This window comes from Pseudomonas sp. RGB, assembly GCF_007713445.1.
Lineage (GTDB): Bacteria > Pseudomonadota > Gammaproteobacteria > Pseudomonadales > Pseudomonadaceae > Aquipseudomonas.
The window spans coordinates 681,240-737,033 of record NZ_VMSH01000001.1 but is presented as its reverse complement, the minus strand read 5'-3'; the positions used below and the strand labels follow the sequence as shown (position 1 = coordinate 737,033).

Sequence of the window (55,794 nt, the reverse complement as noted above, 5' to 3'; positions counted from 1 at the left end):
CACTGGCAAATAGCAAAAACCCGAAGCTGACCGAAACCTTTAATGCCTTGCGCAATGGCCTGATCGCCGAGCACAAGCACGCGCTGGATAATATCAACGAAAGTGAACACAAATCCCGCGACCGGGCGCTGTTGATTGCCGGTCTTCTGGGCCTGGTCGGGCTGGCAGTGTTGATCATCGGCTTCATTACGGCACACGGTATCGCCCGACGCTTTGGTGGCCCCATCGAAGCCTTGGCCAAAGCCGCCGACAAGATCGGGCAGGGTGATTTCGAAGTGACGCTGCCCATCTCGTCGGCCGCGGAAATGAACCAGCTGACCCGCCGCTTCGGCATCATGGCCGAAGCGTTGCGCCAGCATCAGGCAACCAATGTCGACGAACTGCTGGCCGGCCAGCAGCGTCTGCAAGCGGTGCTCGACAGCATCGACGATGGCCTGCTGATGATCGACCGCCAAGGTCGCCTCGAACATCTCAACCCTGTGGCACAGCGCCAGCTGGGCTGGGACGAGGCACGCTTGGGGCAGGGGTTGGGCGAAGCATTGGGTCGCCCGGAAATGGATGAGCAACTGCAACTGGTGCTGCGCGGCGGCAACCTGGAGCGGGCACCTGAGGACTTGGAAGTGGAGGTCGAGGGCGAACTGCGCCTGCTGACCTACAGCCTGACGCCAGTCAGTCATACCCAAGGGCATATTCTTGGGGCGGTGATGGTGCTGCACGACGTGACCGAGCAGCGCGCTTTCGAGCGCGTGCGTAGCGAATTCGTCTTGCGGGCCTCCCACGAACTGCGCACGCCCGTCACCGGCATGCACATGGCCTTTGGTCTGTTTCGCGAGCGTGCGAAGTTTCCCGCAGAATCCCGTGAAGCGGACCTGCTGGATACGGTTAATGAAGAAATGCAGCGCTTGATGCAGCTGATCAACGACTTGCTCAACTTCTCGCGCTACCAGAACGGCCTGCAAAAACTCACGCTAGGACCGTGCGATGTCACCGACCTGCTGGAACACGCACGGGCACGCTTTACTGAGCTGGCAAATGCTCAGCACGTCGAATTGCTGGTCGAAGCCCAATCCGGGTTGCCCAGGCTGTACGCAGACCAGGCCCAGCTTGAGCGCGTACTCGACAACCTTTTAGGCAACGCATTGCGCCATACCGCCGATGGCGGGCAAATTCGCCTGCAGGCGCGCCGGCATGGCGAGCGGGTGATTATCAGCGTCGAGGATAACGGCGAAGGTATCGCCTATGGCCAGCAGGGACGCATCTTCGAACCTTTCGTGCAGGTTGGACGCAAGAAAGGCGGCGCCGGCCTGGGGCTGGCGCTGTGCAAGGAAATCGTGCAACTGCACGGCGGGCGCATGGGCGTCTACTCGAGGCCGGGGCAGGGCACGCAGTTCTACATGGCGCTGCCGCTTTAGCGCCTAACTCCGGTTCAATGCGCGCAGGATTGCGGCGCTTTCGGCATCCGGCGTGCCATCAAACAGCGACGGCCGGAAATGCATCTGGAACGCCGCGATCACATGCCGCGTGGCAACATCCAGCTCGCCGGTCTGTGGTGTCTGATAGCCCAACCGTGCCAACTCTTCCTGGAACCAGGTGATGCTTGGCAGGCTAGCGGCGTACTGCATCTGGAATCGAGCGACCGCCTGCGCATTCGGCCAGGCTCCCAGCCCTTCAGCCGCCAGGCGCTTCCACGGGAATAACGGGCCCGGATCGAGCTTGCGCAACGGCGCGATATCGCTATGGCCAATGATGTTCTTGGGATCGATGCCATTGCGCTTGCTGATGTCCTTGAGCAACACCACCAACGACTGCACCTGCGCCTCGGAATACGGGTACCAGACGCGGCCAGTCGGCGTGTCGCGATAACCCGGGTTGACGATCTCGATACCAATGGAGCTGGAGTTGAGCCAGGTACGGCCCATCCACTCGCTTTCCCCGGCGTGCCAGGCACGCTGGCTCTCATCCACCAGCTTATAGATGGTGCCTGAAGCATCATCGCCGATCAGGTAATGACTGCTGACCTGGCCATGCGTCAATAGCGCCAGGGAGCGTTCAAGGTTGGTGGAGGTGTAATGGACGACAACGAATTGCACACGATTGTCGTGATTGAGCGAAGGATGGCTGGTGTTCAGGCGAGGGCCGCTCGCGCAGCCGGCGAGCAGGAGCAATACGAAGGCGAAGTAAAAGGATTTCATGGCAGAAGACATTACGCTGAAGACGATAATGCAACAGTGTAACGTACGGATTGTGCTTGAGCGGTCAAATTACAAAATGGAACATCTTTTACGCCGCCTGCACCTGATTACGTCCCGCGGCCTTCGCTCGATAAAGTGCTTCGTCGGCACGCTTTAGCGCCAAGTCACTGCGCTCACCCGGCTGGAACTGCGCCACGCCCATGGACACCGTAATCGTCACCGGCTCGCCCTTGAAATGGAAAGGGCACGCTTCGATCGCCGCGCGCAGCACCTCGCCCACGCCCAAGGCATCCACCAAGGCGGAGTCAGGCATCAGCAACACAAACTCTTCACCACCAAACCGCGCAATAAAGTCAGTCGGGCGCAGGTACTTGCGCAGCACATTGGCGATGATCTTCAACACTTTGTCGCCCGCCAAGTGCCCATAGCCGTCGTTGACGCGCTTGAAGTGATCAAGGTCCAGCATGGCCAGCGACAGGCTGTTGCCGCGCTGGTGCCAGGCGTTGACTTCGTGGTCCAGACGCTCGCTCCAGGCCGCCCGGTTGGGCAGGCCGGTGAGCGGATCGATCAACGCCTTCTGGCGCTGGACCTCCAGATGCTCGCGATACCCCTGGGCTTCCTGTTCCATATTCGCCACCCGCTCAGCCAGCCCCTTGAGGCGCGCCGCCACTTCCTGCTCTCGCTGATCACGCTGCTGCTGATGTTGATCCATGGTGCCGAGCAGGCCTTCAAGGTGGCTCTCCAGCACGTGCTTGAGGCTGTCCAGGTCGGCCGCCTCCTGCACGCTGCTTTGCAGGCCGTCGACTTGCTCGCGAATCTGCGTGTCCAGCTCGCGCGCAGCCGAGCGGCTGTCAGCGTGGCCATCACTGGCCACTTGCAGATGGCCCTGGAACGCTTCGAGGCGCTCATTGAGCTGTTTGAGGTAAGCCTCGAACTCGTGCTGGCCACTGTCGGTGATCGCCAGCATCAACACCGCCAGGTCATCGAGAATCGGCAGCAGTTCGTACCAGTTCAAGCCATGAGCCAGGCGCTCGCGCATGGCTTCAGCCTGAGGACGGTGACGCTCGGGCAGTGACAGGTCTTCCAGCAGGCCAAGCAAGGTGTCTTCGATGTGCTTGGCAACCGAGCTGTATGAAGGCTCCGGCGAGTCCGGCAGTGCGTAGACGCCATCCGATTCCAACGCATCCGGGTCAGGCTCGGGACTTTCCAGCACAGGCGGGAGAGACAAGCTGCCAATGGCGGTTTCGTTCGGAGTGTCGACCTCGACCTGCGCTTCTTCGATAAAGGCGGCAAGTGCGCTTTCTGGAGGGGTTTCTTCTACCAGCGCCTCCACTGCTTCAGGTTCAGGTACCTCGGCGGGCAGAACGACAGGCGCCTCTGCAGCCGGCGCCTCGAAGACAAAGGTTTCGCCGGCAACCTCCGCCACTTTGACAGGCACAACGTGTTCGGGTTGTGACGCTGCCGGCGTTTGCGGCAGTGGTGCAAAGGCGCGCAAGGCTTGTGTCAGTTCTTCGGATTGCTCCGGCTCCTGAGGCTCAGGGGCGGGCTCGGGCGCAGCGGATTTTGGCGCAGCCGGCGCGGGTACAGCTTCAACCACCGGCGCTTCATTCGAACCCTCTTTCGCGCCAAACAGGCGTTGCAGCAAACCCGGCCCAGGGCGCGGGGTTTCGCCATCCGGGTCCAGGTTATTCAGTGCCTGACCTTGCAGGCTGCTCAGCTCGCTGAGCAACAAAGGAATCTCGCGTGCCTGGCCGACTCGACCATCCAGCTGCTTGGCAAAGGTTTTCAGCGGGCGTGCCACTTCACGCGGCAGCGGCAGTTTTTGCAGCTGCGCAACCAGTGCCGTGAGCGCAGTGCTGATCTGGTCAACCCGGGTTTCGCGGCGCTGTTCCGAATCCAGCACGGCCTTTTCAAGGCGCGGCAGCAGGGCTGCGAGGGCGGCGTCCATGTCGTCGGTACGCACGACGTCGCGCATCTCTTTCATGCACTGGTCAACCGCGCGATCGGTGCCCTCAGCCGCCAGCGTGCTGCGCACCAGGCCTCGACGTAACAGGTCGAGACGGGCAGCCCAGCGACGTTCGAGCTTGTCTTGCTGCTCGACGCTTTTCAGGTATTTCTCTTTCCAGCGCTGGGCGTCGTCGCTCATGCAAGGGGTCCGCGAGGGCCTGGGCTCAACGCGGGTAATGCATCAGCCGTAAGCGAACCCGGCAGACGAATCTCTACCGCGACCGGCAGGTGATCGGAGATGGGCTGCGCCAGTACTTGCACACTTTCAAGTGTGAGTGTCGGACTGAGCAGGATGTGGTCTAGACAGCGTTGCGGACGCCAACTGGGGAACGTGGCTTCGACTTGCGGCGCCAGTAACCCGAGGTCCCGCAACGGGGAATTCTGCAGCAGGTCGTTGGCATGGGTGTTCATGTCACCCATCAGTACCTGGTGCTTGTAGTTGCCAATTAATTCACGAATGTAGGCGAGCTGCAGGTTGCGCGTACGCCCCCCGAGCGCCAGGTGCATCATCACCACCACCAAGGCTTCGGGGCCTTCGCCGAAACGCACGAGGATCGCCCCGCGCCCTTTGGGGCCTGGCAAGGGGTGATCTTCGATGGCGGTCGGTTTCAAGCGGCTGAGCACACCGTTGCTGTGCTGCGCCAGACGCCCGAGGTTGCGGTTGAGTTGCTGATACCAGTACGGGAACGCGCCGAGCTGCGCGAGGTGTTCCACCTGGTTGATGTAACCGGAGCGTATGCTGCCGCCGTCAGCTTCCTGCAGGGCGACCAAATCGAAGTCGTTCAGCAGGTTGCCGATTTTTTGAAGGTTAACGGCACGCCCATTGTGGGGCAGCAAATGCTGCCAGCCACGGGTGAGGTAGTGCCGATACTTTTCGGTGCTGATGCCCACCTGAATATTGAAGCTGAGCAAGCGCAGTCGGCTATCTGCCGGAAGGCCTGTGGATTCCAGGTGATGCTCGTTGACCTTCGCATCATGCAGGCCAACGACACGTTCAGTACCCCAGCGGCGCATGGTAGGCCCCTTACTTGGCTGCGCGCTCTTTGGCGATCAGTTGGTCGGCAACGTTCAGCGCTTGCTCTTCGCCACCAGCACTGCCGATGTCGAAACGGTATTTACCGTTAACGATCAGCGTAGGTACGCCTTGTACGCCGTACTTCTGGGCAAGCTCTTTGTATTGGGCCATCTTGCCCTTCACAGCGAACGAGTTGAACGTTTCAAGGAATTTGGTTTTATCGACGCCCTGAGTGGCGACGAAATCAGCCATATCTTCAGGTTTGACCAGGCGCTTGCCTTCTTTCTGAATGGCATTGAACACCGCTGCGTGCACTTTGTGCTCTACACCCATGGTGTCCAGCGTGATGAAGAGTTGACCATGAGCATCCCATGGGCCGCCGAACAACGCTGGAACGCGTTTGAAATTCACATCCTCAGGCAGCTTCTCGACCCATGGATTGATGACCGGCTCAAAAGCATAGCAATGCGGGCAGCCATACCAGAACAGCTCCACGACTTCGATCTTGCCTGGCACCGAAACCGGCACCGGGTTGGCCAATTCAACGTAGGTTTTACCGGCTTCAAGCGGCACATTATCGGCAGCTTGTGCGGTCATGCCGAAGAGGCTGGCAGTGACGAGAGCGGCGCTGAGGATCAGATTACGCATGCTTTACTCCTGGACAAATAAAGTCGCCTCACGCGACCTTTAGGTGTGACAGGTCTACGCGGGCATGAGTTCGTTAGTGTAACGGCACCGGCCACAAAAAAGGGCGGCCTAAGCCACCCTTTTTATGCTTGCATCGATGGATTAATCGAGCGTTAACGTCCTGCCCGGATCAGTGCAGGCCCTGGATGTAGCTGGACAGTGCCTCGATGTCTTTATCCGACAGCTTGGCCGCAATATCAGTCATCATTTTGTTACCCGCGTCGCCATCGATATAGCGAACCTTCTCGCGAAAATCCTTCAATTGCTTGGCCGTGTACTGAGCATGTTGACCACTCAGGTGAGGGAAGCCCGCCGCTGCGACACCGCCGCCGTCCGGAATGTGGCAAGCCTTGCACGCCGGCATGCCGCCGATAGGCTGGTCTTCGGCGAGTTTGCCGCCACGGAACAATGCTTGGCCTTTTTCGACCAGTTTCGGGTCGGCAGCTCCCACACTGCCTTTCTGGCTGGCAAAATACGCCGCGATGTCCGCCAGGTCTTGATCGCTGAGGTTGGTCAGCAAGCCGGTCATTTCCAGCACCGTGCGCTTGCCGTCCTTGATGTCGTGCATCTGCTTGGTCAGGTAACGTTCACCCTGGCCGGCGAGTTTGGGGAAGTTCGGCGCCGGGCTATTGCCATCCGGTCCATGGCAAGCACCACACACGGCGGCTTTCGCCTGACCCGCTGTAGCGTCGCCTGCAGCATGGGCAACACCGGTGATGCCCAAGGTCAACAGCAGACTCACGATCAGTTTGTTCATCAGCTAATCCAACTACGGCTAAGGGTTTAAGAGTTATCTACCGGGTTTACTCACCATCAATTCAATGATGGCCTGGTAATCCTCAGTACTGCAGTCCATGCACAAACCACGCGGCGGCATTGCCTTGAAACCCTGGGTCACGTGTTGCACCAACGTGTCCATGCCCTTAGCCCGTCCTGGCTGCCAGGCTGCCTGGTCACCCCGTTTGGGGCGTTAGGCAGCTGGCCGGCATGGCAAGCTACGCAAACTCGGTTGTACACCGCCTCCGGATCCTGTGTAGCCTGAGCGCCGTAAAGCGGAATCAGGACACCAAAAGCGAGCAACCATCGGGTCATACATCGACCTTTTCAGGGTTTGAGAGCGTTTTGCGTTCTAATGCGCAATGAAGGTCTTTCGCTCCCGTGAACCTCATCCTTCGCTGGGACAAAGCACACACAAAATCTGCGGCATTATATACTGGCGCTACTGAAACGGAAACGACACCGCTTGCCGCACCCTTTTTCGGCACCGCCCACATCGGAAATCTCATGCAACTCAAGAATCCCATCCTCGGCCTGTGCCAACAGTCCACGTTTATGCTCAGCGCCGCCAAAGTAGACCAATGCCCCGATGACGAAGGCTTTGAAGTCGCCTTTGCCGGTCGTTCCAACGCCGGCAAGTCCAGCGCGTTGAACACCCTGACCCATGCCAGCCTGGCACGCACCTCGAAAACCCCGGGCCGCACGCAACTTCTCAATTTCTTCAAGCTAGACGATGATCGGCGTCTGGTCGACCTGCCGGGCTACGGTTACGCAAAAGTACCTATCCCGTTGAAGCTGCACTGGCAGCGTCACCTGGAGGCTTACCTGGGTGGCCGGGAGAGTTTGAAGGGTTTGATTTTGATGATGGACATCCGTCATCCAATGACCGACTTCGACCTGCTGATGCTCGATTGGGCCGTCGCCAGCGGCATGCCGATGCATATCCTGCTGACCAAGGCAGACAAACTGACCTACGGCGCAGCCAAGAACACCCTGCTCAAAGTGCAGTCCGAGATCCGTAAGGGTTGGGGTGATGCGATCACCATCCAGCTGTTCTCGGCGCCCAAGCGCATGGGCCTTGAAGACGCCTACACTGTGTTGGCCGGTTGGATGGAATTGGCGGACAAGGGCGCGCAAGTCGCGGAATAACTTTTCTGCAGGCAAAAAAAACCCCGGACTTCGTATGGGGAGGGGAAGTTCGGGGTCCAAGTTCCGGACCGCTAGGGCGGGGTCCAGATATCTGCCAACACTTAACACAACATAGGAGCATTGAAGGGCTTCACCACCCATTCAGTAACTCTGAGTAGCAGTTCACAGGTTAAGTTCCGGCAGGTTAAAAAAACTATTGGAAATAACTGACACCGTTTTCCGATCTAAAGCGCTCTGCCACCACCCCCGGCAGTGGCAGAGCCGCGAAATCAGTGCGCCTCGTCCCAGTTATCGCCCACGCCTACGTCCACCACCAACGGTACATCCAACTTGGCCGCTGCGCTCATGTACTCGCGGACCTTCTCGCTGACGTGCGCAACCAAGTCCTCGCGCACCTCAAGCACCAGTTCATCGTGCACTTGCAGGATGACCTTGGCATCCAGGCCCGACTCCGTCAGCCAGTAATCCACCAACACCATGGCCTTCTTGATGATGTCCGCCGCAGTGCCCTGCATCGGCGCGTTGATCGCTGTGCGCTCTGCAGCTGCTCGCTCCTGAGGCTTGTTGGAATTGATATCCGGCAAGTACAGCCGACGCCCGAAGAAGGTTTCTACATAGCCCTGATCGGCCGCTTGAGCACGCGTGCGCTCCATGTACTCGCGAACGCCAGGGTAGCGCGCGAAATACACGTCGATATACGCCTTGGCGGTCTTGGTATCGACGCCGATATCCTTGCCCAGCTTCTGCGCGCCCATGCCGTAGATCAGGCCAAAGTTGATCGCTTTGGCACTGCGACGCTGGTTGGAACTGACCTCAGCCAACTCAACCTTGAACACCTCGGCCGCTGTAGCGGTGTGCACGTCCAAGTCGTTACGGAACGCGTTCATCAAGCCCTCGTCCTTGGACAAGTGCGCCATGATCCGCAGCTCGATCTGCGAATAGTCCGCCGCCAGCAGCTTGTAGCCCTTGGGCGCGACAAACGCCTGACGAATCCGCCGCCCTTCAGCGGTGCGCACCGGAATGTTCTGCAGGTTCGGATCGCTCGAAGACAATCGCCCGGTCGCCGCCACAGCCTGATGATAAGAGGTGTGAATACGCCCGGTACGCGGGTTGATCTGCTCGGGCAACCGGTCGGTGTAGGTGCTTTTCAGCTTACTCATGCTGCGGTACTGCATCAGCACTTTGGGCAGCAGGAAGTCGTCTTCGGCCAACTTGGCCAGCACTTCCTCGGCCGTGGACGCCTGCCCCTTGCCCGTCTTTTTCAACACCGGCAAGCCGAGCTTTTCGTAGAGAATCGCCCCGAGCTGCTTGGGCGAACCAAGGTTGAATTCTTCACCGGCGATCTCGAACGCCTGGCGCTCCAGCTCAACCATCTTGTTACCCAACTCGATGCTCTGGATGCCCAGCAGGTCCTTATCCACGAACGCGCCCTGGCGCTCGATACGCGCCAGCACCGGCACCAACGGGATTTCGATATCCGTCAGCACACTGGCCAGGCTCGGTATGGCTGACAGCTGTGCATGCAACGCCTGGTGCAGGCGCAGGGTTATATCCGCATCTTCAGCTGCGTATGGCCCGGCCTGCTCAAGCGCGATCTGGTCGAATGTCAGTTGCTTGACGCCTCTGCCGGCGATGTCCTGGAAGCTGACAGTGTCGTAGTCCAGGTACTTCTTGGCCAAGCTGTCCATGTCGTGCCGGGTCGCGGTGGAATTCAACACGTAGGATTCAAGCATGGTGTCGAAGGCGATGCCGCGCACGGTGATGCCGTGCGCAGGGTCACCACCGATGGCGCAATTGGCCAGGATGTTCATGTCGAACTTGGCGTGCTGGCCGACCTTGAGTTTGGTCGGGTCTTCGAGCAGCGGCTTCAACGCCAACAGAACCGTGTCGCGATCCAACTGCTCGGGCGCACCGACATAGGAATGGGTCAACGGGATGTAGGCGGCTTCATGCGGCTGCACGGCGAAGGAAACCCCAACCAACTGCGCTTTTTGCGCGTCGATCCCGGTGGTTTCGGTATCGAATGCGAACAGCTTGGCGTCGTTGAGCTTCTTCAGCCAGCTATCGAAAGTCGCCTGGTCCAGGATGGTCGTGTAGGACGCCTCCGCCGGCGCGGCCGCTACTACCTCAGCCACGGCTTCGGCAGACGGCGCCGCCTCGGTCGAAGCCTTGAGCTCGACACGCTTGGCGTCGCGCTGAATCTCATCAATCCAGCTCTTGAACTCCAGCAGCGTGTACAGCTCCAGCAGCTTTTCACGGTCAGGCTCGATCAGGTGCAGATCTTCCAGGCCTACATCCAGCGGTACGTCGATTTTGATCGTCGCCAGTTGATAGGACAGGAACGCCATCTCCTTGTGCTCTTCCAGCTTGGCCGGCAGGTTCTTGGCCCCGCGAATCGGCAGGGTCGGCACGATATCCAGCTGCTCATAAAGCTCTTTGAGGCCGCCATTCACGCCTACGAGCAAGCCGGACGCGGTCTTCGGGCCAATGCCCGGAACGCCCGGGATGTTGTCGGACGAATCGCCCATCAGCGCCAGGTAATCGATGATCTGCTCGGGAGCGACACCGAATTTCTCCTTCACGCCCTCAATGTCCATAGCGCTACCGGTCATGGTGTTGACCAAGGTAATGTGCCCGTCGACCAACTGCGCCATGTCCTTGTCGCCGGTAGAAATTACTACCGGGCGGTCCGCCGCCGCACTGCTGCGGGCCAAAGTGCCGATGACGTCATCGGCCTCGACGCCTTCGACGCACAGCAGCGGGAAGCCCAGCGCGATGACACTTTGGTGCAGCGGCTCGATTTGCAGGCGCATGTCATCGGGCATGCTCGGGCGGTTGGCCTTGTATTCGGCGAACATTTCATCGCGAAATGTCCCACCCTTGGCGTCGAAAACAACGGCAAACGGGCTGTCCGGGTACTGCCTGCGCAGGCTTTTGAGCATGTTCAACACGCCCTTGACCGCACCGGTCGGCAGGCCTTTGGAAGTGGTCAGCGGTGGCAGCGCGTGAAAGGCGCGGTACAGATAAGAAGAACCGTCCACCAGGACGAGGGGGGCTTGGCTCATGAGCAGGATCAACCTTTTCGGCGGGTCAGGCGCTAGAATAGCCGGACCAATGACGACAAAGGGACAAGGTTATCATGCGTACAGTAAATCGCCTGTTGTTGACCGGCTTGATTGCGTTCTTGCCGCTGGCCGCCACGGCAGCTGACAGCGCACCCTCGGCAGACCCGGAAGTCACGATCCGCACCGAAGGTGATAGAACCATCCAGGAGTACCGCCAAAACGGTTTCCTGTACGCGATCAAGGTCACCGTAAAGGGCGCGCCGCCATATTTCCTGGTGCGCGCGGACGGAACCGATGCGAACTTTATCCGTTCTGACCAGCCGGATATGCTGATTCCGTCATGGAAGATCTTCGAATGGAAATGATTTCTTAACTTAAATTGGCGCCGCCCCTCGCGGCGCCCGTACTGGCAGTTTTAACCATGTCTGTGTTCACCCCGCTGGCTCGGCCCGAGCTGGAAACCTTTCTCGCCCCTTACGGGCTCGGCCGCCTGCTTGATTTCCAGGGGATTGCCGCCGGTAGCGAAAACACCAACTTCTTTGTCAGCCTGGAACAGGGCGAATTCGTTCTGACCTTGGTTGAGCGCGGCCCAGTCGCAGAAATGCCGTTTTTCATCGAACTGCTCGACGTGCTCCATGACGCTGACTTGCCGGTGCCCTATGCGCTGCGCACCACCGACGGCGTGGCCTTGCGCGAATTGAAGGGCAAACCGGCGCTGCTGCAACCACGCCTGGCCGGCAAGCACATCAAGGAAGCCAACGCACAGCATTGCGCCCAGGTTGGCGACCTGCTCGGCCATTTGCACCTGGCCACTCAGGGCGAGAAAGTGCTGGAGCGCAAGACTGATCGCGGGCTGGATTGGATGCTCACCGAAGGGGCGCAGCTGATTTCGCACCTTAACGACGCGCAGCAGCGCCTGCTGCAAGACGCACTGAGCGAGATCGAAGCCCACAAGACTCACATTCTCGCGCTGCCACGCGCCAACGTTCACGCCGATCTGTTCCGCGATAACGCGATGTTCGAAGGCACACACCTGACCGGGCTGATCGACTTTTACAACGCTTGCTCAGGCCCGATGCTGTACGACGTGGCGATCGCTTTGAATGACTGGTGTTCGGACGCCGAGGGCGCGATTGATGGGCAACGCGCCCGTGCACTGCTAGGTGCCTACGCGGGCCTGCGGCCTTTTACGGCTAAGGAAGCCGAGTTGTGGCCGACGATGTTGCGCGTGGCGTGCGTGCGCTTCTGGCTGTCACGCCTGATCGCCGCGGAGTCGTTTGCCGGGCAGGACGTGTTGATTCATGACCCTGCGGAGTTCGAGCATCGGCTGGCGCAGCGTCAGCAGGTCACGCTCCATCTGCCGTTCGCGCTCTAAAGCTGCACTCGGTCAGAAAATGTGGGAGCGGGCTTGCTCGCGAATGCGGTGGGTCAGTAACAGAGGTATTTACTGACACTCCCATTCGCGAGCGAGCCCGCTCCCACACAAGCCCGCTCCCACAGTGGTTCTGTGTCGGCTATTACAATGACTCCAGGCACCCAGCCAGGTCATTCCCCAACTTCTCCAGCACCTGCTCGTAACCCTGCGCTGTGGCCGGGGTGTAACCGCCCAACGCATCCAGCTCCGCCAACTTCACCGGCAACCCCGCCACCAACGTCTCAGCCAAGCGCGGACGCAACGGCGGCTCGCTGAACACACAGGTCTTGCCGACTTCCTGCAACCGCGTACGCATTGCTGCCACGTGCTGGGCGCCGGGCTGCACTTCGGCGGCCACGCTGAATACGCCAGCGTGCTTGAGCCCGTAAGCGTCTTCGAAGTAATCAAAGGCCTCGTGGAACACGAAGTAAGGCTTGTCGCCCACACTCGCCAAGCGCGCCTTCAAACGGGCATCCAACGCATCCAGACGCTCATCGAATGCCTGCACGTTGCTCTGATACCGCGCGGCATTGGCCGGGTCGGCAGTGCTCAAGTCGGCCGCCATGCGCGCCGCAATCACCCGAGCGTTGACCGTCGACAACCACAAATGCGCATCCAGGCTGCCTGGGCGGTGATCGTGGTCATGTTCGTCAGCATCATCGGCGTGCGAGTGGCTATCTTCGGCGAAACGCCGCAACTTCATCCCCGCAAGATCCTGCACCGCCACGGTTGGCAGGCTTCGGCCTTTAAGCACGCGCGGCAGAAAGCTTTCCATGTCCGGGCCGATCCAATAAAGCAGGTCCACCGACTGCACGCGCCGTACGTCGGATGGACGCAGGGCGTAGTTGTGCGGCGATGCGCCGGGCGGCAACAACACCTCCGGAATGGCCACACCGTCCTGCACAGCCGCGGCAATCAACTGCAACGGCTTGATGCTCGTCAGCACCTTAACCTCGGCCTGAGCGGCCCCGGCGATGAACAAACTGGTGACAAATACGACAAAAACGGGAAAAAGTCGGGACACGATGACCACTCAATGACGTAGGAACGGGTAACATAATAACGTCTCTATCAAATGTCTGTCGCCGCTCATGCCTAAAACACCCATTGCCAGCCGCCCCCACGACCACTCTCACTGCGTGCATACCGCGCTGTCGGAGGCCGATACCCTGTGCGCACAGAAGGGCCTGCGCCTGACCGCGCTGCGTCGTCGGGTGCTGGAACTGGTGTGGCAAAGCCACAAGCCGCTGGGCGCCTACGACATTCTTGGCGTGCTCAGCGAGCAGGACGGCCGCCGCGCCGCGCCGCCGACGGTGTACCGCGCGCTGGATTTCCTGCTGGAAAACGGCCTGGTGCACCGCATCGCCTCCCTCAATGCCTTTGTTGGCTGCAACCACCCGGAACACGCGCATCAGGGCCAGTTCCTGATCTGCCGCGAGTGCCATGCGGCCATCGAGCTTGAACAAAAAAGCATCAGCGACGCCATCATCAAAAGCTCGGCCGACGTCGGCTTCAGGGTCGAAGGGCAAACGGTCGAAGTGGTCGGGCTCTGCTCGGGTTGCCAGGGGGCTTGATGAGCAATGCGTTAATCCGCCTCGAAGGGGTTGGTGTCACGTTCGCCGGGCAAAACGTGCTGGATAACATCGGGCTGAGCGTCGAGCCGGGCCAGATCGTCACGCTGATCGGCCCCAATGGCGCCGGCAAGACCACGCTGGTGCGCGCAGTACTCGGTTTGTTGAAGCCGGACAGTGGCAGCGTATGGCGCAAGCCCAAGCTACGCGTCGGTTACATGCCGCAAAAATTGCACGTCGACCCGACACTGCCGCTGTCCGTGCTGCGCTTTTTGCGCCTGGTGCCCGGTGTAGACCGCGCCCGCGCGCAGGCTGCGCTCAAGGAGGTCGGTGCCGAACAGGTGATCGACAGCCCGGTGCAAAGCATCTCCGGCGGCGAAATGCAGCGCGTGCTGCTGGCCCGCGCCTTGCTGCGCGAGCCTGAACTGCTGGTGCTCGATGAACCCGTGCAAGGCGTTGACGTTGCCGGCCAGGCCGAGCTGTACAGCCTGATTACCCGCCTGCGTGACCGCCACGGCTGTGGCGTGTTGATGGTCTCCCACGACCTGCACCTGGTCATGAGCACCACCGATCAGGTGGTGTGCCTCAACCGCCACGTTTGCTGCTCCGGCCACCCGGAGCAGGTCAGTAGCGACCCGGCGTTTGTCGAGCTGTTCGGCAAGAATGCCCCGAGCCTGGCGATCTACCACCACCATCACGACCACGCCCATGATTTGCACGGCGCCGTGGTTGACGATCCCGCCGCCCCTCATACACATGTTCATGGAGATAGCTGCAAGCATGGCTGATTTTCTGCTCTACGCCCTGCTGGCAGGCTTGGCTCTGGCGCTGGTGGCGGGCCCGTTGGGCTCGTTCGTGGTCTGGCGGCGCATGGCCTATTTTGGCGACACGTTGTCGCATGCCGCGCTGCTGGGCGTGGCCATGGGCTTTTTGCTGGACGTGAGCCCGACCATCGCCGTCACCGTGGGCTGCCTGCTGCTGGCGGTGCTGCTGGTGACCCTGCAACAGCGCCAACCGCTGGCCTCCGACACACTGCTGGGGATCCTGGCGCCGAGCACCCTGTCCCTGGGCCTGGTGGTGCTGAGCTTCATGCATGAAGTGCGCATCGACCTGATGGCCTACCTGTTCGGCGACCTGCTGGCGATCAGCCCTACAGACCTTGCGTGGATCCTCGGTGGCAGCGCCGCCGTGCTGCTCTTGCTGGTGGCTCTGTGGCGCCCGTTGCTGGCGATCACCGTGCATGAAGAGCTGGCCACGGTGGAAGGTTTGCCCGTGCCCGCCCTGCGCATGACCCTGATGCTGTTGATCGCGGTGGTGATTGCTGTCGCGATGAAGATTGTCGGCGTATTGTTGATCACCTCGCTGCTGATCATTCCCGCAGCCGCCGCCCAACGCCATGCGCGCTCACCCGAGCAAATGGCGATCGGCGCCAGCCTGTTGGGCATGCTTGCGGTGTGCGGGGGCCTGGCGCTGTCGTGGTTCAAGGACACGCCAGCCGGCCCGTCGATTGTCGTCACGGCGGCCGCCCTCTTTCTGCTGAGTTTTGTCCTGCCCCGTCGAGGGGTGTAGACTTGCTCGCTTTTTGCGCAACTAGAGAGTCGCAGGAATGAAGCTGTTCAACGCCCGTTATCTGCTCCTTGCCGCATTTTCCCTGCTGCTGGGCGCCTGTCAAAGTACGCCGCCCGCCGCCCCCGAGGTACCGGACGCACGCGCTGCGGCTATCGCGCAGCTGGAGCAAAACCTGGCCAGCAGCGAGCTTGCCACTGCCGAAGACGAATTGGCCGCGTTACAGGCCCAGTCGCCCAACGACCCGGCCCTTGAGCCTTACCAGCGTCAATTGGCCGAAGCCTACTTGCAGCGCAGCCAGATTGTGCTGCAAAAAGGCGATGTCAACGCTGCCGCCACGGCCCTGAGCCGTGCACGTGCGCTGATGCCCAAGGCCCCGGCACTGACCGGTGGCGTCAACAGCGCCATCAGCCATGCGCGCAAAGCCGAGCTGGATAAAGCCGAAGCCGCCTTGAAAGCCGCTGAAGCCAAGCCGCCTGCCAAGGTCATCGACCCGGCCGCTGAAAGCACCACTGTGGCGCTGAACCTCGTCGATATCGAAGAACTTCGCCATCAACTGGACGCTATCGCCACCGACGTGGTGAATTACCAGTGCGACGTGACCATTCAGGCGTCGCGCACGCAGGACTACCCATGGCTGGCCACATTGCTGACCAAACGGGTGAAGCGAATTGATTCGGGGTATGACCTGAAGATTCACCGGCAGATTGTGAAACACATTCCGGCGCAGGTAGTGCTGATTCCGCGCAAGGCGCAATAAAAGCGTCGCAGGTAAGCCTGCTCCCACATTTTGAACTGTGAATACATTCAAATGTGGGAGCGGGCTTGCCCGCGATGGCGATCTAACAAACAGCCGATAACTTAAGCCGGAATAGCCTTAGCCTTAGGCTCACGATCCCAAACCCGGTGCTGTGCAATCGCGGCAAAGAACGCCTTGAACGCTTTCGCATCCGACCCCACGATCAGCCCCGCATCCACTTCAAGCTTCAGCAGATCCAGCAACGGCTTGGCATCATTGGCAACCGTGATCGCCTTCAGGTGCTTGTACGCCTCCAGCAGGAAGTGCAACGCCACACCATCCCCGCTCAATGCCTGCACCGACTTGGCGCCGCCCGGTACGAACACTGCGTCAAAGGCAATCGACGGCATGCCTTCCATCGACGCATCCACCTTCAGGCTCTTGCCATCGGCGGTGGTCACCGGCGCCGAAGTTGGCCCCAGCAGCTTGGCGTGTGCACCTTCAGCTTCCAGCGCTTTCTTCAACGCAGCAATTGCCGCGCCGTCCACGCCGTTAGCCGCGAGGATCGCAACTTTGCGCGTTTTGATATCGCCCGACAGCAGGTTCACCTGGCTCAACGCTGGCGACTCTTTGAGCGACGACTCACGCGGTGGCACGGTGCCTTTGGTTGGCGCCGGCAAACCGAGGTTCTGTGCTACGCGCTTGGCCAGCTCCAGGTCGATATTGGCCAGAATCTCGTTGACCTGACGGGCGCGGATAAACTCACGCTCCACTTTGCCCAACTCGAAGCTGTACGCCGCGATGATATGCTCTTTCTCGTGGTGGCTCATGCTGTGGAAAAACAGCGTGGCTTGCGAGAAGTGATCGCCAAACGACTCGCTGCGCTCACGCACTTTGTTGGCGTCGACACGTTCGTAATAGGTCTCGAAACCGCCATCCTGCGCAGCCGGTGGCGTTTCTTTCGGCCAGCCGCCGTCAATCGAGTTCGGCTCGTAGGCCGCGCGGCCTTTGTCGATCACGGTGCGATGCTGAGCGTCGCGCTGGCCGTTATGGAACGGCGTGACCGGCCGATTGATCGGCAGCTCATGAAAGTTCGGGCCACCGAGACGGCTGATCTGAGTATCCGTGTAGGAAAACAGACGGCCTTGCAGCAGTGGGTCGTTGGTGAAGTCGATACCCGGCACGATATGGCCCGGGCAAAAAGCCACCTGTTCAACCTCAGCGAAGAAGTTATCCGGGTTACGGTTAAGCACCATCTTGCCCAGCGGCGTAATCGGCACCAATTCTTCAGGGATGATCTTGGTCGGGTCGAGCAGGTCGAAGTCGAACTTGTGCTCGTCTTCTTCCGCAACGATTTGCACGCCCAATTCCCACTCAGGGTAGTCGCCGCTTTCAATCGCTTCCCACAGGTCGCGACGGTGGTAATCGGTATCTTTACCGGCAAGCTTTTGCGCTTCGTCCCACACCAGCGAGCAGGTGCCCACTTTTGGATGCCAGTGGAATTTCACAAAGCTCGACTTACCTTCGGTATTGATCAAGCGGAAGGTGTGAATGCCAAAGCCCTGCATGGCGCGCAGGCTTTTGGGGATGGCACGGTCGGACATGGCCCACAGCACCATGTGCGCGGATTCTGGCTGCAGCGAGACGAAATCCCAGAACGTGTCGTGGGCAGAACCGCCGGTGGGAATCTCGTTATGCGGCTCAGGTTTGACCGCGTGCACGAAGTCAGGAAACTTGATCGCGTCCTGAATAAAGAACACCGGCATGTTGTTGCCCACCAGGTCGAAGTTACCTTCGTCGGTGAAGAACTTCACAGCAAAACCGCGCACGTCACGCACCGTATCGCCCGAGCCACGCGGGCCCTGTACGGTGGAGAACCGCACAAACACCGGGGTTTTATGCTCGGGGTTGCGCAGGAAACCGGCCTTGCTCAGCGCCGAATGGTTCTCATAGGTCTGGAAATAGCCGTGGGCGCCAGTGCCGCGAGCATGCACGATGCGCTCCGGGATACGCTCATGGTCAAAGTGCGTGATTTTTTCACGCATGATGAAGTCTTCCAGCAGCGATGGGCCACGGGCGCCGACTTTCAGGGTGTTCTGGTTGTCAGAAATCTTTACGCCTTGATTGGTGCGCAGCGCCTGGCCGGTTGCGTCGGAACGGAACTCTTCCAGGGCCTGCAGCTTGGCGTTGGTGTTGCCACGGTCCAGGGTATCGGTGCCCGCGAGTTCACTCTTCGGCGGGGTAGCTGGCTTCTTGGTACTCATCAGTCAAAACTCCTTATTCAAATTGGCCAGAGCGGTCCCCGGCTCGTTTGAGCAAACCCCCAGGCACGGCACCTGGGAAATTGAGTTGCTTAAGTAGTGACTGACACGGATTTGCACCGTTCCTTTTTTATGACCTTTGATCGCGTTATTGCCAAATCGCTGGTTGAATGCGAAATAAATGCTAAGAAACACTATACGGACAGGCTAAAATGCGCGCCCGGCTAACCGCTGATCCCTTTTCCATGCGCCCCCACAAGGTTCGCTACGTGATCGAGTTTCATAACGTCCATAAAACCTACCGCGTCGCCGGTAAGGAAATCCCCGCGCTGCACCCCACCAGCCTGCGTGTCGAAAACGGCCAGGTGTTCGGCCTGATTGGCCACTCCGGTGCGGGAAAAAGTACCCTGTTGCGTCTGATTAACCGCCTGGAGCAACCCAGCGGTGGCCAGATCAATGTCGACGGCGAAGAAGTCACCGCCCTGGACGCCAACGGCCTGCGCCGTTTCCGCCAGCAAGTCGGGATGATCTTCCAGCACTTCAACCTGCTGGCCTCCAAGACCGTCGCCGACAACGTGGCGCTGCCGCTGACACTGGCTGGCGAACTGTCGCGCAAGGAAATCGACCAGCGCGTGGCTGAGCTGCTCGCCCGTGTCGGCCTGTCGGACCACGCCAAGAAATACCCGGCGCAGTTGTCCGGTGGCCAGAAGCAGCGCGTCGGCATCGCCCGCGCCCTGGCAACCAAGCCAAAAATTCTGCTGTGCGACGAAGCCACCAGCGCCCTCGACCCACAAACCACCGCCTCGGTGCTGCAACTGCTGGCCGAGATCAACCGCGAGTTGAAGCTGACCATCGTGCTGATCACCCACGAGATGGACGTGATCCGCCGCGTGTGCGACCAGGTGGCGGTGATGGATGCTGGCGTGATCGTCGAGCAAGGTTCGGTGGCCGATGTGTTCCTGCATCCCAAGCACCCGACCACCAAGCGCTTTGTGCAAGAAGCGGATCAGGTCGACGAAAGCGAGCAGCGCGATGACTTTGCTCACGTGCCAGGCCGTATCGTGCGTCTGACGTTCCAGGGCGAAGCAACCTACGCGCCGCTGCTGGGTACCGTCGCCCGCGAAACCGGCGTGGACTACAGCATCCTCGCCGGTCGTATTGACCGCATCAAAGACATTCCCTACGGCCAACTGACCCTCGCCGTCACCGGCGGGGACATGGACGCCGCTTTCGCCCGCTTTACCGCGGCAGACGTCCACATGGAGGTTCTGCGCTAATGGAAATCCTGTTGAGTTTCTTCGCCAATATCGACTGGTCCGAGATCTGGCTCGCCACCGGCGACACCATGACCATGCTGCTCGGTTCGCTGTTCTTTACCATCCTGCTCGGCCTGCCACTGGGTGTGCTGCTGTTTCTGACCAGCCCGCGCCAACTGTTCGAACAAAAAGGCCTGTACGCGCTGCTGTCGCTGATCGTGAACATCTTGCGTTCGCTGCCGTTCATCATCCTGCTGATCGTGATGATCCCGTTCACCATACTGATCACCGGCACCTCGCTGGGCGTGGCCGGTGCGATTCCGCCACTGGTCGTAGGCGCGACGCCGTTCTTCGCGCGCCTGGTGGAAACCGCCTTGCGTGAAGTGGACCGCGGCATCATCGAAGCCACGCAGTCCATGGGTGCCAGCACGCGTCAGATCATCATCAATGCACTGCTGCCCGAAGCGCGTCCCGGTATTTTCGCTGCGATTACGGTGACGGCCATTACACTGGTTTCCTACACGGCCATGGCCGGTGTTGTCGGCGCCGGCGGTTTGGGCGACCTGGCGATCCGCTTTGGTTACCAGCGCTTCCAGACTGACGTGATGGTTGTCACTGTGGTGATGCTGCTGATCCTGGTGCAAATTCTGCAAACCGTCGGCGATAAGCTGGTGGTGCACTTTTCTCGAAAATAACGGCCATGGCCGGCCCCCGCCGGCGCATGCCCGAACAAGGAGCTTGCTGGATGAAAAAACTACTGGTTGCTTTCGCTGCCGTTGCCGCGTTTTCCGCCCACGCTGCCGAGACCCTCACGGTCGCCGCGTCGCCAGTGCCGCACGCGGAAATCCTGGAGTTTGTGAAGCCCGCACTCGCCAAAGAAGGCGTGGACCTGCAGGTCAAAGTCTTCACCGACTACGTGCAGCCGAACGTACAAGTGGCTGAAAAGCGCCTGGACGCCAACTTCTTCCAGCACCAGCCGTACCTGGATGAGTTCAACAAGGCCAAGGGCACTCACCTGGTGAGCGTCGGTGCCGTGCACCTGGAGCCCTTGGGCGCCTACTCCAGCAAGTACAAAAAACTCGAAGACCTGCCGGATGGCGCCAATGTCGTGATCCCGAACGACGCCACCAACGGTGGCCGCGCGTTGCTGCTGCTGGCCAAGCACAACCTGATCACCCTGAAGGACCCGACCAACATCCTGTCGACCATCAAGGACATCTCCGGTAACCCGAAAAACCTCAAATTCCGCGAACTGGAAGCCGCCACACTGCCGCGCGTGCTGACCCAGGTCGACCTGGCGCTGATCAACACCAACTACGCCCTGGAAGCCAAACTGGACCCATCCAAGGACGCTCTGGTGATCGAAGGCAACGACTCGCCTTACGTGAACATCCTGGTGACCCGCGAAGACAACAAAGACTCGGACGCCGTGAAGAAGCTGGTTGCAGCCCTGCACACGCCGGAAGTGAAAGCGTTCATTCTTGAGAAGTACAAAGGCGCGATCCTGCCGGCGTTCTGATCTGCCCCGATCTTCAAAACTCTGAAGATCAAAAAATGTGGGAGCGGGCTTGCTCGCGAAGGCGCAGTGTCAGTCACCGAAGATGGTGACTGGCCCACCGCCTTCGGGGGCAAGCCCCCTCCCACATTTGTTTTGTGTTGTTTGGAAGATCAAGCCAGCACACTTGCCTGCTTACGCGTTGTTCAAACCTTGCACAAAACCCCTGTGGGAGCAGGCTTGCTCGCGAAAGCGCAGTGTCAGTCACCGAATTTATCGACTGAACCACCGTCTTCGGGGGCAAGCCCCCTCCCACATTTGTTTTTGTGTTGTTTGGAAGATCAGGCCCTTCGGGGGCAAGCCCCCTCCCACATTTGTTTTTGTGTTGTTTGGAAGATCAGGCCGGCGCACTTGCCTGCTTACGCATTGTTCAAACCTTGCACAAAACCCCTGTGGGGGCGGGCTTGCTCGCGAAGGCGCTGTGTCAGTCACCGAATTTGTCGACTGAACCACCGCCTTCGGGGGCAAGCCCCCTCCCACATTTGTTTTTGTGTTGTTTGGAAGATCAGGCCGGCGCACTTACCCGCTACGCGTTGTTCAAACCTTGCACCATACATGTGGGAGCTGGCTTGCCTGCGATGGCGGTGGGTCAGTCAGCCTATCAGCCTCTGATCCACCGCCCACGCAGGCACGCCAGCTCCCACATGTATGGTGCGGTGCCTGCTATTTACGCTGCAGCAACCCCGGTAACTGCGCTACCAGCTTTTGATTGTTCAGCGGCGCACGAATAAACCCGCGCTGCGTGCCGTCCGGCCCGATCAGCGCCAGGTTGCCGCTGTGGTCGACGGTGTAGTTGGGCTTGCTGGTATCCGCTGGAATAAACGGGATGCTCACCGCATTCGAGACCTTCTGCACATCGTCCACATTCGCGCCGGTCAGGCCTTCGAATTGCGGGTCGAAGTAGCCCAGGTATTGCTTGAGCTGAGCCGGTGTGTCGCGGTTCGGGTCAACGCTGACCAGAATCACCTGCAACTTATCCACCGCCTCTTTGGGCAGCTCGCTCTTGATCTGGCGCAGTTGGGCGAGGGTGGTGGGGCAGATGTCGGGGCAGAAGGTGTAGCCGAAAAACAGCAGGCTCCATTTGCCTTTCAACTCGTTGACCACCACCGGCTGGCCGTTCTGGTCTGTCATGGTCACCGGCGGCAGCTGGCGGCTTTGCGGCAGCAGGATGATACCCGCGTCGATCAGCGCAGTAGGGTCGCCCTGGCCTTTGCCGCTGAGCACTTTGTTGACGGTCAGGCCCATGATCAACGCGACGATGGCCACCAGGATAAAGACGGTTTTTTGAGTTCGAGTCATAGGTTCAACAGTAAGTAGTGGTCTACGAGCAGGGCGATAAACAGCACAAACAGGTACCAGATAGAGTACTTGAAGGTGTTGATCGCCGCGTGCGGCTGGCTGCCACGGTACAGCACCCAGGCCCATTGCAGAAAGCGTGCGCCCAACACCAGCGCGCACGCCAGGTACAGCAGGCCACTCATGTGAATCACATACGGCATCAGGCTCACCGCCAGCAGGGCGAAGGTGTAGAGCAGGATGTGCACCTTCGTGTAGTGCTCGCCGTGGGTGACCGGCAGCATCGGGATGTCGGCCTTGGCGTATTCCTCCTTGCGGTGAATGGCCAGGGCCCAGAAGTGCGGCGGGGTCCAGGCGAAGATGATCAACACCAGCAGCAGCGGCTCGGCGCTGACATGCCCGGTCACGGCAACCCAGCCCAACAGCGGCGGCGCCGCGCCGGCGAGGCCGCCGATGACGATGTTTTGTGGCGTTGCGCGCTTGAGGAAGCCGGTGTAGATCACCGCGTAGCCGAGCAACGAAGCCAGCGTCAACCAGGCCGCCAGTGGATTGGTGAACGCCAGCAGCAAGGCCAAGCCTGCAACAGCCAGAAACAAAGCAAAGGCCAATGCCGCCACCGGCGACACCCGCCCTTCGGCCATCGGCCGCTTATGCGTGCGCGCCATCACCGCATCGATGCGCCGATCCACCACATGGTTGACCGCCGCCGCACCGCCGGCACACAGCGCAATGCCCAGGTTGCCAAAAATCAGCACCGCCCATGGCACCCCGGCGCGGGTGGCGAGGAACATGCCCACCAAGGAGGTGATGAGCATCAGCACCACCACCTTTGGCTTGGTCAGCTCCAGGTAATCTCGCCAGATCGCCTGATCGCGGCGCGCGTCGATCAAGGTCGCCATGGCGTCTCTCCTTTAAGGGTGATGAGGCCCGAAACGTGTTTGCGCGGAATGAAGCGCCAGCCGAACGGCAACTGATGGCGCACCCGGACCAGGCTGGTGCGCGCGTGGTAATTGACCAGCACCAATGTCAGCAGCAACGCTGCGCCGCCTGCGTTATGGCCGACCGCCACCGGCAGCGGCAGGCCGAACGCCACATTGCTCACGCCCAGGCTGATTTGCACCGCCAGGGCGATCAGCAACAAGCCCGCCAGTCGCGTCATGCCCACTGCGCGCAATTGCCAGGCCAGCCCCAACAGCACCAGTGTCACCAGCATCGCGCCAAGGCGATGGGTCAGGTGGATAGCGGTACGCGCTTCGCTGTCGAGCTGGCCACCGAGATAGTTGGGCCCGATGTGCTGAGTGAGATGAAAGCCGTTGGCAAAGTCCGCCGCCGGCCACCACTGGCCATGACACGTGGGCAGGTCGATACAGGCCACCGCCGCATAGTTGGAACTGACCCAGCCACCCAGCGCAATTTGCCCGATTACCAGCACCAACCCGGCGGTCGCCCAATATTGCAGGCGCCTGGGCACGATCAACGCGGGCAGCACGCCGGACAGTCGCAGGGTCAGCAGAAACAATAAGCTCAAGGTGGCAAAACCGCCGAGCAGATGGCCGGTGACAACTTGCGGCCACAGCTTCAATGTCACCGTCCACATGCCAAACGCGGCCTGGGCGAACACCACCGCCAACACAAACAGCGGCAGTTTCACCGGCTGGCCCGGATCACGCCGATGGCTCCACGAACGCGCCGCCAACAGCACGATGAGTAACCCCAAAGTGCCGGCAAAGTAGCGATGGGTCATCTCGGCCCAGCCCTTGTCGGCCTGCACCGGCGTATCAGGGAAGTGCAGCTCGGCGTGCGCCAGTTGGGCTTCGCTCTGCGGCACGCTGATAAAACCGTAACAGCCGGGCCAGTCCGGGCAACCGAGGCCGGCATGGGTCAGGCGCGTATAGGCGCCGAGCAGCACGACGATCAGCGCGAGCAAGGTGGCAAACAACGCGAGGCGAAATCCAGGTTTGGCCATGACGATGCCCTTATCCGATGTTCGACAGTTTCAGCAGCAAGCGCAGGTCGTTGAGCAGGTCCTTGCCCTTGACCTTGGCGTCGTAGCGCAGCACCAAGTTGCCGTGCGGGTCGACGATCCACAGTTGCGCATCGCCGGGTGCGGCGGCGTCCTTGGTGAAGGTCGACAGGTCCAGCGGGTAGCGGTGCAGTTGCGGGTATTCGGCTTTGAGCTTGGCCGCGTAGGCGCTGCTCACTGGCTGCGCACTGGCCAAGGCATGGCTGGCGCGCGAGGCATCACGGCCCAGGCTGATTTGCAGTTGGCGCGCCAGGTATACCAACTGCTGGCACTCAGCGGCGCAGGCGGTGGGCGCGGTGACCAGCAGTTGCCAGCGATCTTCATCGGCCTGCACGCCAATGTCGGCGCGGGTCTGGCCGTTGCCGATCAGTTCGCCGTGGTAGCTGCGGCTGTCCGGCACCCAGAATTGCAACTTGTACATGAAAGTGGCCAGCGCCATCGGGCCTATCACCATCATCAGGATCAAAATCAGCTGCCAGCGGCCTTTGCGCCGGTCGGGCGCCTCAGACATGCTGGGTGGATTCATGGCCGCTCCCATGGGACTTCTCCTTTTTGTTGTGCCATCCGAGGTAGAGGTACAGCGCCAGCAGCGCCAAGGCCATGGCGAACCACTGCACGGCGTACCCCAAATGTTTTTCCGGGCCCATGGCGACTACCGGCCACGTGGTGTCATACGTGCCCGGGCCGGGTTCGGCGCGCAGTTCGTAGGCAAAACCGCCACGGCCCAACTCACTCCACAGGGCGGCGGGGTGCAGCGCTGTGAGCAAGCGCGGCCATTGCGTGGTGGCTGGGTCGGCGTGCAGTTGGAAGGTTTCGCCGGGGGCGACGTATACCCAGGCGTCGAGATTCAACGGTTGATCGGGTGTGGTGAAGACCGGTGGCGTGCGCCGGTCCGGCCACGGCAGCCAGCCGCGATTGAGCAACAGCCACTGGCCGCTGGCCTGATCATGAAAGGGTTGCAGCAACTCGACGCCGGCCTTGCCGTCGCGCATGCGGTTGTCGAGCAACACGCTGTGATCGGCGTCGAACTGGCCGCGCAGGCGCACGCGGCGAAAGGCGGGGTCGGGCATCTCATTGAGCTGAACACTGCTGATGGGATCGGCCACGCGCCGCTCGGCGTAACTGTCCACCAGCAACTGTTTTTCATGGCCGCGCGCCAGTTGCCAGAACCCCAGGCCCACCATCAACGGCAGCAGCACCAGCACCACCAGCGTGGGTGCGAGCCCTGGGCGAAAGTCTTTTATGGCGCTGGCTATACTTGTTTTCATTGCCCGCCCATCCGAAGGGAACCTGACCATGCTCAAAGCAGCCATTGCCCTGATGCTGATCGCAACTGTCGTGAGCCTGTTCAGTGGTTTGTTCTTTCTGGTCAAGGACGAGGGCAACTCCAACCGCCTCGTCACTGCCTTGACCGTGCGTGTCGTACTGGCCGCGATCACCGTGGGCTTGATCGCCTGGGGCTTTTTCAGCGGCCAGCTGGTGTCTCATGCGCCGTGGTAAGGCGCCTCACAGCACATACACGAAGAAGAACAGGCCGATCCACACCACATCCACAAAGTGCCAATACCAGCTGGCTGCCTCGAAACCAAACTGGTGCTCGGCATTGAAATGCCCGCGCAGGATGCGCATCAGCATCACGAACAGAATGATGGTGCCGATGGTTACGTGAGCGCCGTGAAAGCCCGTGAGCATGAAGAAGGTCGCGCCGTACACGCCCGAGCCGAGGGTCAGGCCCAGTTCTTTGTAGGCGTGCATGTACTCCTCGGCCTGGAAGGCCAGGAACGCCCAGCCCAGCAGCACGGTCAGCGCCAGCCAGATTTTCAGTGCGCCGCGGTGGCCCTTGCGCAAGGCATGGTGGGCGAGGGTGATGGTCACGCTGGAGCTGACCAGCAAGATCGTATTGATCAGCGGCAAGCCCCAGGGGCTGATGGTGCCCTCCGGTGGCGGGTACATTTTTGGGTCAGGGTTGTTGAGCAGCGGCCAGGTGAACTGAAAATTCGGCCACAGCATGTGCGCGATGCCCTTGTGCCCTTCACCGCCCAGCCATGGGCCCGACATGTGCCGCACATAAAACAGGGCGCCAAAGAACGCGACGAAGAACATCACCTCGGAAAAGATGAACCAGGTCATGCCCCAGCGAAACGAGCGGTCCATCTGCGGGCTGTACAAACCGGCGCGGCTTTCCTTGATCACCGCGCCAAACCAGCCGAACAGCATATAGGCCAGCAACAGCCCACCGACGAAAAAGATCCACGGCCCGTGGGATTCCGGGCGCGCCGCCTTCAGATCGTTAAACCACACAGCCAAACCGTACACGGTGGTGAGCATGCCCAGGGTGGCAATTATTGGCCATTTGCTTTGCGCTGGTACGTAGTACGTATCATGAGACGACATGTATTCGCTCTCCTGATTGAGGGGGCAAACAGTAGCTAGCCGCCGGTATGGACGGCCACCGGCGGTTGGCGCGCAGTGATGTCAAACAGCGTGTATGCCAGGGTCAAATGCTTCACATCCTTGGGCATGTCGCGGTCGACGATAAAACGCACCGGCATTTCAATGCGCTGACCGGGCTGCAGCACTTGCTGGGTGAAGCAAAAGCACTCGGTCTTGTGGAAGTACATCGCCGCTTCGGCCGGGGAAATGCTCGGCACTGCCTGGGCTTTCATGACCTTGTCGGTGGGGTTGTAGGCGACGAACAGCATCTCGGTGACCGCACCGGGGTTGACCACCACTTCGTCAGCCTTGGAGTGAAACTCCCAGACCATGTCGATGGCATTGGTCGACAGGAACTGCACTCGCACCTGGCGCGTGGGGTCGACGACTTGCTCACCTTCGTACTGCCCGGCGGTCTTGCCGTTGATGCCGAACGCCTTGCACATCACGTCGTAAATCGGCACCAGGGCAAAGCCGAAGGCGAACATCGCCACCACCAGAATCAGCAGGCGGGTGACCAGGCGCTTGATGGGGATGGACTCAAGCATGGCGATCACCTGAACCGAACACGGTCAATGTGGGAGCGGGCTTGCTCGCGAATGCGGTAAGCCAGGCACTATTTGCGGCGACTGAAACACCGCTTTCGCGAGCAAGCCCGCTCCCACAGGGGATTTGTATAGGCATGGCGAACCGGGTATTCACTTGACCTCCGGCGGCGTGGTGAACGTGTGATACGGCGCGGGCGAGGGGATGCTCCACTCCAAGCCTTCGGCGCCATCCCACGGCTTGGCCGGCGCCGGCGGGCCGCCGCGGATGCACTTGATGACAATGAACAGAAAGAAGATCTGCGTGGCGCCAAACATGAAGGCGCCAATCGAGGAGACCATGTTGAAGTCGGCGAACTGCAGGTTGTAGTCCGGCACCCGGCGCGGCATGCCGGCCAGTCCCACGAAGTGCATCGGGAAAAACGCCATGTTCATGCCGATGAAGGACAGCCAGAAGTGCAGCTTGCCCAGGGTTTCGTCGTACATGTGCCCAGTCCATTTGGGCAGCCAGTAGTAGGCCGAGGCGAAGATGCCGAAGATCGCGCCAGGCACCAGTACGTAATGGAAATGCGCCACCACAAAGTAGGTGTCGTGGTACTGGAAGTCCGCCGGGGCAATCGCGAGCATCAGGCCGGAGAAGCCGCCAATGGTGAACAGGATCACGAAGGCCACGGCAAACAGCATCGGCGTCTCGAAGGTCAGCGAGCCTTGCCACATGGTGCTGACCCAGTTGAACACCTTCACGCCCGTCGGCACGGCGATCAGCAGCGTGGCGTACATGAAGAACAGCTCGCCCACCAGCGGTATGCCCACCACGAACATGTGGTGCGCCCACACAATGAACGACAGGAACGCGATGCTCGCCGTGGCGTAGACCATCGAGGTGTAGCCGAACAGCGGCTTGCGCGAGAAGGTCGGGATGATCGAGCTGACGGCGCCGAAAGCCGGCAGGATCATGATGTACACCTCGGGGTGACCGAAGAACCAGAACACGTGCTGGAACAGCACCGGGTCACCGCCACCGGCGGCACTGAAGAAGCTGGTGCCGAAGTGGATGTCCATCAGCATCATGGTCACGCAGCCGGCCAGCACCGGCATCACCGCGATCAACAGGAACGCGGTGATCAGCCAGGTCCAGACAAACAGCGGCATCTTCATCAGGGTCATGCCAGGGGCGCGCAGGTTGAGAATGGTCGCGACCACGTTGATCGCGCCCATGATCGAACTGATGCCCATCAGGTGGATGGCAAAAATAAAGAACGTCACACTTTCCGGCGCGTAGGTGGTGGACAGCGGGGCGTAGAAGGTCCAGCCGAAATTCGGCCCGCCGCCGGGTGTGAACAACGTGGAAACCAGCAACAGGAACGCCGCTGGCAGCAGCCAGAAACTGAAGTTGTTCATGCGCGGCAGGGCCATGTCCGGCGCGCCGATCATCAGCGGGATCATCCAGTTGGCCAGGCCGACAAAGGCCGGCATCACCGCGCCGAACACCATGATCAGGCCGTGCATGGTGGTCATCTGGTTGAAGAACGCCGGCTGCACGATCTGCAGGCCGGGCTGGAACAGCTCGGCGCGGATCACCATGGCGAACGAGCCGCCGAGCAGGAACATGGTGAAGGCGAACCACAGGTACATCGTGCCGATGTCTTTGTGGTTGGTGGTCAGCACCCAGCGCATCAGGCCTTTGGCGGGGCCATGGGCATGGTCGGCGTGACCATGGTCATCGATCACAGTGCTCATGGCCGTTCTCCTGCAAAGGAATGGGCTGTGCGGTTCAGGGCATACGCAGTTGAGGCCGTCATTTGCTTTCCGCCTGTTTCAAAGCCAGCACGTCTTTGGGCGTGACCATGTCGCCTTTGTTGTTGCCCCAGGCGTTGCGTTCGTAGGTCACCACGGCGGCGATGTCCACCTCCGACAGCTGTTTGCCGAAGGCGGCCATGGCGGTGCCAGGCTTGCCGAAATACACGCGGTGCAGGTGATCTTCCTTAGGCCCGGTGGCGATCGGCGAGCCTTTGAGCGCCGGGAACATCGGCGGCAGGCCTTGGCCCTCAGCCTGGTGACAGGCCACGCAGGTGGTGTGGTAAACCTTGTCGCCACGCGCCACCAGCTCTTCAAGCGTCCACTCTTTGGAGGTCAGCTCCTTGAGCCTGGCCGCTTCTGCCTTGCGCTCGCCGAGCCAAGTGTCGTAGTCGGCCTGGGATTTGACCTCGACCACAATCGGCATGAAGCCGTGGTCCTTGCCGCACAATTCAGCGCACTGGCCACGGTAGATGCCGGGCTTCTCGATGCGCGTCCAGGCCTCGTTGACGAAGCCGGGAATAGCGTCGCGCTTGACCGCAAAGGCCGGCACCCACCACGAATGGATCACGTCGGCGGCAGTCACCAGAAAGCGCACTTTGGCGCCTACCGGCAGCACCAGGGGCTGGTCGACTTCGAGCAGATAGTGCTCGCCCTTGGTGGCCTGGTTATGGATCTGCTCGGCAGGGGTGGCCAGGTTGCTGAAGAATTCCACGTCCTGGCCCAGGTATTTGTAATGCCACTTCCACTGATAACCGGTGACCTGGATATCGATATCCGACTCGGTGCTGTCGTAGATGTTGATCAGGGTCTTGGTCGCCGGAATGGCCATCGCTACCAGGATAAGCAAGGGCACTACGGTCCAGAGGATTTCCACGGTCGTGCTCTCGTGAAATTTGGCAGCCACCTGGCCCGTGGACCGGCGGTGCAGGATCATCGACCAGAACATCGCGCCAAACACGACAATGCCGATCACCACACAAATCCAGAAGATGGTCATGTGCAGGTCAAACACGGCGTGACTGACTTCAGTAGCCCCTGGCGCCATATTCGTTGTCCAGGCGGCGTGCGCCTGGCCGAATACCGACCACAACAGTAGGCCCATCCAAACGTGTGGATGTCGCGTCATTGCGGGTTCCCCTTTATGTTTCTTGTTATCCCGCCGGTTTGCACCTGCGGCGAAGGGAGCGGCTTCCATACTGCTTACAACCGCCAAGCCTTGCCTGCTTCATGCAGTTGGGCGTCATCAGCTAATTGCGTACAAAATCGAGTATAGACAGCCGGGGCAACCCCGCAATGTGTAGGGGCAAATGAGCACAAACAGACGGGCGGGCCCAATAAATACGGGGGCGCAAACGTTTATCCGACGAACGATGGCGATTCGATATAACGCATGCGCATAACCATGAAATAATTATGACAAACGCGTCTTAGGCCCTCGTATAAACGAGCTACCTTGTTCTTTCCCTTTTCCTACGCCTGTTTCAATGGAGCTTTCATGAACACCGCCGCATTGCGCGAGCAGATTTCCCGTGCCCATCAACACGAAGCCAGCACTGGCCAGCTTGCCCAGCAACTGGAAAAACAATTGCCGCACCTGCATTCGGCCATTTCCCTGGCTGACGGTGATCGCAACATTGTCATGACCCGTTTTGTTACTGCCTACATCGAGCTTGTCCCTGACTTGCTGGAAGCCGCCAATGACGTGGCGCGCGAAGCTGGCATCGAAAGCCAGATCAAGCCGGTACTGAAAATCGCCGAGCATTTCTTCCTGCAACCGCCCGCGATTCTTGCCGGCCACGAAGGCCTCGACGGCCTGCTGGACGAGGCCTACCTGGCCCATCGCCTGGTAGAAGAAGTCAACGATCTGTACATCACGCACTTCGGTCAGCCGTTGATTCCAGCGGACACCACCGTGGCCAACTTGATCGCTCATCAGCTGATCGGCGAAGCATTTGCCAACCAGTTGGACGAAGCCGTGCATTTGGCGGTGGATGAAATGCTCAACGAAGACAGCTTTGCGCTGGAGTCGGTCGAGGCTTACCGCGAGACGCTCAAGAGCCCGAACACGGAAGCGGCGTGGAAGCGCTGGCCGTGCCTGTCGCGGCAGCTGGGGGTTGAGTTGGCGCTGGATCAGCCTGCTTAACTCTTCAATATGATGCAAAACCCATGTGGGAGCGGGCTTGCTCGCGAATGCGGTAGATCAGTCGACATTGCTTTGACTGATACACCGCTTTCGCGAGCAAGCCCGCTCCCACATTTTTGATTGGGTTCCGTCAGCTAGTGGACGGTGCCGAACCTATCCCCACCGTCGTGCGCACCCGGCCTTCCAGCCGGCGCTTCAAGCCGCGCGCCTCGATCACAAGCGTAGAGCCTTTGGCCGCATTGGCCCGGCCCCATTCCTCCAGCAACTCCAGGCAGGAATGGTCGATGTAACTCAAGTTGCTCAGCGGCACATGCAACGTGGTCCCTGCGGGCACCGTCGACATCACTTGGGTCAGTGCCGGCACTTTCAGGAAGGTCGCCGCACCGGTCAGGCGCAACTCCATCTCACCGTCCTGGGGCAGGTCGATCAGGCTGATTTTCAGTCGCGACGCCTTGAAGGCCAACTTGACCAACGTCAGCCCGAAGCCCACCAGTACACCGGTCAGCAAGTCGGTAAAGATGATCGCCAGCGCCGTCGCGGCATAGGTGAACATCGGCATCCGCCCGTATCGGCCCAATGCGCGAAATGCTTTCACGTCCACCAGCTTGATCCCGGTGTACACCAGCACGCCCGCCAGGCTCGCCACCGGGATGCTTTGCAGCACGCTCGACAGCAACAGCACGAACCCCAGCAGCCATACACCGTGGAACATCGCCGACAAGCGCGTGGTCGCACCGGCCTGCACGTTGGCCGAGCTGCGCACAATCACGCCGGTCATCGGCAGCGCGCCGACCAGGCCACAAAGCATGTTGCCTACACCTTGAGCGGACAATTCCTTGTCGAAATCCGAGCGCTGGCCGCTGTGCATGCGGTCAACCGCAGCAGCCGACAGCAGGGTTTCGGCGCTGGCGATAAAGGCCACGGCGAACGCGGCGATCAACAGTTGCGGATCGGCCAGGTTCAGCAAATCGCTGGGGCGTAGCCAGTCAATGGCATCGGCAAGGTTTTCCGGGACTTCCACACGCTTGACCTGCAACGCCAGCACCAGGCTGGTGACCGTCGCCAAGCCCACGCCCAACAAGGCGCCTGGCACAAACCGCAGTTTTTGCGGGCGCAATTTATCCCACAGGTACATCACCAGCATCGTCGACAGCCCCAGCAAACCCGCTTGCCAGCCAAGGCCTGCGCCCAGGGTTGGTATCGCCTCAACCACCGCGGCCGGGAAGCCCGCCAGGTTATCCAGCCCGGAAGGCTTGGGCGCGCCGTCGAGCATCACATGGACCTGCGAGAGCACAATCAGCACGCCGATCCCCGCCAGCATGCCGTACACCACCGCCGGCGCCGTGACGCGAAACCAGCAGCCCAGACGCAATCGCCCGGCCACCAATTGCAGGAACCCCGCCAGCAACAGGATGGGGCCGAGCATCATCATGCCGTGCTGGCGCACCAGTTCGAACACCAACACTGCCAAACCGGCGGCGGGCCCGCTGACCTGCAGCGGCGATCCAGCCAGCCAACCCACCACCAGGCCACCGATGATCCCGGTGATCAGCCCTTTGGCCGGCGGCATGCCAGACGCAATCGCGATGCCCATGCACAAGGGCAGGGCGACCAGAAACACAACCACGGACGCGAGCAGCTCCCGAGGCAATACAGCTTTCAATTGAGCAGCACGCATATTGACTCTCCCAAGGCATTCGCCGGGCGCGGCAATGCCTGGCTGCATCCATGGCAGCCACCGCATTACCCGGCAGGGAAGTGTTTTAGAAGCGCGCTTTAGGCGTCGCGCAAGGGATTGGTCCGTCGCCACTCAGCGGTCGAAATGCCGCCTGATCTGCATCGTAGGCTCGGATTTCGCTGGTCTCGATGTTGTAGATCCAGCCATGGATAAACAAATGACCATTGGCCATGCGTGAGGCCACGGAAGGGTGGGTGCGCAAATGCTGCAACTGGGCGATGACGTTTTCTTCGGTCAGCACCTTCATGCTTTCGCCTTCATTGGCGCAGTCGCAGTTGTCCTCAACCATGGACTTGGCGACCTCGGCATGACGCAGCCAAGCCCGGACTGTCGGCATTTTTTCCAGGCTCTGGGGGTTGAGTACCGCGCGCATGGCGCCGCAGTCGGAATGCCCGCACACGATAATGTGCTGCACGCCCAGGGCGAGAACCGCGTACTCGATGGCCGTGGAAACGCCGCCGTTCATCTGTCCGTAAGGTGGCACCACGTTGCCGACGTTACGCGTGACGAACAGGTCGCCAGGGGAGCTTTGGGTGATCAGCTCGGGCACGATCCGCGAATCGGCACAGGTGATAAACATCGCCCGTGGGCTCTGGGCCGTGGCGAGTTTTTTGAAGAGTTCTTCCTGCTGGGGGAAGACGTCGTGATGGAAATGCAAAAAGCCGTCAACGATGTGCTTTAGCGCTGCATCGGCGGACTCGGCCACCTGAGGGGCTGAAGCCGACGCAGCCAACGGCTGTTTATCCTTGTCACTCATGATTCATCCTCTTGATTAATGCAGGGAGAGTGTTCAGGTCATTTCGACGCTGGGCCAGTGGATTAGTTGTAAAACGCTGAAGACCACGGTTCCGACCCACCAGTCACTCGCTGAACAAGGTAACCGCCGAAACTTAACTCAAACTGAATGAACCGCTCTAGATCGAGGGTTTCAGTGATGTCAAAACGCGACTATTCCTACAGGCATGTCGCGCTCTTCTTGGTCAGTTTACAACAATGCCATCTGCCTGCCCGGTGGGCAGAACGCCGTGCAATCCAGATTAAACCCTTCCCGACGATTAAGCCCCAGGCGCTTGATCGCCTTGCTGAAGCGCTGCGCCAGCAGATCGGCGAACGGCCCCTCGCCCCGCATGCGCACACCGAAGCGGCTGTCGTACACCTCACCACCGCGCACCTGGCGCACCAGGCTCATCACATGGGCCGCGCGCTGCGGGTAATGCGCCGCCAGCCACTCCTCGAACAACGGCGCCACCTCCAGTGGCAAACGCAGCATCATGTAGGCCGCACTTTGGGCACCCGCCGCGTGGGCTTCGGTCAGCAGGCTTTCGAGCTCGCTGTCGTTGATCATCGGAATCATCGGTGAACACAACACGCCCACCGGAATGCCGGCCTCGCGCATCACCCGAATCGCCCGCAACCGCGCCTTGGGCGCCGCCGTGCGCGGTTCCAGAATGCGCTTGAGCTCATCGTCCAGGCTCGTGAGGCTGATCATCACCGCCACCAGCCGCTGCCGGGCCAGCTCGGTCAGCAGGTCGAGGTCACGCAAAATCAGCGAGCCCTTGGTGATGATGGTCACCGGGTGGCGGTAGCGCAGCAGCACTTCGAGGGTCTGCCGGGTGATCCTGTACTCGCGCTCGATGGGCTGGTAGGGGTCGGTATTGGAGCCCAGATTGATCGGCGCACACACATAACCCGGCTTCGACAGCTGTTGCTCCAGCACCTGGGCGGCATTGGTCTTGGCGATCAGCTTGGTTTCGAAATCCAGCCCCGGCGACATGTCCCAGTAGGCGTGACTGGGCCGCGCGTAGCAGTAGATGCAACCGTGCTCGCAGCCGCGATAGGGGTTGATCGAGCGATCAAACGGCAGGTCCGGCGAGTTATTGCGGGTGATGATGCTTTTGGCCGTTTCGATACGCACTTCGGTGCCCTGGGTCGGCGGCACCTCCTGAAACCAGCCGTCGTCCTCGGCCACACTGACCGTAGGCGCAAAGCGATTGTGCAGGTTGGTGGCCGTGCCCCGGCCACGGGGCGGTAAAGGTGTAGACATGAAAACGCCCCAATACTGTTTTTATATACAGTACTGGGGCGTGATGGTTATGACCAGTGCCGTCTGGCGGTCAGTGCTTTTGCGTCACTTGCCCCAAGTCATCGCCCGAGGTGGTGCGCATATCGCTCTTGCGCAGATCCGCCACGTCGCTGGCTTTTACCGGCGCGCCTTTGTTGCCCCAGCTGCCGCGGACGAAACTGACCACATCCGCCACTTCCTGGTCCGACAACCGCCAGGCAAACGCCGGCATGGTGAACGTCGACGGTGCCGTGTGCGTAGCCGGCAAGGTGCCGCCATTCAACACAATGTTGATCAGCGACGTGGCATCTGCCGTCTGCAACACCGGGTTACCCGCCAGCGCCGGGAACACCCGCGTATAGCCATGGCCGTCGGTACGGTGGCACGCCGCGCAGTTGTCGATGTACACCGACGCGCCCGGCTTGCTGTCGTCACCTTTCCACAACGCCTCGGCCACCTGTTTGTCGTACTGATGCGGCTGATCCTTGGGATCCACCGCCGGCAGGCTCTTGAGGTAGCGGGCGATAGCGGTCAGGTCATCCTGCGACATGTACTGCATGCTGTGCACCACCACATCGCTCATGCCGCCAAACACGGCGCTGCGATCACTGCGGCCGGTCTTGAGAAATTGCACCAGTTCGTCCTCGCTCCAGCTGCCGAGGCCGTCCTTGTGATCGCCACGCAGGCTTTTCGCGATCCAGCCTTCCAACGGCGCGCTGCCGGACAGGAAGGCGTTGCCGTCAGTGGCGCTGAGGGCTTTTTCCTGCATGGTCAGGGCGCGCGGCGTGTGGCAGGCGCCGCAATGTCCCAAGCCTTCAACCAGGTACGCGCCACGGCTGACCACCGGGTCGGCGGCCGGTTGTGCCGGATGCTCCTCAACGGCCGGCGCAAACATCCAGCGCCAGGCCGCCAACGGCCAGCGCATGCTCAAGGGCCAAGGAATATCGCTGTCTTTGTTCTCTTGGGCGACCGGCTCTACACCCTTCATGAAGTAGGCATACAACGCCTGCATGTCGCTGTCGCTGACACGCGCGTAAGACGGGTAGGGCATCGCCGGGTAAAGCGTACTACCGTTCTTGGCGACGCCATGGCGCACGGCCTTGTCGAAATCTTCGAAGCTGTAGTCGCCCAGGCCGGTCTTGTCCGGGGTGATGTTGGTGGAGTAGATCACGCCGATCGGGGTTTCCATCGGCAGCCCGCCGGCAAAGGGTTTGCCACCCTTGGCGGTGTGGCAGGCTACGCAATCACCGGCGCGGGCCAGGTATTCGCCCTGCTTGACCAGGTCGGTTTCAGCGGCGCTTACCGAACAGCTGCTCAAGAGTGCCAGGGAGGCGATAACAAGTGCTTTCATGGTCATCGCTCCTTATGCCTGAACCAGTGGGCCGGGGTTTTTCAGGTACTGCTCGCGGATCGCTCGCGCCGACCAATAGGTCAGTGCCGCCACCAGGCCAGTAGGGTTATAGCCCAAGCCCTGTGGGAAAGCTGACGCGCCTGGGACAAACACGTTGTGTACGTCCCAGCTCTGCAGGTAGCGGTTCAACGCACTGGTTTTCGGGTCGGTGCCCATGATCGCGCCGCCGTTGAGGTGGGTGGTCTGGTAGGCCGCAGTGTTGAAGTGCTCACCGACCTTTTTGCCGAGCACAGCAATGGCCTTGGGGTTCATCGCTTCGGCGACCTTGCCCATTTTCTCCATCATGAAGCGGTTCATCTTGATGTCGTTTTCCTGCCAGTCGAATGTCATCCGCAGCAGTGGCAGGCCGTAGGCATCGCGGTACACCGGGTCCAGATCCAGGTAGTTGCCCCGGTAGGATTGATGCGCACCGTGGGCGTCCATCGACACCTGGTGGGTGTAGTAATCGGCGGTCGCGCGCTTCCAGGCACTGCCCCACGCTGGCGTGCCTGGCGGGTTGGACGTACCGGCAATCGGCCGGCTGCCGGCCTGGTTGACCCACATCGGCGAACCGCCGACAAAGCCGTGCGGCCCATGGTCGAAGTTATCCGCGTTGAAATCATCAATGGCCACGCCATTGCCGCCCGCACCGATGAAGTTATTGGTGTGGGTGTCCTTGTCGAAGAAGGCTTTGATGGTGCCCATGTTCTGGTAGGCGAAGTTGCGGCCCACCACGCCCTCATTGGTAATCGGGTCGTAGGGTTTGCCAATACCCGAGAGCAACATGAGGCGCACATTGTTGAACTGGAAAGAGCCGATGATCACCAGGTCAGCCGGCTGCTCGCATTCGCGACCCTGGGCGTCGATATAGGTCACGCCGGTGGCCTTGCTCTTGGTGCTGTCCAGGTTGACCTTGAGCACGTGGGAATTGGCCCGCAGCTCAAAGTTCGGTACCTGACGCAGCGCCGGCAGGATGTTCACATTCGGCGAGGCCTTGGAGTACATGTAGCACACGTAGCCGCTGCAGAAACCGCAGAAGTTGCACGGGCCCATCTGTGCGCCGTAGGGGTTGGTGTACGGCCCCGACGTATTGGCCGACGGCAGGTTGTAGGGTTTGTAACCAACCTCGGCGGCCGCTTTCTGAAACAGCTGTGCGGAGACGGTGTTTTTCTGCGACTCCAACGGGAACGGGTTGGAACGATCCGGCGCGTACGGGTTGCCACCACGGCCTTCGCCCACCACTTGACCTTTTACGGTCCAGGCCTGGCCGGAGGTGCCGAAGACTTTTTCCGCGTAGTCGAAAAACGGTTCCAGCTCTTCGTAGCTGACGCCGAAGTCCTGGATGGTCATGTCCTTGGGAATGAAGTTTTTGCCGTAGCGCTCTTCGTAGTGGCTGCGCATGCGCAACTCGATAGGGTCGACACGAAAGTGCACGCCCGACCAGTGCAGGCCCGCGCCGCCCACGCCATTGCCCGGCAGAAACGCACCCAGCTGGCGGTTGGGCAGGGCGACGTCATTCACGCTATGGCGAATGGTCACCGTTTCTTTGGAGATGTCCTGAAAGAGTTTTTTACGCACGCTGTAGGTCAATTCGTCGATGACCTGCGGATAGTTGCCGTCCGGGTAGGTGTCCTGCATCGGGCCGCGCTCCAGCGCTACCACGTTGAGGCCAGCTTCCGTGAGTTCCTTGGCCATAATCGCGCCGGTCCAGCCGAAGCCCACGATCACCGCGTCCACTTTCTTCATAATGGTCGCCACGTTTATGCCCTCTCGCCGCGAATGGAAACAGCCGGGAAGGGGTATTGCTCGTTGCGTTCAACCCAGTCCATAAAGTCGGCGCGGGCGCCGGGGAAGCCGATCATGGTCCAGCCGACCATACCTTTGTTGCCGCCGTGGATCGGGTCGCAGAAGAATCCTTCCTTGGTGTTTTGCAGCAGCAGGTTGAAGAACATCTTTGCGGGCACCGTCTCAAAGTGCGCAGTCACTTCGCTGCCGCCGGCTTCAAGGCGGCGCAGCATATCGTCCTGGGTAGCGCTGTCTTGCGCGGCAAAGGCCTTGCCGTTAAACGCCTTCGACCACGCATCCGTCGCTGCAATGCCCAGGCGATAAATGTCCTTGGGCACCAGCTTGCTCTGCCAGCCCATCTCCGGGGCCGCATCGGCGTTGAACGGGCCCTGCATGAACCACAGCGCGCCTGCGGCGTAAGGCGTGTTCATCTGGCGGTCGATGTATTCCGGCGCACCAGCCTCCAAGGCGCCAGGGCCCTGGGCATCAGCAGGAATCAAACGCGCGACGGCGGCGTTGAGAAACGCCCACTCTTCAGCCGTGAAATAGCTCGGTTCGTAGGCTTTGTCGCTGACCGGCGGCTTAGCCTCGGCAGCCTGCACCGGTTCCTGCGTGGCCATCAGCATCGAGCCACCAAAGCCGGTGCTGGCAACCGTGACCACCGGGATCAAGGTCAAGGATTTGCGCAAAAAATCACGCCGGGGATTGTCTTGATCTTGATCAGACATAGGTGCACCTCATCATGTGGTCACGGGTTTATCAGCCGCTTCTGGGAGCAGCGTGAAGGCTTGCCAGGAAATTGGATCCAAAGGGATAGAACACAGTGGCAAACAATAGTTACAAATGATAGCAGGCTAAGAATTGAGAAAATCGGTTCAGCGAGAAAAACAGCAGATCAGGTCGGTATTCACGATTCTTTGACGAGTACCTCACGCCGCATTGACCCCGCGTAGGCGAATCTTTGGCCCATCAGCCATTTCCCTATTCGGTTACAACGCGCATGTTCGAGATTCGATTGCTGCCTGCCCTCGGCATGGCGCTTCTGGCCCTGTTCGCCACCGCGCACGCCCAGGCGGACGGCACATCTTCCCTACGCTCACCGGAGTGGGCCCAGCCTGTGGGCGACCAGTTCAATCTGCACCAAATGACGCCCACGCTGTATCGCAGCGCGCTGCCCAACGGCAATGCGCTCCCCGTATTGGAAAATCTGAAGATCGCCACAGTGATCAACTTTCTGCCGGAATCTGATGCGACGTGGCTGAAGACATCTGATATCAAACAGGTGCAGCTGACTTATCGCACCAATCACGTCGACGATTCAGACGTACTCGCGGCGTTAAGGGCCATTCAGGATGCAGAAACCAAAGGCCCGGTGCTGATGCACTGCAAACACGGCTCGGACCGCACAGGTTTGATGGCGGCGATGTACCGCGTGGTGATCCAGGGCTGGAGCAAGGAAGATGCGCTGAACGAAATGACCTTGGGCGGTTTTGGTACCAGCAATGGCTTTAGGGACAGCGTTCGCTACATGATGAAAGCCGATGTCGACAAGTTGCGTACGGCCTTGGCGAATGGCGATTGCAGCACCAGTGCGTTTGCCCTGTGCTCGATGAACAGTTGGCTCAACACGGCCAATAGCAGCCGTGTCGACACCAAAAAAGACGCTGAACTGGTGCTGACACCCTGATGGGCGTCAGTCTTTTTTCAGCTTCGGATTGGGAAAAAACTGCACGGCCTGCACCTTCGGGTCCGGCGCTTTCAATGCCGATGTATTAACCCGCGTGCCCAACTCCTTGGGCACCGACAGACCCTGGTCATTCAACGTGTCGGTATAACCGCAGGCCACACATTCGCGGTGCGGCACGTTGTCTTCGGTCCACATCTTCAACTTGTCCGGCTCGCTGCACGCCGGGCAGACCGCCCCGGCGATAAATTGCTTTTTGGTAATCACAGGCCCTTCGCTCATGCTGCCGCGTCCTCACTCAGGCCGCTGTGGCGCAAGAGTGCGTCAATCGACGGCGCACGTCCGCGGAAGTCGACAAACAGCACCATCGGTGCCTGTGAACCGCCGCGCGCCAGAATGGCTTCGCGGAAGGCGCGGCCGGTCTCGGCGTTCAGCACGCCGTCTTCTTCAAACTTGGAGAAGGCATCCGCCGACAGCACTTCCGCCCACTTGTAGCTGTAGTAACCCGCCGCGTACCCGCCGGCAAAGATGTGCGCGAAGCTGTTAGGGAAGCGGTTGTACGCCGGTGGGCGCATCACCGAGACCTCATCGCGCACGCCTTCAAGCACTTGCGCAACGCTGCGGCCATCGCCATGGGTGGCATGCAGTTCGAAGTCGAACAGCGAGAACTCAAGCTGGCGCACCATCATCAGGCCGGACTGGAAGTTCTTCGCCGCGAGCATTTTTTCCAGCAGGTCCTGGGGCAGCGGCTCGCCGGTTTCATAGTGGCCGGAAATCAGTGCCAGGCCTTCCGGCTCCCAGCACCAGTTCTCCATGAACTGGCTCGGCAATTCCACCGCGTCCCAGGCCACGCCGTTGATGCCGGAGACGCCGGCGTGTTCGACACGGGTCAGCAGGTGATGCAGGCCGTGGCCGAATTCGTGGAACAACGTGGTCACTTCATCGTGGGTCAGCAGGGCAGGCTTGCCGCTGTCGGCCGGGGTGAAGTTGCACACCAGGTTAGCCACCGGGCTTTGCAGTACGCCGTCAACCGTGCGGCGACGGTCACGCGCGCCGTCCATCCAGGCGCCGCCACGCTTGTTGGCGCGGGCGTACAGGTCGAAGAAGAAGCGGCCGACGTGCTGGCCGTTTTCCTTGATTTCGAACAGGCGAACGTCCGGGTGCCAAGTGTCGAAACCTTTTTGCTCGGCGATCTCGATGCCGTACAGGCGCTGGACGATGGCAAACAGGCCGCCCAATACTTTGTCGATCGGGAAGTAGGCGCGCAGGGCTTCCTGGGACACGCTGTAGCGCTGCTCGCGGAGTTTTTCGCCGTAGAAACCACTGTCCCAGCTTTGCAGATCCGCACAACCTTGTTCGGCGGCATATGCCTTGAGCTGTTGCAGGTCCTGGGCGGCAAACGGCTTGCTGCGCTTGGCCAGGTCGCGCAGGAAGCTCAGCACCTGGTCGCTGGACTCGGCCATTTTGGTGGCCAGGCTCAGCTCGGAGAACGACGCATAGCCCAGCAGCTGGGCCAGCTCCTGACGCAGGTCGAGGATCTGTTCCATCACCGGGCCGTTATCATTCTTACCGGCATTCGGGCCTTGGTCCGACGCGCGGGTGCAGTAAGCCGCGTAGACCTCTTCGCGCAGGGCGCGGTCGTGGGCGTAGGTCATCACCGCGTAGTAGCTGGGGAATTCCAGGGTGATCAGCCAGCCATCGAGGCCTTTGGCCTGGGCGGCGGCGGCCATTTGCGCCTTGGCCGAATCGGTCAGACCGGCGAGGGTGGCTTCATCGGTAACGTGCTTGGTCCAGGCCTGGGTGGCATCCAACAGTTGGTTGGAAAATTTGCTGCCCAGCTCGGACAGCTTGCTCTGCACTTCGGCGTAGCGCTTTTGCTGCTCAGGCGGCAAATCGATACCCGACAGGCGGAAGTCGCGCAGCGAGTGCTCAAGGATAGTCTTTTGCGCCACGTCGAAACCGGCCGCTTCGGGGCTGTTAGCCAAGGCTTCGAAGGCCTGGAACAGTGCGCGGTTCTGGCCCATTTCGGTGGAGTAGGCGCTCAATGCCGGCAGGCAAGCCTCGTAGGCTTCGCGCAGTTCAGCGCTGTTGCATACGGCATTCAGGTGGCTGACCGGGCTCCAGGCGGCGCCCAGGCGGTCATTCAGTTCGTCCATCGCCAGCACCAGGCCGGCCCATGTAGGATTTTTACCCTGGCTTTGCAGGATGCCTTCGATGGCAACACGGTTGTCGGCGAGGATCTGTTCGATGGCCGGTTGCACGTGCTCGGCACGGATCGCCGAGAACGGCGGCAGGTCGTAGGACTGCAGAAGAGGGTTGTTCGCGCTCACGGTGGGCACCTTGGCTGAAGAAACATGTAAGAACAAAGATGGGGCCATCTTAATTACAATCAACACCCACCGCAGCTATCAGCAGAAGAGAGAGAGGCTATCGTGACCCTTCGCACCTATCAGAACCACACGCCAACCCTGGGCGCCGGGGCTTTTGTCGATATTTCGGCGGTGGTGATCGGCGATGTCGAAATCGGCGCCGACAGCTCGGTTTGGCCGCTGACGGTGATTCGCGGCGACATGCACCGCATCCGCATCGGTGCGCGCACCAGCGTGCAGGACGGCTGCGTGTTGCACATCACCCATGCCGGGCCGTTCAACCCGGACGGCTTCCCGCTGCTGATCGGCGATGACGTAACCATCGCCCACAAGGTCATGCTGCATGGCTGCACGGTGGGCAACCGCATCCTGATCGGCATGGGCAGCATCGTGATGGACGGCGCCGTGGTGGAGGACGACGTGATCATCGGCGCCGGCAGCCTGGTGCCGCCGGGCAAGAAACTGGAGAGCGGTTTTTTGTACGTGGGCAGCCCGGTTAAACAGATCCGCCCATTGACTGACAAAGAGCGTGCCTTTTTCACCTACAGCGCCGCGAACTACGTGAAGCTCAAAGACCTGCACCTGGCGCAAGGATTCGACCGATGACCCTGAACTACTCCACCGTGCTGTTCGACCTGGACGGCACCCTGACCGACCCGCGCGAGGGCATCACCCGTTCGATCCAGTACGCCCTCGGCAAACTCGGCATTGATGAACCCGACTTGACCAAACTGGAACACTTTATCGGCCCGCCATTGCTGCAAGCCTTTATGCAGTTCTATGGCTTCGATGAGGCCAAGGCCTGGGAAGCGGTGAATTTTTATCGCGAACGCTTCAAGGTCACCGGCCTGTATGAAAACCGCGTATTCGACGGCGTCATGCCGTTGCTTGAGGAACTGAATGGCCAAGGCCGACAGCTGTATGTGGCCACGTCCAAGCCGTGGGTATTCGCCCGCGAGATTGCCCGGCACTTTGATTTTGCCAAGCACTTCAAGGTGATCTACGGCAGCGAACTGGACGGCACGCGCACCAACAAGGTTGAGTTGATTGCGCACTTGATGAATGAAGAGGGCCTGGACCCGGCGACCACGTTGATGATCGGGGATCGCAAGCATGACCTGATCGGCGCGCGCAGCAATGGGCTGGATTCAGCGGCGGTGGGGTATGGGTTTGGCAGTTTTGAAGAGTTGAATGCCGAGGCGCCGACCTGGCATTTTGAGACGCTGGCGCAGATGCATCAGGCGTTCATGAGGCGCGGCTGATGCCGCTATCGCAGGCAAGCCAGCTCCCACATTCGACCGCATTCTCATGTTGAAACTGGGTCAAGTGTGGGAGCTGGCTTGCCTGCGATGAGACCCTAGTGGCCACCACCCTCCAACCGCCGCAACGCCGCCTTACGCTGCTCCACCGGCAAGCCACCCATCTTCTCCACCGCCGCAAAGAACTTCACCCAATCCCCACCTTCCTGCGCAAACAACGCCGCAAACGCCGGCACCCATTGGTCATACAGCCCAAACGGCAGCAACCGCGCGTTGTTCATCGGCTGGTTGATCCACACGTCGTAACGTTTATCACCTCCCCACTGGCTATCGCGCATTTGCCGGTAATCGCTGCGCAAACGCTCGAATTCCGCCGCCTTGGCCTGGCGCATCACGTCAACTGCCAAGGGCTGTGCGTAAAGCTTTTCCAGGCGTTTACGGGTATCCAGCACCATTCGGATAAATTGATCACGCTGCTGCAACGCCGCATCGCTCAGAGGCGCCAAGCCCCGCGCCGCACGCCATTGACGAGTGCCTTCCTGCTCGACGAAGTTGGCATACGACTCGTTGAACTCGGTGTCGTCCTTCACATAAAAACGCTGGTGCGCCAGCTCATGAAAAATCAGCGTAGCCAGGCGCTCATCGCCCCAGTTCATCATTGAATTCATGATCGGGTCGTTGAACCAGCCCAAGGTGGAATAGGCCTCGACACCACCAATCGACACGTCCATGCCTTGTTGCTGCAGCAACGCCGCCTCACCGCGCGCCGCGCCCTGGTTGTAATAACCGCGATAGGCGACGCATCCGGCAATCGGGAAGCAATGGGTTTCGGGAGAGAGGGAAAATTCCGTCGTAGCGAATACATTCCAGACTACGTATGGCCGGCCAATGTCCGCGTACAACCTGTAACTCTGGTTGTCGGGCAAGTGCAGATGCTCACTGGCGAACGTGCGGGCTTTTTGCGACTGCACCAAGTGCTCACGCAATACCTGTGGGCGAGAAGGGTCGGCGATCACCTCGGCAACCGGCTCACGGGCCCGCAGCAATTGCCATTGGCCGCTGGCGAGCTGGCTGTAATAACTGACACTTGAGCAGCCGCTGAGCACCACCACCATTAACCCTGGAAGAAAACGCTTCAACATGCTCCGACTGCTCCTGGGTAATTTGCTCGCCAGCCTATCCTGCCTGCACGGAATTTTTCCATGGCCTGGCGTGTTTATACTCATGAGGAGTCTGCTGCCATCGGCGCCGGGCTCAATTCCTTCCTACCGTTGAGTGCCTGCCATGCGCCAGCTCCTGCTACCTGTCACCGTCCTGTTTCTCAGCGCCTGTGCTTCTACACCGATTCCCCCAGTGGATCCGCATCAGGCCTGGGTCGACTTCGCCACCCCGACACCCGGCGCCAAACTGGTGATGGCCCAGCGCCTGGATGGCAAGAATCTGAATGACGGGCGTTTTTTCCAAGTGCCACCCGGCAGCCACGAGCTGATGGTGCGCTTTGATTTCGAGGTGAACACGGGTACAGGCTTTGGCGGGCTGGACCAGACGCACGACCGCACCTGTTTCATGACCCTGCAGTACGACAATTTCCAGGCAGGCCAGCGCTATGTGCTGGAAGGTCGCTCGCTGGCCTTCACGCCCAACATTCGGCTGTATAACTCAGCGCGTCAGTTGCTGGCGCAGGAGCGCAGCGTGAACTGCATCTGATCAGTCGTTGTTCTTCTGATAAACGATGGCTTTGGTGCCGTTTTCACAGCTGCCGACGACCATGGCGCTGTCATGCTTGTCGGCTTCTTCCTTGCTGACGATTTCCAAGGTGTAGGACGGCACGGCGTTAGCCTGGATCTTGACCTCGATCTCTTTTCTAAGCTCTTCACAATCTTTTGGAGCGGCCACGGCCGAAGTGGCCAAAACACCGCAGATGATCGCCAAGGCAAAACGTTTCATGTGTGAAGCTCCCTGAATGCATGCGCACGAGTGTGCGCCTAGCTGCATAGGCTATAGGACCACATAGGGGAAATACGAGTTCTGATTTAAAGCAGAACTAAATGTGGGAGCGGGCGTGTGTGGGAGCTGGCTCGCCTGCGATGGCAGCGCCTCGGTGCAACTGCAAAACCGAGGTGTGCCTATCGCGGGCAAGCCCGGCTCCCACACAAACCCGCTCCCACACTGGATCTACGCGGTTAAGCAGACCGCATTAGCTGACGAGCGTGGCATCCAGGCTGATCTTGGCGTTCAGCACCTTGGACACCGGGCAGCCTTCCTTAGCCTTTTTGCTCAGTTCGTCGAACTGCGCCTGGCTTGCGCCCGGGATCTTGGCTTTCAATACCAAATGCACAGCAGTAATTGCGAAGCCGCCTTCCACTTGGTCCAGCGTCACTTCAGCCTGGGTGTCGATGCTGTCAGCCTTGAGGCCGGCGTCGCCCAGAATCATCGAAAACGCCATGGAGAAACAGCCGGCGTGCGCCGCACCAATCAGCTCCTCAGGGTTTGTGCCCTTGCCGCCTTCGAAACGGGCCTTGAAGCCGTAGGGCGCTTCGCGCAATACGCCGGTTTCAGTGGAAATGGAACCCAGGCCTGTCTTCAGATCACCTTCCCAATGCGCGGATGCTTTTTTAACGATACTCATAGCGGTCTCCTCGAACGGTGGTTTTGCTTCAATAAGGTTCTGAGGATAGAAGCTCTGGCAAAGTTCATCTTGTCGGAGAAACCTAGCATTCCAGTAGGAAATTTCCCTAGCTACTATTGAATCTCGGGTATATGCCCTCATTGCATAGAACATGCACATGAAGCGGCAGGTTTTGGTTCGTCTATAAGCCTGCGCACCTATTGGAGAAGCAGGCTTATGAAATCGCTGTCCGACGTGAAATTCTCGACCCTGGACCTGGTGCCCGTGCGCGCCAATGGCAGCCCGGCGCAGTCATTGCGCAATTCCCTGGACTTGGCCCAGCACGTGGAAAAGTTTGGCTATAACCGTTTCTGGGTGGCCGAACACCACAACATGGATGGCATCGCCAGCTCTGCCACCTCGGTATTGCTCGGCTACCTGGCCGGTGGCACCTCAACCATTCGTGTCGGCTCCGGCGGCGTAATGCTGCCCAACCATGCACCGCTGGTGATCGCTGAGCAGTTCGGCACCCTGGAAAGCCTGTATCCGGGCCGGATCGACCTGGGACTGGGCCGCGCGCCGGGTTCTGATCAGATGACCGCCCGCGCCCTGCGTCGCGAACGCTCGGGCAGCGCCGACGACTTCCCTGATGATGTGGCCGAGCTGATGGCTTACCTGGGCCCACGCACGCCGGATCAACGGGTTATTGCCGTGCCGGGCACCGGAACCAATGTGCCCGTGTGGTTGCTCGGCTCCAGTTTGTTCAGCGCGCAATTGGCCGGTGAGCGCGGTTTGCCCTACGCCTTCGCCTCGCATTTCGCACCCCGCCTGATGCATGAAGCTATTCGCGTGTACCGCAATCACTTCAAGCCTTCAGCCGTATTGGACAAGCCCTACGTGATGCTTGGCATCCCGCTGGTGGCCGCCGATACCGACGAGCAGGCCGATTACCTGGCCACCTCGGTGTACCAGCGCATCCTCGCGCTGATGCGCGGGCAAAGCCTGGTGCAACGTCCGCCGGTCAAGACTATGGACGGCCTGTGGCTGCCCCATGAAAAAGACGCGGTCGGCAGCTTCCTCGGCCTGGCCATGGTCGGCAGCCCGGCGAAGATCCGCGCAAAACTGGACGTGCTGGTTGAGCAGACTGGTGCCGATGAGCTGATCTTTACCTGCGACCTGTACGAGCACGCCGACCGGATTCATTCCTACGAGCTGCTGGCGCAGTTGATGAAGGGCTAACATCCGCAGGCAAAAAAAAACGACGCACCTGTGCGTCGTTTTTTATGTCTGGAGCAAGGGGTTAACCGCGCTTGTAGACGATTTCCTTGGTGCCGGCTTCGCAGCTACCGACGACTGTGTGGTCGCTGGGTGCCGCGCCTTTGTCTACTACCTCCAGCGAGTAACCCGAGGCGCCCTTGGCGTCGATTTTCGCTGCGATTTCGCTTTTCAGCTCTTCACAAGGCTTGCCCGCCGCCAGGGCTGTGCCCGCAATGCTCAACAAACCTACCGCTAACAGGAACTTCTTCATCCGTTACTTTCCTTGCGCTGATCGAAAAGAGCGTGCCGACGCTTTCGCATCGGCACCCATTGGTTGTAGCGCAGGTTATGGCAATCGGCCAGTCGGCAAAGTTCAACCGACGTGATCAACTACTGGCGATTCGGAACCCCACCTTGAGCGTGACCTGGAAGTGCGCAGCCTTGCCGTCCTTGATGTGACCACGGGTTTCAGTCACTTCGAACCATTCCAGGTGCTTGATGCTTTTGTTCGCTTCGGCGATGGCGTTGTTGATGGCGTCTTCGATGCTGGTCGCCGACGAACCCACCAATTCGACTTTCTTGTACGTGTGATGATCAGACATGGCGTTTCTCCTGAGGTCTTTAGTGAGCGTAGCAGTCAATGTTCGTACTGCTTCTGGCGACTATTCCCACTCAAAAGTTCAGATTTACTGCACTTTCTGAAAACGCTGGAGTCGGTATCTACACATGCCACTCAATCACTTCAGGAGAGTCCACATGGCCAACACTTCTTTACGCAAAGCGTCGCTGGAAAGCATGGAAGCCGAGATTTCGAGCCTTCTCAAGTCCCTTGAGAGCCTTAAGGACGATGCGTCCGACGAGTCGCGCAAAACGCTGAAGGCCCTGAAAAGCAATGCCGAGAATGCCCTCAAGCACTCCCGTCATCTGATCAGCGATGCCTACGAAGAAAGCAAAGTCAAAATCCGCGAAACCGGTGTTGCAACCCGGGACTACGCACAAGAGCACCCATGGACTACCGCCGGCGTCGCCGTTGGCGCGCTGGGTCTGCTGGCGGCTTACCTGCTGTGCAAACGTGGCGACTGAAATACCGGCTACACCGGCTGGCGCAACAGCTCTGCCTTGAGCCACTGCGCCAGTTGACCCGCGCGCCCGTCTGCGGCGCGCTTGGGTAGCCACAGCGCCAGGTGCGCCGGGGTTTCGCTGAAACCCCATGGCGCCACCAGGCGACCCGCGCGCAGGTCCTCTGCCACCAGCGGTTCTGGCGCAATTGCCACCCCAAGCCCTGCCACCGCTGCCTCCAGCAAATAATACAAATGCTCAAACCCCTGGCCGTGTTTCAACGCGCCGGGTGCAATGCCGTATTGCTGCGCCCAACTAGGCCAGGCTTGCGGGCGCGAGGTGGTGTGCAACAAGGCTTCGCCACACAAGGCTTGCGCCGGGGCCTGGCGCAAACGCTCGTAACCGGCAAAGCGCGGGCTCATCACCGGGCCAATGCGCTCGCTGGCCAACTCGTATACCTGCATGTCCGCCGGCCACGGCGGCTCAGCGAACACCAACAGGGCGTCGAGGCCGGGACGCCTGGGGTCAAGATCGCCGTCACCTGCTGACAGGTGCAGGCGCAAGTCCGGCAGGTCGGCGTTCAAGCGGCCCAGGCGCGGGATCAACCAGCGCGCCAACAAACTGCCCGAGCAGCCCAGCACGAACGGCGCATCGGCGCTGGCCTGGGTCAGCTCGGCACACACATCCCTCAAACGTTCGAACGCCTCTGCGCTGGCATCGCGTAGCCGAACGCCGGCATCTGTGAGTTTAAGGCCGCGTCCCTCTTTGGCGAACAGGCTGACACCCAAATGCTCTTCGAGCACCTTCAACTGGCGGCTGACGGCGCCGTGGGTCACATGGAGCTGCTCGGCAGCCTGGCTAACGCTGTTGAGCCGGGCGGTGGCTTCAAATGCACGCAAGGCATTGAGGGGTGGTAGGTCTCGGCTCATCTGTGAGTTTTCCTGACAGGTTGCGGCGATCTTATCGGTTTTCAGCGTAGCGTGTCAGGGGTAGAGTGGGCCTCATTGTCTCTCCTCACATTCTTTACCGGAGCGCCCCATGACTCAGTCCCAGACCGATCTACGCAACGGCCCAGACGCCAACGGCTTGTTTGGCGCGTTCGGCGGCCGCTACGTCGCTGAAACCCTGATGCCGTTGATCCTCGACCTGGCCCGCGAATACGAAGCCGCCAAGATCGATCCGGCATTCAACGAAGAATTAGCCTACTTCCAACGCGACTACGTCGGACGTCCAAGCCCGCTGTATTTCGCTGAGCGCCTGACTGAATTCTGCGGCGGCGCCAAGATTTACCTCAAGCGCGAAGAGCTCAACCACACTGGCGCGCACAAGATCAACAACTGCATCGGCCAGATCCTGCTGGCGCGGCGCATGGGCAAGAAACGCATCATCGCCGAGACCGGCGCCGGCATGCACGGCGTGGCCACCGCCACCGTGGCCGCGCGTTTTGGCCTCGACTGCGTGATCTACATGGGCACCACCGACATCGAGCGCCAGCAGGCCAACGTGTTCCGCATGAAGCTGCTGGGCGCCGAAGTGATCCCGGTGGTCGCCGGCACCGGCACCCTCAAAGACGCGATGAACGAAGCCCTGCGTGACTGGGTGACCAACGTCGACGATACCTTCTACCTGATCGGCACCGTCGCCGGCCCACACCCCTACCCGGCGATGGTGCGCGACTTCCAGGCCGTGATCGGCAAAGAAACCCGCGACCAACTGCAAGCCCAGGAAGGCCGCCTGCCGGACAGCCTGGTGGCGTGCATCGGCGGCGGTTCCAACGCCATGGGCCTGTTCCACCCGTTCCTGGACGACACCAGCGTCGAGATCATCGGCGTTGAAGCGGCCGGCCACGGCATCGAAACCGGCAAACATGCCGCCAGCCTCAACGGCGGCGTACCCGGCGTGCTGCACGGCAACCGCACCTTCCTGCTGCAGGATGACGACGGCCAGATCATTGACGCCCACTCGATTTCCGCCGGCCTCGACTACCCGGGCATCGGCCCTGAACACGCCTGGTTGCATGACATCGGCCGCGTCCAGTACACCTCGGTGACCGACGACGAAGCCCTCGAGGCGTTCCACACATGCTGCCGCCTGGAAGGGATTATTCCTGCACTGGAAAGCGCCCACGCCCTGGCTGAAGTGTTCAAACGCGCACCGAACCTGCCGAAAGATCACCTGATGGTGGTCAACCTCTCCGGCCGCGGCGACAAAGACATGCAAACCGTGATGCACCATATGCAACAGTCGAAGCAGGAGAAACACTGATGAGCCGCCTGCAAACCCGTTTTGCGCAACTCAAAGAACAAAACCGCGCCGCCCTGGTGACCTTCGTCACCGCCGGCGACCCGGGTTATGACACCTCGCTGGCGATCCTCAAAGGCTTGCCGGCAGCTGGCGCCGACGTGATCGAGCTGGGCATGCCCTTCACCGACCCGATGGCCGACGGCCCGGCGATTCAACTGGCTAACATCCGCGCGCTGGAAGCCAAGCAGAACCTGGCGAAAACCCTGCAGATGGTTCGCGAGTTCCGCAAAGACAACAACGACACGCCGCTGGTGTTGATGGGCTACTTCAACCCGATCCACAAATATGGCGTGCCGCAGTTCATCAGCGACGCCAAGGAAGCCGGCGTAGACGGCCTGATCGTGGTCGACATGCCGCCTGAGCATAACGGCGAGCTGTGCGATCCGGCCCAGGCAGCAGGCATCGACTTTATCCGCCTGACCACGCCAACCACCGATGACGTGCGCCTGCCGACTGTGCTCAATGGCAGCTCCGGCTTTGTGTACTACGTGTCGGTGGCCGGTGTGACCGGTGCCGGGGCGGCCACCCTGGAGCACGTTGAAGAAGCCGTGACTCGCCTGCGTCGGCATACCGACCTGCCGATCAGCATCGGCTTTGGTATCCGCACGCCGGAACAGGCAGCCGCTATCGCGCGCCTGGCAGACGGTGTGGTGGTCGGTTCGGCGCTGATTGATCACATCGCCACTGCCAAAAATGATCAGCAGGCGATTGATGGCGTGTTGACCTTGTGCGCGGCGCTGTCGGAAGGCGTTCGCAACGCCCGTAAGTAAACGCCGTGTAGCAGTAGGTAAAGTTCCTGATACAGAGGAATCATACGGTCGAATCAGTACCTAAACTGACAAGACCAAGGGATTTCGAACCCGGTTCGAAATCCCTTTTTTGTTCGTGCAGTACTGAGGAACCCCCCCATGAAAATGCCTAAACGCTTGATCGCTGGTCTCGGCGTGCTGATGCTCGGCGCGAGTGCCTTGGTGCAGGCCGCGCCACCTGACCAACGGGGCGATGACAATGGTCCTGGCCCTGGCCGTGGCGGCCCGCAAGGCCAGCACGAGCAACGCGGCGATGACCATCGTGGCCCGCAGAACAACCGTCGTGGCCCGCCTCAGGACTTCGGCCCGGTACGCCAGATCATCCACGACAACCACGGCCAGTTCGCCCGTGGCGCACCGCCGCCACCGAATGTACGCCTGGTCCGCGGCCAGCCATTGCCACGCGGCTACTACGGCGAACGCCTGGACAACCGCGCCCTGGCACGCCTGCCGGTTTATCAAGGTTACGAATGGCGCCGTTCCGGCCCGGACGTGGTCTTGATTGCAGTCGGCACAGGCATCGTCTACGAGATTCTGGACGGCGTACTTAACTAATCCCTCGCACTACCCTGTGGCGAGCGGGCTTGCCCCGCGTTGGGGTGCGAAACGCCCCCAAACCCGGATAACGCGGGTTTCCCTGAAAGACCGCAGTAGCCTTGATGGGGCTGCTGCGCAGCCCAACGCGGGACAAGCCCGCTCGCCACGGGAAGCCCGCTCGCCACAGGCTATTCCTTCAGTTCTATACGTTCGACTTTGCCTACAAGCAACACATAGGACAGCGCGCCCAGCAGCGCCAGCACCGCAATGTAGGTAATCGCCGGAGCAAACGAATCCCCGCTGGCCAAAAAGCCAATCACAATCGGCGTCGTAATCGCCGACAAGTTACCGATAAAGTTAAACACCCCACCGGTCAACCCCAGCAGGCGCGCAGGCGCCAAGGTCGACACCAACGACCAGGTGATCGACGCCAGGCCATTCCCAAAGAACGCCACCGCCAGAAAGGCAATCACCCACGTCGTCGAATCCACATAGTTGGCGCCAATGATCGCCGTGGAAATCAGCAGCCCGCCAATAATCGGCAACTTGCGCGCAAAGCCTACCGACGTGCCCCGGCGAATCAGCCAGTCAGAAAACAGCCCTGAACACAGCACACCCACAAACGCCGCCAGAAACGGCAGCGATGCCAGCAAGCCCGACTTGATGAAGTCCATGCCGCGATATTTCACCAGGTAGGTCGGGAACCACGTCAGAAAAAACCACAACGTGGAGTTCAGGCAAAACTGCCCCAGGTAGATGCCCCACAGCTTGCGCTTGCTCAGTACGATCCCGAGGTCGACCCAACTGAATGGCGCCTTGACCGCCTTGGCCTGCATATCCACCAGCCCGCCGCCTTCGCGGATCAGCTCGATTTCAGCCGCATTGGCGCCTTTGAAGTCCTTCGGCTCGCGGTACACGGCGTACCAGATCAGCGCCCACACAATGCCCACGCCACCTGTGGCGACAAACACCATGTGCCAGCCGAACGCGTGTTGCAGCCAGGCCAGTACCGGCGTGAGAAACGCCAGCCCGACAAACTGCCCGGAGGTATAAACGCCAATCGCCGTGGCACGCTCACGCTCGGGAAACCAGGTGGTGACCACGCGACTGTTGATCGGATAAGCCGGCGCTTCCAGCGCGCCGACCGCCATGCGCAGCACAAACAGCGCGATAAAGCTGGCGGCAAAACCAAGCATCACGGTGGCAATCGACCACAGCAGCAAGGCCACGGTGTAGAGAATGCGTGGCGGCACCCGGTCCACCAGCCAGCCGCCGGGGATCTGCATGGCGGCGTAGGTCCAGCCGAATGCCGAGAAAATCAGCCCGACATGCACCGGGTCGATGCCCAGCTCGCTGGTCAGCGCCGGGGCGGCAATCGACAGGTTGCTGCGGTCGAGGTAGTTGATCACCACGGTGATAAACAGCAGCACCATGATGAAGAAACGCTTTCTGCTGGGCGTGACGAGAGAAGCCTGCCCGGTGAAGGATTCAGGGTGCATGGGGGTTGCCTCTTCTTATGTTTATTGAGGACAGGTCTTACTGGACCAAAGGTAGGAGGGGGCTTGCCCCCGATGAGGAGTGCCAGTCACCGAATGCATCAGCTGATACACCGCCATCGGGGGCAAGCCCCCTCCCACATTTTGTGTCCGACTTCGTCAGGGGACGATCACCACTCGGCAAAGCTGCCGTCGGCATGCCGCCAGATCGGGTTGCGCCAGCGGTGGCCGATAGCCGCGCGCTCGATCACGTATTCCTCGTTGATCTCGATGCCCAGGCCTGGCCCGTTGGGGATTTTCACAAAGCCTTTGTCATAGTCGAACACGCCCGGGTCGCGCACATAGTCGAGCAGGTCGTTGCTCTCGTTGTAGTGAATGCCCAGGCTTTGCTCCTGGATAAACGCGTTGTAGCAAACCGCGTCCAATTGCAGGCAGGCCGCCAATGCAATCGGGCCCAGCGGGCAGTGCAGGGCCAGGGCCACGTCGTAGGCTTCGGCCATGTTGGCGATCTTGCGGGTTTCGGTGATGCCGCCGGCGTGGGAGGCGTCCGGCTGGATGATGTCGACGTAACCTTCGCTGAGCACGCGCTTGAAGTCCCACCGTGAGAACAGGCGCTCGCCCAGCGCAATCGGCGTGCTGGTCAACGGGGCCAGTTCTTTGAGCGCTTCGTAGTTTTCGCTGAGCACCGGCTCTTCGATAAACATCAGTTTGTAAGGGTCGAGTTCTTTCATCAGCACCTTGGCCATGGGCTTGTGCACCCGGCCATGGAAGTCGACGCCAATGCCGACGTTCGGGCCCACCGCATCGCGCACGGCGGCAACGTTGGCCAGGGCCAGGTCGACTTTGTCGAAACTGTCGACAAACTGCAGCTCCTCGGTGCCGTTCATTTTCACGGCAGTGAAGCCACGGCCCACGGCCTCTTTGGCGGCACGCGCGGTATCGGCGGGGCGGTCGCCGCCGATCCATGAATACACGCGAATCTTGTCGCGCACCTGGCCGCCCAACAGGTCGCTGACCGACACACCGAGCGCCTTGCCCTTGATATCCCACAGCGCCTGGTCGATACCGGCGAGGGCGCTCATGTGCACGGCACCGCCCCGGTAGAAGCCGCCGCGATAGAGCACCGTCCAGATGTCTTCGATATTGCGTGGGTCTTTGCCGATCAGGTAGTCGGAAAGTTCTTCAACAGCCGCCGCCACCGTGTGCGCGCGGCCCTCGACCACAGGTTCACCCCAGCCAGTCACGCCCTGGTCGGTTTCGACCTTGAGGAAGCACCAGCGTGGCGGGACGATGAAGGTGGTCAGTTTGGTGATTTTCATCTTCTTATCTCTCTTGTCGATGCAGCGCCGAGGGCGCAAAACTTGCGTTCTTTTCAGGCCATCAATTCAGCGCATTCCAGGCGGCGACATACGCCTGGGCACTGCTCGCCACTTGATCCACAGACATGCCCGGCTTGAACAACCCGGACCCCAGGCCGAAGCCCTTGGCGCCTGCGTCGAAATACACCTGCATGTTGTCCGGAGTCACGCCGCCGACCGGCAGCAGCAATGTGCCCGCCGGCAATACCGCCAACCACGCCTTGATCACGGCCGGGCCCATTTGCTCGGCCGGGAACAGCTTCAGTACGTCGGCGCCTTCGGCCAACGCGGCGAAGGCTTCGGTGGGCGTGGCCACACCCGGCGACAGGTACAAGCCCGCCGCTTTCGCGGCGCGTAGCACCTTGGCATCGCTGTGGGGCATGACGATCACTTGGCCACCGGCGGCTTTGACGTGCTCGACCTGCTCGGGCGTCAACACGGTGCCCGCACCGATCAGGCAATCGGCGGGCAGGCTGTCGCGCAGGGTGCGGATGCTGGTGTAAGGGTCCGGCGAATTGAGCGGAACTTCGATCACGCGAAAGCCGGCCTGATAGAGCACTTGGCCGATCGCTTCAGCTTCGTGCG

Annotated in this window: 56 protein-coding genes and 1 pseudogene (2 of these 57 running past the window's edge); 22 read left to right on the top strand and 35 right to left on the bottom strand. The window is 60.5% G+C overall.

Going from position 1 to position 55,794, the window contains the following annotated elements; translation table 11 throughout:
- Positions 1-1,412, top strand: the 3' portion of a protein-coding gene (locus FPT15_RS03475) for a KinB sensor domain-containing domain (protein WP_145158533.1). 376 nt of this gene lie to the left of the window's left edge; only the last 1,412 of its 1,788 coding nucleotides appear in the window; its start codon lies off the left edge, out of view; it ends in the stop codon at positions 1,410-1,412.
- Positions 1,413-1,415: 3 nt separating this feature from the next.
- On the opposite strand, the gene FPT15_RS03470 is transcribed toward FPT15_RS03475, so the two are convergent.
- The 6 genes and pseudogenes from FPT15_RS03470 to FPT15_RS03445 form a co-directional block, all read right to left on the bottom strand.
- Positions 1,416-2,192, bottom strand: coding sequence for an N-acetylmuramoyl-L-alanine amidase (locus tag FPT15_RS03470; RefSeq protein ID WP_145158531.1), 777 nt, complete (start codon positions 2,190-2,192; stop codon positions 1,416-1,418).
- Positions 2,193-2,280: 88 nt separating this feature from the next.
- A complete protein-coding gene (locus FPT15_RS03465; protein WP_145158529.1) occupies positions 2,281-4,338 on the bottom strand; it encodes a GGDEF domain-containing protein in 2,058 nt (685 codons plus the stop codon).
- Complete coding sequence (locus FPT15_RS03460; RefSeq protein WP_119741332.1) at positions 4,335-5,213, bottom strand: endonuclease/exonuclease/phosphatase family protein; 879 nt, start codon at positions 5,211-5,213, stop codon at positions 4,335-4,337. Before FPT15_RS03460 ends, FPT15_RS03465 begins: the two co-directional genes overlap by 4 nt.
- 10 nt (positions 5,214-5,223) lie before the next feature.
- Positions 5,224-5,862 carry a thiol:disulfide interchange protein DsbA/DsbL gene (locus FPT15_RS03455; protein ID WP_119741330.1) on the bottom strand — a complete coding sequence of 213 codons (639 nt, stop codon included), beginning with the start codon at positions 5,860-5,862 and terminating at the stop codon, positions 5,224-5,226.
- Between the two features lie 169 nt (positions 5,863-6,031).
- Positions 6,032-6,658, bottom strand: a complete 627-nt coding sequence (locus FPT15_RS03450; protein ID WP_106576039.1) for a cytochrome c4 — start codon at positions 6,656-6,658, stop codon at positions 6,032-6,034.
- A gap of 33 nt (positions 6,659-6,691) precedes the next feature.
- Positions 6,692-6,993 (bottom strand): annotated as a pseudogene (locus FPT15_RS03445) (cytochrome c5 family protein).
- A gap of 192 nt (positions 6,994-7,185) precedes the next feature.
- On the opposite strand from FPT15_RS03445, the gene yihA reads away from it, so the two are divergent.
- Entirely contained in the window at positions 7,186-7,827 is a 642-nt protein-coding gene (gene yihA / locus FPT15_RS03440) for a ribosome biogenesis GTP-binding protein YihA/YsxC (protein ID WP_145158527.1), read from the top strand.
- Between the two features lie 269 nt (positions 7,828-8,096).
- Here yihA and polA read toward each other — a convergent pair whose 3' ends face one another.
- The gene (gene polA / locus FPT15_RS03435) at positions 8,097-10,892 is read right to left on the bottom strand and encodes a DNA polymerase I (RefSeq protein ID WP_145158525.1); all 2,796 of its coding nucleotides are present in this window, start codon (positions 10,890-10,892) and stop codon (positions 8,097-8,099) included.
- Positions 10,893-10,966: 74 nt separating this feature from the next.
- Between polA and FPT15_RS03430 the strand changes: the two genes are divergently transcribed.
- Positions 10,967-11,257: a DUF2782 domain-containing protein gene (locus FPT15_RS03430; RefSeq protein WP_145158523.1), complete on the top strand. Its 291-nt coding sequence runs from the start codon at positions 10,967-10,969 to the stop codon at positions 11,255-11,257.
- A 56-nt stretch (positions 11,258-11,313) separates the two neighbouring features.
- On the top strand, positions 11,314-12,267 hold the full coding sequence (locus FPT15_RS03425) for a homoserine kinase (protein ID WP_145158522.1): 954 nt from the start codon (positions 11,314-11,316) through the stop codon (positions 12,265-12,267).
- 142 nt (positions 12,268-12,409) lie between these two features.
- Here FPT15_RS03425 and FPT15_RS03420 read toward each other — a convergent pair whose 3' ends face one another.
- Complete coding sequence (locus tag FPT15_RS03420; RefSeq protein ID WP_145158520.1) at positions 12,410-13,339, bottom strand: zinc ABC transporter substrate-binding protein; 930 nt, start codon at positions 13,337-13,339, stop codon at positions 12,410-12,412.
- Between the two features lie 58 nt (positions 13,340-13,397).
- Here FPT15_RS03420 and FPT15_RS03415 point away from each other — a divergent pair, with 58 nt between their 5' ends.
- From FPT15_RS03415 to FPT15_RS03400, 4 genes are read left to right on the top strand one after another with little or no spacing between them, the layout of a single operon-like run.
- Positions 13,398-13,880 (top strand): Fur family transcriptional regulator, encoded by a 483-nt coding sequence (locus FPT15_RS03415; RefSeq protein WP_106576033.1) that lies wholly within the window; start codon positions 13,398-13,400, stop codon positions 13,878-13,880.
- The gene (gene znuC / locus FPT15_RS03410) at positions 13,880-14,665 is read left to right on the top strand and encodes a zinc ABC transporter ATP-binding protein ZnuC (RefSeq protein WP_145158518.1); all 786 of its coding nucleotides are present in this window, start codon (positions 13,880-13,882) and stop codon (positions 14,663-14,665) included. Before FPT15_RS03415 ends, znuC begins: the two co-directional genes overlap by 1 nt.
- On the top strand, positions 14,658-15,446 hold the full coding sequence (gene znuB, locus FPT15_RS03405; RefSeq protein WP_094949676.1) for a zinc ABC transporter permease subunit ZnuB: 789 nt from the start codon (positions 14,658-14,660) through the stop codon (positions 15,444-15,446). Before znuC ends, znuB begins: the two co-directional genes overlap by 8 nt.
- Positions 15,447-15,483: 37 nt before the next feature.
- Entirely contained in the window at positions 15,484-16,203 is a 720-nt protein-coding gene (locus tag FPT15_RS03400) for a PA5502 family lipoprotein (protein WP_145158516.1), read from the top strand.
- A 101-nt stretch (positions 16,204-16,304) separates the two neighbouring features.
- Here the strand turns inward: FPT15_RS03400 and katE are convergent, their stop codons facing one another.
- Complete coding sequence (katE, locus tag FPT15_RS03395; RefSeq protein ID WP_106576029.1) at positions 16,305-18,446, bottom strand: catalase HPII; 2,142 nt, start codon at positions 18,444-18,446, stop codon at positions 16,305-16,307.
- A gap of 266 nt (positions 18,447-18,712) precedes the next feature.
- Between katE and FPT15_RS03390 the strand changes: the two genes are divergently transcribed.
- From FPT15_RS03390 to FPT15_RS03380, 3 genes are read left to right on the top strand one after another with little or no spacing between them, the layout of a single operon-like run.
- Positions 18,713-19,720: a methionine ABC transporter ATP-binding protein gene (locus FPT15_RS03390; protein WP_145158580.1), complete on the top strand. Its 1,008-nt coding sequence runs from the start codon at positions 18,713-18,715 to the stop codon at positions 19,718-19,720.
- Entirely contained in the window at positions 19,720-20,394 is a 675-nt protein-coding gene (locus tag FPT15_RS03385; RefSeq protein ID WP_106576027.1) for a methionine ABC transporter permease, read from the top strand. Before FPT15_RS03390 ends, FPT15_RS03385 begins: the two co-directional genes overlap by 1 nt.
- A 50-nt stretch (positions 20,395-20,444) precedes the next feature.
- Positions 20,445-21,218, top strand: coding sequence for a MetQ/NlpA family ABC transporter substrate-binding protein (locus FPT15_RS03380; RefSeq protein ID WP_106576026.1), 774 nt, complete (start codon positions 20,445-20,447; stop codon positions 21,216-21,218).
- Positions 21,219-21,917: 699 nt separating this feature from the next.
- Here FPT15_RS03380 and FPT15_RS03365 read toward each other — a convergent pair.
- The 5 genes from FPT15_RS03365 to FPT15_RS03345 are packed head-to-tail and all read right to left on the bottom strand — an operon-like array spanning position 21,918 to position 25,841.
- Complete coding sequence (locus FPT15_RS03365) at positions 21,918-22,553, bottom strand: SCO family protein (protein ID WP_145158510.1); 636 nt, start codon at positions 22,551-22,553, stop codon at positions 21,918-21,920.
- Complete coding sequence (gene cyoE, locus FPT15_RS03360; protein WP_106576024.1) at positions 22,550-23,449, bottom strand: heme o synthase; 900 nt, start codon at positions 23,447-23,449, stop codon at positions 22,550-22,552. The genes FPT15_RS03365 and cyoE overlap by 4 nt, the downstream gene beginning before the upstream one ends.
- Positions 23,437-24,516 carry a heme A synthase gene (locus FPT15_RS03355; protein WP_145158508.1) on the bottom strand — a complete coding sequence of 360 codons (1,080 nt, stop codon included), beginning with the start codon at positions 24,514-24,516 and terminating at the stop codon, positions 23,437-23,439. Before FPT15_RS03355 ends, cyoE begins: the two co-directional genes overlap by 13 nt.
- 10 nt (positions 24,517-24,526) lie before the next feature.
- The gene (locus FPT15_RS03350) at positions 24,527-25,111 is read right to left on the bottom strand and encodes a hypothetical protein (protein ID WP_145158506.1); all 585 of its coding nucleotides are present in this window, start codon (positions 25,109-25,111) and stop codon (positions 24,527-24,529) included.
- On the bottom strand, positions 25,077-25,841 hold the full coding sequence (locus FPT15_RS03345) for an SURF1 family protein (RefSeq protein WP_145158504.1): 765 nt from the start codon (positions 25,839-25,841) through the stop codon (positions 25,077-25,079). Before FPT15_RS03345 ends, FPT15_RS03350 begins: the two co-directional genes overlap by 35 nt.
- A 28-nt stretch (positions 25,842-25,869) precedes the next feature.
- Between FPT15_RS03345 and FPT15_RS03340 the strand changes: the two genes are divergently transcribed.
- Positions 25,870-26,073 (top strand): twin transmembrane helix small protein, encoded by a 204-nt coding sequence (locus tag FPT15_RS03340; RefSeq protein ID WP_016969525.1) that lies wholly within the window; start codon positions 25,870-25,872, stop codon positions 26,071-26,073.
- A gap of 6 nt (positions 26,074-26,079) precedes the next feature.
- On the opposite strand, the gene FPT15_RS03335 is transcribed toward FPT15_RS03340, so the two are convergent.
- The 4 genes from FPT15_RS03335 to coxB form a co-directional block, all read right to left on the bottom strand.
- A complete protein-coding gene (locus FPT15_RS03335; protein ID WP_145158502.1) occupies positions 26,080-26,967 on the bottom strand; it encodes a cytochrome c oxidase subunit 3 in 888 nt (295 codons plus the stop codon).
- A 35-nt stretch (positions 26,968-27,002) separates the two neighbouring features.
- On the bottom strand, positions 27,003-27,554 hold the full coding sequence (locus tag FPT15_RS03330) for a cytochrome c oxidase assembly protein (RefSeq protein ID WP_145158500.1): 552 nt from the start codon (positions 27,552-27,554) through the stop codon (positions 27,003-27,005).
- Between the two features lie 150 nt (positions 27,555-27,704).
- Positions 27,705-29,291, bottom strand: a complete 1,587-nt coding sequence (ctaD, locus tag FPT15_RS03325; protein WP_106576019.1) for a cytochrome c oxidase subunit I — start codon at positions 29,289-29,291, stop codon at positions 27,705-27,707.
- 58 nt (positions 29,292-29,349) lie between these two features.
- Positions 29,350-30,477, bottom strand: coding sequence for a cytochrome c oxidase subunit II (gene coxB, locus FPT15_RS03320; protein WP_145158498.1), 1,128 nt, complete (start codon positions 30,475-30,477; stop codon positions 29,350-29,352).
- Positions 30,478-30,846: 369 nt separating this feature from the next.
- Here coxB and FPT15_RS03315 point away from each other — a divergent pair, with 369 nt between their 5' ends.
- On the top strand, positions 30,847-31,494 hold the full coding sequence (locus tag FPT15_RS03315; RefSeq protein ID WP_145158496.1) for a hypothetical protein: 648 nt from the start codon (positions 30,847-30,849) through the stop codon (positions 31,492-31,494).
- A gap of 130 nt (positions 31,495-31,624) precedes the next feature.
- On the opposite strand, the gene FPT15_RS03310 is transcribed toward FPT15_RS03315, so the two are convergent.
- From FPT15_RS03310 to FPT15_RS03285, 6 genes are all read right to left on the bottom strand, one after another.
- On the bottom strand, positions 31,625-33,172 hold the full coding sequence (locus tag FPT15_RS03310) for a SulP family inorganic anion transporter (RefSeq protein WP_145158494.1): 1,548 nt from the start codon (positions 33,170-33,172) through the stop codon (positions 31,625-31,627).
- 85 nt (positions 33,173-33,257) lie between these two features.
- Positions 33,258-33,989 carry a carbonic anhydrase gene (locus FPT15_RS03305; protein ID WP_106576015.1) on the bottom strand — a complete coding sequence of 244 codons (732 nt, stop codon included), beginning with the start codon at positions 33,987-33,989 and terminating at the stop codon, positions 33,258-33,260.
- A gap of 228 nt (positions 33,990-34,217) precedes the next feature.
- The gene (locus FPT15_RS29710; protein ID WP_178119645.1) at positions 34,218-35,276 is read right to left on the bottom strand and encodes a PA0069 family radical SAM protein; all 1,059 of its coding nucleotides are present in this window, start codon (positions 35,274-35,276) and stop codon (positions 34,218-34,220) included.
- Positions 35,277-35,346: 70 nt separating this feature from the next.
- Entirely contained in the window at positions 35,347-36,645 is a 1,299-nt protein-coding gene (locus tag FPT15_RS03295; RefSeq protein ID WP_145158490.1) for a cytochrome c, read from the bottom strand.
- A 12-nt stretch (positions 36,646-36,657) separates the two neighbouring features.
- Positions 36,658-38,442 (bottom strand): GMC family oxidoreductase, encoded by a 1,785-nt coding sequence (locus tag FPT15_RS03290; protein WP_145158488.1) that lies wholly within the window; start codon positions 38,440-38,442, stop codon positions 36,658-36,660.
- Between the two features lie 2 nt (positions 38,443-38,444).
- Positions 38,445-39,197 (bottom strand): gluconate 2-dehydrogenase subunit 3 family protein, encoded by a 753-nt coding sequence (locus tag FPT15_RS03285; RefSeq protein WP_145158486.1) that lies wholly within the window; start codon positions 39,195-39,197, stop codon positions 38,445-38,447.
- A gap of 272 nt (positions 39,198-39,469) precedes the next feature.
- Between FPT15_RS03285 and FPT15_RS03280 the strand changes: the two genes are divergently transcribed.
- A complete protein-coding gene (locus FPT15_RS03280) occupies positions 39,470-40,156 on the top strand; it encodes a dual specificity protein phosphatase family protein (RefSeq protein WP_145158484.1) in 687 nt (228 codons plus the stop codon).
- Between the two features lie 6 nt (positions 40,157-40,162).
- Here the strand turns inward: FPT15_RS03280 and FPT15_RS03275 are convergent, their stop codons facing one another.
- Together FPT15_RS03275 and prlC are read right to left on the bottom strand one after the other, a co-directional pair.
- Entirely contained in the window at positions 40,163-40,435 is a 273-nt protein-coding gene (locus FPT15_RS03275; RefSeq protein ID WP_065902760.1) for a YheV family putative zinc ribbon protein, read from the bottom strand.
- Positions 40,432-42,531 (bottom strand): oligopeptidase A, encoded by a 2,100-nt coding sequence (gene prlC, locus FPT15_RS03270; RefSeq protein WP_178119644.1) that lies wholly within the window; start codon positions 42,529-42,531, stop codon positions 40,432-40,434. Before prlC ends, FPT15_RS03275 begins: the two co-directional genes overlap by 4 nt.
- Positions 42,532-42,585: 54 nt before the next feature.
- Here prlC and FPT15_RS03265 point away from each other — a divergent pair, with 54 nt between their 5' ends.
- Both FPT15_RS03265 and FPT15_RS03260 read left to right on the top strand, forming a co-directional pair.
- Positions 42,586-43,128, top strand: a complete 543-nt coding sequence (locus FPT15_RS03265) for a gamma carbonic anhydrase family protein (protein WP_145158480.1) — start codon at positions 42,586-42,588, stop codon at positions 43,126-43,128.
- A complete protein-coding gene (locus tag FPT15_RS03260; RefSeq protein WP_145158478.1) occupies positions 43,125-43,784 on the top strand; it encodes an HAD family hydrolase in 660 nt (219 codons plus the stop codon). The genes FPT15_RS03265 and FPT15_RS03260 overlap by 4 nt, the downstream gene beginning before the upstream one ends.
- Before the next feature lie 95 nt (positions 43,785-43,879).
- Here FPT15_RS03260 and FPT15_RS03255 read toward each other — a convergent pair whose 3' ends face one another.
- Positions 43,880-44,923: an aminopeptidase gene (locus tag FPT15_RS03255; RefSeq protein ID WP_145158476.1), complete on the bottom strand. Its 1,044-nt coding sequence runs from the start codon at positions 44,921-44,923 to the stop codon at positions 43,880-43,882.
- Positions 44,924-45,065: 142 nt separating this feature from the next.
- Between FPT15_RS03255 and FPT15_RS03250 the strand changes: the two genes are divergently transcribed.
- On the top strand, positions 45,066-45,488 hold the full coding sequence (locus tag FPT15_RS03250; RefSeq protein WP_106576005.1) for a hypothetical protein: 423 nt from the start codon (positions 45,066-45,068) through the stop codon (positions 45,486-45,488).
- Here the strand turns inward: FPT15_RS03250 and FPT15_RS03245 are convergent, their stop codons facing one another.
- A complete protein-coding gene (locus FPT15_RS03245) occupies positions 45,489-45,728 on the bottom strand; it encodes a DUF1161 domain-containing protein (protein WP_010207769.1) in 240 nt (79 codons plus the stop codon). It lies immediately after the preceding gene.
- A gap of 250 nt (positions 45,729-45,978) precedes the next feature.
- Positions 45,979-46,410: an OsmC family protein gene (locus FPT15_RS03240; protein WP_141156381.1), complete on the bottom strand. Its 432-nt coding sequence runs from the start codon at positions 46,408-46,410 to the stop codon at positions 45,979-45,981.
- 216 nt (positions 46,411-46,626) lie between these two features.
- Between FPT15_RS03240 and FPT15_RS03235 the strand changes: the two genes are divergently transcribed.
- On the top strand, positions 46,627-47,628 hold the full coding sequence (locus FPT15_RS03235; RefSeq protein WP_106576004.1) for an LLM class flavin-dependent oxidoreductase: 1,002 nt from the start codon (positions 46,627-46,629) through the stop codon (positions 47,626-47,628).
- Positions 47,629-47,689: 61 nt separating this feature from the next.
- Here FPT15_RS03235 and FPT15_RS03230 read toward each other — a convergent pair whose 3' ends face one another.
- Positions 47,690-47,917 (bottom strand): DUF1161 domain-containing protein, encoded by a 228-nt coding sequence (locus FPT15_RS03230; RefSeq protein WP_145158474.1) that lies wholly within the window; start codon positions 47,915-47,917, stop codon positions 47,690-47,692.
- Positions 47,918-48,032: 115 nt separating this feature from the next.
- Positions 48,033-48,248 carry a dodecin gene (locus FPT15_RS03225; protein ID WP_145158472.1) on the bottom strand — a complete coding sequence of 72 codons (216 nt, stop codon included), beginning with the start codon at positions 48,246-48,248 and terminating at the stop codon, positions 48,033-48,035.
- A 154-nt stretch (positions 48,249-48,402) separates the two neighbouring features.
- Here FPT15_RS03225 and FPT15_RS03220 point away from each other — a divergent pair, with 154 nt between their 5' ends.
- On the top strand, positions 48,403-48,729 hold the full coding sequence (locus FPT15_RS03220) for a YqjD family protein (protein WP_003170746.1): 327 nt from the start codon (positions 48,403-48,405) through the stop codon (positions 48,727-48,729).
- Positions 48,730-48,737: 8 nt separating this feature from the next.
- Here FPT15_RS03220 and FPT15_RS03215 read toward each other — a convergent pair whose 3' ends face one another.
- Entirely contained in the window at positions 48,738-49,634 is an 897-nt protein-coding gene (locus FPT15_RS03215; protein ID WP_145158470.1) for a LysR family transcriptional regulator, read from the bottom strand.
- A 109-nt stretch (positions 49,635-49,743) separates the two neighbouring features.
- On the opposite strand from FPT15_RS03215, the gene trpB reads away from it, so the two are divergent.
- The 3 genes from trpB (at position 49,744) to FPT15_RS03200 (ending at position 52,373) form a co-directional block, all read left to right on the top strand.
- Complete coding sequence (gene trpB / locus FPT15_RS03210; protein ID WP_145158468.1) at positions 49,744-50,970, top strand: tryptophan synthase subunit beta; 1,227 nt, start codon at positions 49,744-49,746, stop codon at positions 50,968-50,970.
- Positions 50,970-51,779, top strand: coding sequence for a tryptophan synthase subunit alpha (gene trpA / locus FPT15_RS03205; RefSeq protein ID WP_119741286.1), 810 nt, complete (start codon positions 50,970-50,972; stop codon positions 51,777-51,779). The genes trpB and trpA overlap by 1 nt, the downstream gene beginning before the upstream one ends.
- 138 nt (positions 51,780-51,917) lie before the next feature.
- Positions 51,918-52,373, top strand: coding sequence for an anti-virulence regulator CigR family protein (locus FPT15_RS03200; RefSeq protein ID WP_145158466.1), 456 nt, complete (start codon positions 51,918-51,920; stop codon positions 52,371-52,373).
- A gap of 170 nt (positions 52,374-52,543) precedes the next feature.
- Here FPT15_RS03200 and FPT15_RS03195 read toward each other — a convergent pair whose 3' ends face one another.
- From FPT15_RS03195 to FPT15_RS03185, 3 genes are all read right to left on the bottom strand, one after another.
- Positions 52,544-53,854 (bottom strand): MFS transporter, encoded by a 1,311-nt coding sequence (locus FPT15_RS03195; protein ID WP_106575998.1) that lies wholly within the window; start codon positions 53,852-53,854, stop codon positions 52,544-52,546.
- A gap of 167 nt (positions 53,855-54,021) precedes the next feature.
- Positions 54,022-55,170: a galactonate dehydratase gene (dgoD, locus tag FPT15_RS03190; RefSeq protein WP_145158464.1), complete on the bottom strand. Its 1,149-nt coding sequence runs from the start codon at positions 55,168-55,170 to the stop codon at positions 54,022-54,024.
- 61 nt (positions 55,171-55,231) lie between these two features.
- A protein-coding gene (locus tag FPT15_RS03185) for a 2-dehydro-3-deoxy-6-phosphogalactonate aldolase (RefSeq protein WP_145158462.1) crosses the window boundary here: on the bottom strand, positions 55,232-55,794 show its 3' portion. The gene runs 58 nt beyond the window's last position; 563 of the gene's 621 nt are visible here — the last part of the coding sequence; the start codon falls outside the window, past its right edge; it ends in the stop codon at positions 55,232-55,234.

Excerpts from the sequence above, each read along its gene's own strand:
- FPT15_RS03255 (WP_145158476.1), bottom strand. The coding sequence starts at position 44,923 with ATGTTGAAGCGTTTTCTTCCAGGGTTAATGGTGGTGGTGCTCAGCGGC.
- FPT15_RS03350 (WP_145158506.1), bottom strand. The coding sequence starts at position 25,111 with ATGGGAGCGGCCATGAATCCACCCAGCATGTCTGAGGCGCCCGACCGG.
- prlC (WP_178119644.1), bottom strand. The coding sequence starts at position 42,531 with ATGGCCCCATCTTTGTTCTTACATGTTTCTTCAGCCAAGGTGCCCACC.
- FPT15_RS03225 (WP_145158472.1), bottom strand. The coding sequence starts at position 48,248 with ATGTCTGATCATCACACGTACAAGAAAGTCGAATTGGTGGGTTCGTCG.
- FPT15_RS03295 (WP_145158490.1), bottom strand. The coding sequence starts at position 36,645 with ATGAAAGCACTTGTTATCGCCTCCCTGGCACTCTTGAGCAGCTGTTCG.
- FPT15_RS03195 (WP_106575998.1), bottom strand. The coding sequence starts at position 53,854 with ATGCACCCTGAATCCTTCACCGGGCAGGCTTCTCTCGTCACGCCCAGC.
- FPT15_RS03455 (WP_119741330.1), bottom strand. The coding sequence starts at position 5,862 with ATGCGTAATCTGATCCTCAGCGCCGCTCTCGTCACTGCCAGCCTCTTC.
- FPT15_RS03415 (WP_106576033.1), top strand. The coding sequence starts at position 13,398 with ATGCCTAAAACACCCATTGCCAGCCGCCCCCACGACCACTCTCACTGC.
- FPT15_RS03250 (WP_106576005.1), top strand. The coding sequence starts at position 45,066 with ATGCGCCAGCTCCTGCTACCTGTCACCGTCCTGTTTCTCAGCGCCTGT.
- FPT15_RS03330 (WP_145158500.1), bottom strand. The coding sequence starts at position 27,554 with ATGCTTGAGTCCATCCCCATCAAGCGCCTGGTCACCCGCCTGCTGATT.
- FPT15_RS03280 (WP_145158484.1), top strand. The coding sequence starts at position 39,470 with ATGTTCGAGATTCGATTGCTGCCTGCCCTCGGCATGGCGCTTCTGGCC.
- FPT15_RS03230 (WP_145158474.1), bottom strand. The coding sequence starts at position 47,917 with ATGAAGAAGTTCCTGTTAGCGGTAGGTTTGTTGAGCATTGCGGGCACA.
- FPT15_RS03385 (WP_106576027.1), top strand. The coding sequence starts at position 19,720 with ATGGAAATCCTGTTGAGTTTCTTCGCCAATATCGACTGGTCCGAGATC.
- FPT15_RS03260 (WP_145158478.1), top strand. The coding sequence starts at position 43,125 with ATGACCCTGAACTACTCCACCGTGCTGTTCGACCTGGACGGCACCCTG.
- FPT15_RS03200 (WP_145158466.1), top strand. The coding sequence starts at position 51,918 with ATGAAAATGCCTAAACGCTTGATCGCTGGTCTCGGCGTGCTGATGCTC.
- polA (WP_145158525.1), bottom strand. The coding sequence starts at position 10,892 with ATGAGCCAAGCCCCCCTCGTCCTGGTGGACGGTTCTTCTTATCTGTAC.
- FPT15_RS03430 (WP_145158523.1), top strand. The coding sequence starts at position 10,967 with ATGCGTACAGTAAATCGCCTGTTGTTGACCGGCTTGATTGCGTTCTTG.
- FPT15_RS03340 (WP_016969525.1), top strand. The coding sequence starts at position 25,870 with ATGCTCAAAGCAGCCATTGCCCTGATGCTGATCGCAACTGTCGTGAGC.
- FPT15_RS03235 (WP_106576004.1), top strand. The coding sequence starts at position 46,627 with ATGAAATCGCTGTCCGACGTGAAATTCTCGACCCTGGACCTGGTGCCC.
- FPT15_RS03310 (WP_145158494.1), bottom strand. The coding sequence starts at position 33,172 with ATGCGTGCTGCTCAATTGAAAGCTGTATTGCCTCGGGAGCTGCTCGCG.
- znuB (WP_094949676.1), top strand. The coding sequence starts at position 14,658 with ATGGCTGATTTTCTGCTCTACGCCCTGCTGGCAGGCTTGGCTCTGGCG.
- FPT15_RS03240 (WP_141156381.1), bottom strand. The coding sequence starts at position 46,410 with ATGAGTATCGTTAAAAAAGCATCCGCGCATTGGGAAGGTGATCTGAAG.
- znuC (WP_145158518.1), top strand. The coding sequence starts at position 13,880 with ATGAGCAATGCGTTAATCCGCCTCGAAGGGGTTGGTGTCACGTTCGCC.
- FPT15_RS03355 (WP_145158508.1), bottom strand. The coding sequence starts at position 24,516 with ATGGCCAAACCTGGATTTCGCCTCGCGTTGTTTGCCACCTTGCTCGCG.
- cyoE (WP_106576024.1), bottom strand. The coding sequence starts at position 23,449 with ATGGCGACCTTGATCGACGCGCGCCGCGATCAGGCGATCTGGCGAGAT.
- katE (WP_106576029.1), bottom strand. The coding sequence starts at position 18,446 with ATGAGTACCAAGAAGCCAGCTACCCCGCCGAAGAGTGAACTCGCGGGC.
- FPT15_RS03220 (WP_003170746.1), top strand. The coding sequence starts at position 48,403 with ATGGCCAACACTTCTTTACGCAAAGCGTCGCTGGAAAGCATGGAAGCC.
- FPT15_RS03470 (WP_145158531.1), bottom strand. The coding sequence starts at position 2,192 with ATGAAATCCTTTTACTTCGCCTTCGTATTGCTCCTGCTCGCCGGCTGC.
- FPT15_RS03345 (WP_145158504.1), bottom strand. The coding sequence starts at position 25,841 with ATGAAAACAAGTATAGCCAGCGCCATAAAAGACTTTCGCCCAGGGCTC.
- FPT15_RS03460 (WP_119741332.1), bottom strand. The coding sequence starts at position 5,213 with ATGCGCCGCTGGGGTACTGAACGTGTCGTTGGCCTGCATGATGCGAAG.
- FPT15_RS03215 (WP_145158470.1), bottom strand. The coding sequence starts at position 49,634 with ATGAGCCGAGACCTACCACCCCTCAATGCCTTGCGTGCATTTGAAGCC.
- FPT15_RS03400 (WP_145158516.1), top strand. The coding sequence starts at position 15,484 with ATGAAGCTGTTCAACGCCCGTTATCTGCTCCTTGCCGCATTTTCCCTG.
- FPT15_RS03365 (WP_145158510.1), bottom strand. The coding sequence starts at position 22,553 with ATGACTCGAACTCAAAAAACCGTCTTTATCCTGGTGGCCATCGTCGCG.
- yihA (WP_145158527.1), top strand. The coding sequence starts at position 7,186 with ATGCAACTCAAGAATCCCATCCTCGGCCTGTGCCAACAGTCCACGTTT.
- FPT15_RS03425 (WP_145158522.1), top strand. The coding sequence starts at position 11,314 with ATGTCTGTGTTCACCCCGCTGGCTCGGCCCGAGCTGGAAACCTTTCTC.
- FPT15_RS03465 (WP_145158529.1), bottom strand. The coding sequence starts at position 4,338 with ATGAGCGACGACGCCCAGCGCTGGAAAGAGAAATACCTGAAAAGCGTC.
- FPT15_RS03305 (WP_106576015.1), bottom strand. The coding sequence starts at position 33,989 with ATGAGTGACAAGGATAAACAGCCGTTGGCTGCGTCGGCTTCAGCCCCT.
- dgoD (WP_145158464.1), bottom strand. The coding sequence starts at position 55,170 with ATGAAAATCACCAAACTGACCACCTTCATCGTCCCGCCACGCTGGTGC.
- FPT15_RS03335 (WP_145158502.1), bottom strand. The coding sequence starts at position 26,967 with ATGTCGTCTCATGATACGTACTACGTACCAGCGCAAAGCAAATGGCCA.
- FPT15_RS29710 (WP_178119645.1), bottom strand. The coding sequence starts at position 35,276 with ATGTCTACACCTTTACCGCCCCGTGGCCGGGGCACGGCCACCAACCTG.
- FPT15_RS03315 (WP_145158496.1), top strand. The coding sequence starts at position 30,847 with ATGAACACCGCCGCATTGCGCGAGCAGATTTCCCGTGCCCATCAACAC.
- FPT15_RS03450 (WP_106576039.1), bottom strand. The coding sequence starts at position 6,658 with ATGAACAAACTGATCGTGAGTCTGCTGTTGACCTTGGGCATCACCGGT.
- FPT15_RS03275 (WP_065902760.1), bottom strand. The coding sequence starts at position 40,435 with ATGAGCGAAGGGCCTGTGATTACCAAAAAGCAATTTATCGCCGGGGCG.
- coxB (WP_145158498.1), bottom strand. The coding sequence starts at position 30,477 with ATGACGCGACATCCACACGTTTGGATGGGCCTACTGTTGTGGTCGGTA.
- FPT15_RS03285 (WP_145158486.1), bottom strand. The coding sequence starts at position 39,197 with ATGTCTGATCAAGATCAAGACAATCCCCGGCGTGATTTTTTGCGCAAA.
- FPT15_RS03245 (WP_010207769.1), bottom strand. The coding sequence starts at position 45,728 with ATGAAACGTTTTGCCTTGGCGATCATCTGCGGTGTTTTGGCCACTTCG.
- trpA (WP_119741286.1), top strand. The coding sequence starts at position 50,970 with ATGAGCCGCCTGCAAACCCGTTTTGCGCAACTCAAAGAACAAAACCGC.
- FPT15_RS03380 (WP_106576026.1), top strand. The coding sequence starts at position 20,445 with ATGAAAAAACTACTGGTTGCTTTCGCTGCCGTTGCCGCGTTTTCCGCC.
- ctaD (WP_106576019.1), bottom strand. The coding sequence starts at position 29,291 with ATGAGCACTGTGATCGATGACCATGGTCACGCCGACCATGCCCATGGC.
- trpB (WP_145158468.1), top strand. The coding sequence starts at position 49,744 with ATGACTCAGTCCCAGACCGATCTACGCAACGGCCCAGACGCCAACGGC.